The sequence below is a fragment of the Faecalispora sporosphaeroides DSM 1294 genome, from assembly GCA_000383295.1.
GTDB classification, from domain to species: Bacteria; Bacillota; Clostridia; order Oscillospirales; family Acutalibacteraceae; genus Faecalispora; species Faecalispora sporosphaeroides.
Map to the genome: position 1 here is coordinate 1 of KB911077.1, position 57,671 is coordinate 57,671.

Annotated in this window: 55 protein-coding genes and 1 tRNA gene (1 of these 56 running past the window's edge); 39 read left to right on the forward strand and 17 right to left on the reverse strand. The window is 53.5% G+C overall.

Annotated elements, in window-relative coordinates; genetic code table 11:
• The 3 genes from G340_RS18525 to G340_RS0114870 all read left to right on the forward strand — a co-directional run.
• The coding region (locus G340_RS18525) for a hypothetical protein (protein WP_033402327.1) at nucleotides 1–198 on the forward strand (198 nt) is incomplete at its 5' end.
• Nucleotides 199–354: 156 nt separating this feature from the next.
• Nucleotides 355–693 (forward strand): four-helix bundle copper-binding protein, encoded by a 339-nt coding sequence (locus tag G340_RS0114860; RefSeq protein WP_020074433.1) that lies wholly within the window; start codon nucleotides 355–357, stop codon nucleotides 691–693.
• Between the two features lie 548 nt (nucleotides 694–1,241).
• On the forward strand, nucleotides 1,242–3,326 hold the full coding sequence (locus G340_RS0114870) for a sodium-translocating pyrophosphatase (protein WP_020074435.1): 2,085 nt from the start codon (nucleotides 1,242–1,244) through the stop codon (nucleotides 3,324–3,326).
• Between the two features lie 91 nt (nucleotides 3,327–3,417).
• Here G340_RS0114870 and G340_RS0114875 read toward each other — a convergent pair whose 3' ends face one another.
• Nucleotides 3,418–4,236: a protein-glutamine gamma-glutamyltransferase gene (locus tag G340_RS0114875; RefSeq protein ID WP_020074436.1), complete on the reverse strand. Its 819-nt coding sequence runs from the start codon at nucleotides 4,234–4,236 to the stop codon at nucleotides 3,418–3,420.
• Entirely contained in the window at nucleotides 4,233–5,225 is a 993-nt protein-coding gene (locus G340_RS0114880; protein ID WP_020074437.1) for a hypothetical protein, read from the reverse strand. Before G340_RS0114880 ends, G340_RS0114875 begins: the two co-directional genes overlap by 4 nt.
• 998 nt (nucleotides 5,226–6,223) lie before the next feature.
• On the opposite strand from G340_RS0114880, the gene G340_RS0114890 reads away from it, so the two are divergent.
• The 3 genes from G340_RS0114890 to G340_RS0114900 all read left to right on the forward strand — a co-directional run bounded on the left by G340_RS0114890 (nucleotide 6,224) and on the right by G340_RS0114900 (nucleotide 10,444).
• On the forward strand, nucleotides 6,224–7,399 hold the full coding sequence (locus G340_RS0114890) for a tyrosine-type recombinase/integrase (RefSeq protein WP_020074439.1): 1,176 nt from the start codon (nucleotides 6,224–6,226) through the stop codon (nucleotides 7,397–7,399).
• 202 nt (nucleotides 7,400–7,601) lie between these two features.
• Nucleotides 7,602–9,764, forward strand: a complete 2,163-nt coding sequence (locus tag G340_RS16970) for a methyl-accepting chemotaxis protein (RefSeq protein WP_177309679.1) — start codon at nucleotides 7,602–7,604, stop codon at nucleotides 9,762–9,764.
• A gap of 50 nt (nucleotides 9,765–9,814) precedes the next feature.
• Nucleotides 9,815–10,444, forward strand: a complete 630-nt coding sequence (locus G340_RS0114900) for an HD-GYP domain-containing protein (RefSeq protein ID WP_020074441.1) — start codon at nucleotides 9,815–9,817, stop codon at nucleotides 10,442–10,444.
• A gap of 168 nt (nucleotides 10,445–10,612) precedes the next feature.
• Here the strand turns inward: G340_RS0114900 and G340_RS0114905 are convergent, their stop codons facing one another.
• Nucleotides 10,613–12,556, reverse strand: a complete 1,944-nt coding sequence (locus G340_RS0114905; protein WP_020074442.1) for a methyl-accepting chemotaxis protein — start codon at nucleotides 12,554–12,556, stop codon at nucleotides 10,613–10,615.
• A 411-nt stretch (nucleotides 12,557–12,967) separates the two neighbouring features.
• Here G340_RS0114905 and G340_RS0114910 point away from each other — a divergent pair, with 411 nt between their 5' ends.
• From G340_RS0114910 to G340_RS0114990, 12 genes are all read left to right on the forward strand, one after another.
• Nucleotides 12,968–13,912 (forward strand): AEC family transporter, encoded by a 945-nt coding sequence (locus G340_RS0114910; protein ID WP_020074443.1) that lies wholly within the window; start codon nucleotides 12,968–12,970, stop codon nucleotides 13,910–13,912.
• Nucleotides 13,913–14,348: 436 nt separating this feature from the next.
• The gene (locus G340_RS0114915) at nucleotides 14,349–14,834 is read left to right on the forward strand and encodes a methylglyoxal synthase (protein WP_020074444.1); all 486 of its coding nucleotides are present in this window, start codon (nucleotides 14,349–14,351) and stop codon (nucleotides 14,832–14,834) included.
• Nucleotides 14,835–14,853: 19 nt separating this feature from the next.
• Nucleotides 14,854–15,087 (forward strand): HPr family phosphocarrier protein, encoded by a 234-nt coding sequence (locus tag G340_RS0114920; RefSeq protein ID WP_020074445.1) that lies wholly within the window; start codon nucleotides 14,854–14,856, stop codon nucleotides 15,085–15,087.
• 292 nt (nucleotides 15,088–15,379) lie between these two features.
• On the forward strand, nucleotides 15,380–16,843 hold the full coding sequence (locus G340_RS0114925) for a UDP-N-acetylmuramoyl-L-alanyl-D-glutamate--2,6-diaminopimelate ligase (protein ID WP_020074446.1): 1,464 nt from the start codon (nucleotides 15,380–15,382) through the stop codon (nucleotides 16,841–16,843).
• Complete coding sequence (locus G340_RS16975) at nucleotides 16,840–18,255, forward strand: UDP-N-acetylmuramoyl-tripeptide--D-alanyl-D-alanine ligase (RefSeq protein ID WP_326522423.1); 1,416 nt, start codon at nucleotides 16,840–16,842, stop codon at nucleotides 18,253–18,255. Before G340_RS0114925 ends, G340_RS16975 begins: the two co-directional genes overlap by 4 nt.
• Before the next feature lie 563 nt (nucleotides 18,256–18,818).
• Entirely contained in the window at nucleotides 18,819–20,447 is a 1,629-nt protein-coding gene (locus G340_RS0114940; RefSeq protein ID WP_020074449.1) for a sensor histidine kinase, read from the forward strand.
• Entirely contained in the window at nucleotides 20,425–21,120 is a 696-nt protein-coding gene (locus G340_RS0114945; RefSeq protein WP_020074450.1) for a response regulator, read from the forward strand. Before G340_RS0114940 ends, G340_RS0114945 begins: the two co-directional genes overlap by 23 nt.
• A 260-nt stretch (nucleotides 21,121–21,380) precedes the next feature.
• A complete protein-coding gene (locus G340_RS0114950; protein WP_020074451.1) occupies nucleotides 21,381–22,583 on the forward strand; it encodes a sodium/glutamate symporter in 1,203 nt (400 codons plus the stop codon).
• Between the two features lie 655 nt (nucleotides 22,584–23,238).
• On the forward strand, nucleotides 23,239–24,237 hold the full coding sequence (locus G340_RS0114965) for a TAXI family TRAP transporter solute-binding subunit (RefSeq protein ID WP_027104031.1): 999 nt from the start codon (nucleotides 23,239–23,241) through the stop codon (nucleotides 24,235–24,237).
• A gap of 637 nt (nucleotides 24,238–24,874) precedes the next feature.
• Nucleotides 24,875–26,068, forward strand: coding sequence for a quaternary amine ABC transporter ATP-binding protein (locus G340_RS0114980; RefSeq protein WP_020074457.1), 1,194 nt, complete (start codon nucleotides 24,875–24,877; stop codon nucleotides 26,066–26,068).
• Complete coding sequence (locus tag G340_RS0114985) at nucleotides 26,061–26,891, forward strand: ABC transporter permease (protein WP_020074458.1); 831 nt, start codon at nucleotides 26,061–26,063, stop codon at nucleotides 26,889–26,891. Before G340_RS0114980 ends, G340_RS0114985 begins: the two co-directional genes overlap by 8 nt.
• Before the next feature lie 107 nt (nucleotides 26,892–26,998).
• Entirely contained in the window at nucleotides 26,999–27,874 is an 876-nt protein-coding gene (locus G340_RS0114990) for a glycine betaine ABC transporter substrate-binding protein (protein WP_020074459.1), read from the forward strand.
• A gap of 66 nt (nucleotides 27,875–27,940) precedes the next feature.
• On the opposite strand, the gene G340_RS0114995 is transcribed toward G340_RS0114990, so the two are convergent.
• The gene (locus G340_RS0114995) at nucleotides 27,941–29,776 is read right to left on the reverse strand and encodes an HsdM family class I SAM-dependent methyltransferase (protein ID WP_326522424.1); all 1,836 of its coding nucleotides are present in this window, start codon (nucleotides 29,774–29,776) and stop codon (nucleotides 27,941–27,943) included.
• A gap of 130 nt (nucleotides 29,777–29,906) precedes the next feature.
• Complete coding sequence (locus G340_RS0115000) at nucleotides 29,907–30,386, reverse strand: acyl-CoA thioesterase (RefSeq protein ID WP_020074461.1); 480 nt, start codon at nucleotides 30,384–30,386, stop codon at nucleotides 29,907–29,909.
• A gap of 218 nt (nucleotides 30,387–30,604) precedes the next feature.
• Between G340_RS0115000 and ispD the strand changes: the two genes are divergently transcribed.
• The 7 genes from ispD to G340_RS0115035 all read left to right on the forward strand — a co-directional run bounded on the left by ispD (nucleotide 30,605) and on the right by G340_RS0115035 (nucleotide 37,156).
• Complete coding sequence (gene ispD, locus G340_RS0115005) at nucleotides 30,605–31,315, forward strand: 2-C-methyl-D-erythritol 4-phosphate cytidylyltransferase (protein WP_154653242.1); 711 nt, start codon at nucleotides 30,605–30,607, stop codon at nucleotides 31,313–31,315.
• Nucleotides 31,312–31,779 (forward strand): 2-C-methyl-D-erythritol 2,4-cyclodiphosphate synthase, encoded by a 468-nt coding sequence (ispF, locus tag G340_RS0115010; RefSeq protein WP_020074463.1) that lies wholly within the window; start codon nucleotides 31,312–31,314, stop codon nucleotides 31,777–31,779. The genes ispD and ispF overlap by 4 nt, the downstream gene beginning before the upstream one ends.
• 60 nt (nucleotides 31,780–31,839) lie before the next feature.
• Nucleotides 31,840–32,076, forward strand: a complete 237-nt coding sequence (locus tag G340_RS0115015) for a putative Se/S carrier-like protein (RefSeq protein WP_009066234.1) — start codon at nucleotides 31,840–31,842, stop codon at nucleotides 32,074–32,076.
• Entirely contained in the window at nucleotides 32,073–33,218 is a 1,146-nt protein-coding gene (locus G340_RS0115020; protein ID WP_020074464.1) for an aminotransferase class V-fold PLP-dependent enzyme, read from the forward strand. Before G340_RS0115015 ends, G340_RS0115020 begins: the two co-directional genes overlap by 4 nt.
• Before the next feature lie 98 nt (nucleotides 33,219–33,316).
• Nucleotides 33,317–34,216, forward strand: a complete 900-nt coding sequence (gene cdaA, locus G340_RS0115025; RefSeq protein WP_020074465.1) for a diadenylate cyclase CdaA — start codon at nucleotides 33,317–33,319, stop codon at nucleotides 34,214–34,216.
• On the forward strand, nucleotides 34,206–35,471 hold the full coding sequence (locus G340_RS0115030) for a CdaR family protein (RefSeq protein ID WP_020074466.1): 1,266 nt from the start codon (nucleotides 34,206–34,208) through the stop codon (nucleotides 35,469–35,471). The genes cdaA and G340_RS0115030 overlap by 11 nt, the downstream gene beginning before the upstream one ends.
• 206 nt (nucleotides 35,472–35,677) lie before the next feature.
• Complete coding sequence (locus G340_RS0115035) at nucleotides 35,678–37,156, forward strand: GH25 family lysozyme (protein ID WP_033402330.1); 1,479 nt, start codon at nucleotides 35,678–35,680, stop codon at nucleotides 37,154–37,156.
• Nucleotides 37,157–37,284: 128 nt separating this feature from the next.
• Here G340_RS0115035 and G340_RS0115040 read toward each other — a convergent pair whose 3' ends face one another.
• The 6 genes from G340_RS0115040 to G340_RS18115 all read right to left on the reverse strand — a co-directional run bounded on the left by G340_RS0115040 (nucleotide 37,285) and on the right by G340_RS18115 (nucleotide 40,866).
• The gene (locus G340_RS0115040; protein ID WP_020074468.1) at nucleotides 37,285–37,917 is read right to left on the reverse strand and encodes an ECF transporter S component; all 633 of its coding nucleotides are present in this window, start codon (nucleotides 37,915–37,917) and stop codon (nucleotides 37,285–37,287) included.
• A complete protein-coding gene (locus G340_RS16980) occupies nucleotides 37,914–38,702 on the reverse strand; it encodes a type III pantothenate kinase (RefSeq protein ID WP_020074469.1) in 789 nt (262 codons plus the stop codon). The genes G340_RS0115040 and G340_RS16980 overlap by 4 nt, the downstream gene beginning before the upstream one ends.
• Nucleotides 38,699–39,247, reverse strand: a complete 549-nt coding sequence (locus G340_RS0115050; protein WP_020074470.1) for a flavoprotein — start codon at nucleotides 39,245–39,247, stop codon at nucleotides 38,699–38,701. The genes G340_RS16980 and G340_RS0115050 overlap by 4 nt, the downstream gene beginning before the upstream one ends.
• Nucleotides 39,244–40,014, reverse strand: coding sequence for a phosphopantothenoylcysteine decarboxylase domain-containing protein (locus G340_RS0115055; protein ID WP_020074471.1), 771 nt, complete (start codon nucleotides 40,012–40,014; stop codon nucleotides 39,244–39,246). The genes G340_RS0115050 and G340_RS0115055 overlap by 4 nt, the downstream gene beginning before the upstream one ends.
• Nucleotides 40,011–40,583 (reverse strand): TetR/AcrR family transcriptional regulator, encoded by a 573-nt coding sequence (locus G340_RS0115060; protein WP_177309680.1) that lies wholly within the window; start codon nucleotides 40,581–40,583, stop codon nucleotides 40,011–40,013. The genes G340_RS0115055 and G340_RS0115060 overlap by 4 nt, the downstream gene beginning before the upstream one ends.
• Before the next feature lie 106 nt (nucleotides 40,584–40,689).
• Nucleotides 40,690–40,866 carry a hypothetical protein gene (locus tag G340_RS18115; RefSeq protein WP_154653243.1) on the reverse strand — a complete coding sequence of 59 codons (177 nt, stop codon included), beginning with the start codon at nucleotides 40,864–40,866 and terminating at the stop codon, nucleotides 40,690–40,692.
• A 151-nt stretch (nucleotides 40,867–41,017) separates the two neighbouring features.
• Here G340_RS18115 and G340_RS0115065 point away from each other — a divergent pair, with 151 nt between their 5' ends.
• Nucleotides 41,018–41,728: a hypothetical protein gene (locus tag G340_RS0115065; RefSeq protein ID WP_020074473.1), complete on the forward strand. Its 711-nt coding sequence runs from the start codon at nucleotides 41,018–41,020 to the stop codon at nucleotides 41,726–41,728.
• A gap of 363 nt (nucleotides 41,729–42,091) precedes the next feature.
• Here G340_RS0115065 and G340_RS0115075 read toward each other — a convergent pair.
• Nucleotides 42,092–42,168, reverse strand: a tRNA-Val gene (locus G340_RS0115075).
• Nucleotides 42,169–42,403: 235 nt separating this feature from the next.
• Between G340_RS0115075 and G340_RS0115085 the strand changes: the two genes are divergently transcribed.
• From G340_RS0115085 to G340_RS0115120, 8 genes are all read left to right on the forward strand, one after another.
• A complete protein-coding gene (locus tag G340_RS0115085) occupies nucleotides 42,404–43,207 on the forward strand; it encodes a motility protein A (protein WP_020074476.1) in 804 nt (267 codons plus the stop codon).
• Between the two features lie 21 nt (nucleotides 43,208–43,228).
• Nucleotides 43,229–44,080, forward strand: a complete 852-nt coding sequence (locus tag G340_RS0115090; RefSeq protein ID WP_020074477.1) for an OmpA/MotB family protein — start codon at nucleotides 43,229–43,231, stop codon at nucleotides 44,078–44,080.
• A 236-nt stretch (nucleotides 44,081–44,316) separates the two neighbouring features.
• Nucleotides 44,317–46,269 (forward strand): methionine--tRNA ligase, encoded by a 1,953-nt coding sequence (metG, locus tag G340_RS0115095; protein WP_020074478.1) that lies wholly within the window; start codon nucleotides 44,317–44,319, stop codon nucleotides 46,267–46,269.
• 16 nt (nucleotides 46,270–46,285) lie between these two features.
• Nucleotides 46,286–47,065 (forward strand): TatD family hydrolase, encoded by a 780-nt coding sequence (locus G340_RS0115100; protein ID WP_020074479.1) that lies wholly within the window; start codon nucleotides 46,286–46,288, stop codon nucleotides 47,063–47,065.
• Between the two features lie 6 nt (nucleotides 47,066–47,071).
• The gene (locus tag G340_RS0115105) at nucleotides 47,072–47,695 is read left to right on the forward strand and encodes a TatD family nuclease-associated radical SAM protein (RefSeq protein ID WP_020074480.1); all 624 of its coding nucleotides are present in this window, start codon (nucleotides 47,072–47,074) and stop codon (nucleotides 47,693–47,695) included.
• Between the two features lie 85 nt (nucleotides 47,696–47,780).
• Nucleotides 47,781–48,614 (forward strand): sulfite exporter TauE/SafE family protein, encoded by an 834-nt coding sequence (locus G340_RS0115110; RefSeq protein WP_020074481.1) that lies wholly within the window; start codon nucleotides 47,781–47,783, stop codon nucleotides 48,612–48,614.
• Nucleotides 48,611–48,970, forward strand: coding sequence for a DUF1634 domain-containing protein (locus G340_RS0115115; RefSeq protein WP_020074482.1), 360 nt, complete (start codon nucleotides 48,611–48,613; stop codon nucleotides 48,968–48,970). Before G340_RS0115110 ends, G340_RS0115115 begins: the two co-directional genes overlap by 4 nt.
• 12 nt (nucleotides 48,971–48,982) lie before the next feature.
• Nucleotides 48,983–49,582, forward strand: coding sequence for a nitroreductase family protein (locus tag G340_RS0115120; protein WP_027104033.1), 600 nt, complete (start codon nucleotides 48,983–48,985; stop codon nucleotides 49,580–49,582).
• A gap of 122 nt (nucleotides 49,583–49,704) precedes the next feature.
• Here the strand turns inward: G340_RS0115120 and G340_RS0115125 are convergent, their stop codons facing one another.
• A complete protein-coding gene (locus tag G340_RS0115125) occupies nucleotides 49,705–50,136 on the reverse strand; it encodes an N-acetyltransferase (protein WP_020074484.1) in 432 nt (143 codons plus the stop codon).
• A gap of 267 nt (nucleotides 50,137–50,403) precedes the next feature.
• Entirely contained in the window at nucleotides 50,404–51,135 is a 732-nt protein-coding gene (locus tag G340_RS0115130) for a putative ABC transporter permease (protein ID WP_326522425.1), read from the reverse strand.
• A gap of 302 nt (nucleotides 51,136–51,437) precedes the next feature.
• On the opposite strand from G340_RS0115130, the gene G340_RS0115135 reads away from it, so the two are divergent.
• The 4 genes from G340_RS0115135 to G340_RS0115150 are packed head-to-tail and all read left to right on the forward strand — an operon-like array spanning nucleotide 51,438 to nucleotide 54,530.
• Nucleotides 51,438–51,956, forward strand: a complete 519-nt coding sequence (locus G340_RS0115135; protein ID WP_020074486.1) for a DUF6106 family protein — start codon at nucleotides 51,438–51,440, stop codon at nucleotides 51,954–51,956.
• Nucleotides 51,937–52,626: a holo-ACP synthase gene (gene acpS, locus G340_RS18605; RefSeq protein WP_020074487.1), complete on the forward strand. Its 690-nt coding sequence runs from the start codon at nucleotides 51,937–51,939 to the stop codon at nucleotides 52,624–52,626. The genes G340_RS0115135 and acpS overlap by 20 nt, the downstream gene beginning before the upstream one ends.
• Complete coding sequence (locus tag G340_RS0115145; RefSeq protein ID WP_020074488.1) at nucleotides 52,538–53,989, forward strand: bifunctional ADP-dependent NAD(P)H-hydrate dehydratase/NAD(P)H-hydrate epimerase; 1,452 nt, start codon at nucleotides 52,538–52,540, stop codon at nucleotides 53,987–53,989. The genes acpS and G340_RS0115145 overlap by 89 nt, the downstream gene beginning before the upstream one ends.
• Nucleotides 53,990–53,999: 10 nt before the next feature.
• Nucleotides 54,000–54,530: a hypothetical protein gene (locus tag G340_RS0115150; protein ID WP_033402334.1), complete on the forward strand. Its 531-nt coding sequence runs from the start codon at nucleotides 54,000–54,002 to the stop codon at nucleotides 54,528–54,530.
• Nucleotides 54,531–54,620: 90 nt separating this feature from the next.
• Here G340_RS0115150 and G340_RS17160 read toward each other — a convergent pair whose 3' ends face one another.
• The 3 genes from G340_RS17160 to mltG form a co-directional block, all read right to left on the reverse strand.
• Nucleotides 54,621–55,202 carry a WYL domain-containing protein gene (locus tag G340_RS17160; RefSeq protein WP_020074490.1) on the reverse strand — a complete coding sequence of 194 codons (582 nt, stop codon included), beginning with the start codon at nucleotides 55,200–55,202 and terminating at the stop codon, nucleotides 54,621–54,623.
• A 193-nt stretch (nucleotides 55,203–55,395) separates the two neighbouring features.
• Nucleotides 55,396–55,863: a hypothetical protein gene (locus G340_RS0115160; RefSeq protein ID WP_020074491.1), complete on the reverse strand. Its 468-nt coding sequence runs from the start codon at nucleotides 55,861–55,863 to the stop codon at nucleotides 55,396–55,398.
• 160 nt (nucleotides 55,864–56,023) lie between these two features.
• The gene (mltG, locus tag G340_RS0115165) at nucleotides 56,024–57,136 is read right to left on the reverse strand and encodes an endolytic transglycosylase MltG (protein ID WP_020074492.1); all 1,113 of its coding nucleotides are present in this window, start codon (nucleotides 57,134–57,136) and stop codon (nucleotides 56,024–56,026) included.
• 280 nt (nucleotides 57,137–57,416) lie between these two features.
• Here mltG and G340_RS0115170 point away from each other — a divergent pair, with 280 nt between their 5' ends.
• A protein-coding gene (locus G340_RS0115170) for a type II toxin-antitoxin system PemK/MazF family toxin (protein ID WP_009062170.1) crosses the window boundary here: on the forward strand, nucleotides 57,417–57,671 show its 5' portion. 117 nt of this gene lie beyond the right edge of the window; the window shows 255 of its 372 coding nt (coding positions 1–255); its start codon is at nucleotides 57,417–57,419; its stop codon lies off the right edge, out of view.

Genomic DNA, 57,671 nt, shown 5'->3' on the forward strand with positions numbered 1-57,671 from the left:
CCAAACGGACGCATGGCGGCAACGACGCTTTTTCCCTTAGCAACATCAATTCCAACGGCTGTGTTCATGAAAGACCTCCTGATGATTGCTTTGTACTCGGTTTCGCCGTTCTTTCATTGCCGATTCAATCTCCTTGGTTACGCGAACACACCCATTATCGGGCGGGACGACCTGCTCCAATCGAACGGCTGTCAATGAGAGGACGGCTGACAGACTCCCTTACGGACGTGGTTAGTCCTCGGTGAAAGTGGTCAGGCCGAACTTCTCTCATTGTACAGCCTTGGCAACAAAAACGAAACAGACACGGCTGGCTGCCGTGCCTGGTCCGTTATTACTATTGTAGGAGATGTTTGTATGAGTGTTGTGGGAAACTCTCTGAACAATGATCAAAAATGTATCGACGCCTGCCTGCGCTGCTTTCAGGCCTGCCATGAGTGCGCGGTGCTCTGCCTGCAGGAGCCGGATGTGGCGCAGCGAACGAATCATATCAGCATGATGCTGGAATGCGCGGGTTTCTGCCAGGAAGCCGCCTGCCTGATGACCATGAACGCAAAGCACGCAAAGGAGATGTGCCAGCTCTGCGCCACGGTTTGTGAGGAGTGCGCTTCGGGCTGCGCCCAGTTTAAGGACGAGCATTGCCAGCAGTGCGCCGACGAATGCCGCAAATGTGCCGCGGAATGCAGGGCCATGTAAGAGGAAATCGCCGGTCAGCGAAAAAGGAGCCGTTAACGAACGGTTCCTTTTTTTTCAAAGAGCACTCTCCGGGTGAGAGATCTGTATTTTTCCAATCAGGCGATTTGTTATATTTCTCTCAGGGAATTGATAAAAAGTGGAAATGGATTTTTTCATTTTATTCATAAGTGTTGACAGATACAGTATAAAGTTGTATAATTAGCACAATTAAATATTCAAATTTCCGGTTGGGCAGATGTTCGTCGTGTATCGATATCTGTTTTCAAGATTTGTAGCTGAGGGTGGAGGCTTCGCAAGAAGCTCCCACCTTTTTTGCATGGAAAACAGTGCGTCTGCGGCAACGAGAAAGGGGTGAGCCTGCTGGCTGAGGCCGACCATTCGTATACATAGCTCTCAGGGCAATGTTTTCACAGCCGATCTTTTTCCCTTCCGCGGCAATCCGGATTGCCGCGGAAATTCTGCTGTTCTTCATCGAGGTTGAATTCGCTGCCGGGCAAAGAGTCTGTTTTGCATCATTGGAAAGGAAAAATGAAAAGGAGTGAACCCCCATGCAAAATCTGTTTTGGGTTGGTTTCGTCGGATTTATACTCGCGATCTTTTTTGCTTATTTGCAGAAAAACCGGGTGATGAGCTATTCTGAGGGAACCGAAAAAATGCAAAAAATAGCCGCGTCCATCCGAGAGGGTGCGAACGCCTACTTAAAGCACCAGTATTCCACGGTTGCAAAGGTATTCGTCGTGGTATTTCTCGTTCTGCTGGCAATGGCCTTTGGCACAGGCGGGCAAATGCTTTCAAAATTTACCCCCTTCGCCTTTTTAACGGGCGGTGTCTGGTCTATGCTGGCGGGCTTTATCGGGATGAAAATTGCGACCAATGCCAACGCCCGCACCGCTCAGGCCGCCTCTGAAAGCCTGAACAAGGGTCTGCGCGTCGCGTTTTCCTCCGGCTCTGTTATGGGCTTTACCGTGGTGGGGCTGGGAATTCTGGATGTTACCATCTGGTTCCATCTGCTGCATTACGGCTTTGGCATCACCGATCCCATTCAGCTGGGCAATATCATGGTGATGAACGGAATGGGTGCTTCCTTTATGGCGCTGTTTGCCCGTGTGGGCGGCGGCATCTACACCAAGGCGGCCGACGTGGGCGCCGATCTGGTGGGGAAGGTGGAGGCCGGCATTCCGGAGGACGACCCCCGCAACCCCGCCACCATTGCCGATAATGTGGGCGACAACGTCGGCGATGTGGCCGGCATGGGAGCCGATCTGTACGAATCCTATGTGGGCTCCATTCTGGCGACGTTTGCGCTGGCTGCCGCTGCCGGCTACGGCTTTGAGGGGATGCTTTTGCCCATGCTGCTGGCGGTGTGCGGAATCGTATGCTCCATCATCGGCTCCTTCTTTGTCAAAACCAAAGAGGACGCGACGCAAAAGTCTCTGCTGACCTCGCTGCGTACCGGTACCTATCTGGCTGCCGGCCTGTCCGCGGTTGCCGCGGCTCCTCTGACCTATTACACTGTTGGCAATTGGGGCGTTTATGTCGCCATTCTCTGCGGGCTGATCGGCGGCTGCGCCATCGGCTATTTTACGGAATACTATACCTCCGACACCTACAAGCCGACGCAGAAGCTGGCGGCTTCGTCCGAGACGGGCTCCGCCACGGTGATCATCGGCGGCTTGTCCCTGGGAATGCGGTCCACCGCCGCTTCCATCATCATCGTCGTCGCGGCTGTCATCATCAGCTTCTTCGCCTCCGGCGGAGCGGCGAGCTATAACATGGGGCTGTATGGAATCGGCATTTCTGCGGTGGGAATGCTTTCTACGCTCGGCATCACCCTCGCTACGGACGCGTATGGCCCCGTGGCGGACAACGCGGGCGGCATTGCGGAGATGGCGGGCCTGCCCGAGCAGGTTCGCGAGCGCACCGACGCGCTGGATTCTCTGGGCAACACCACCGCGGCAACCGGAAAGGGCTTTGCCATCGGCTCCGCTTCGCTGACCGCACTGGCCTTGCTGGTGTCTTATGTGAATATTGTTACGGAGAAGGGCTTCACCATGAACCTGTCCCTGACCAATCCCACGGTTCTGGTGGGGCTGTTCATCGGCGCCATGCTGGCGTTTGTATTCTCTGCCTTTACGATGAGCGCGGTTCAGGTTGCGGCGCAGTCCATCGTGATGGAGGTTCGCCGCCAGTTTAAAGAGATCGCCGGGATTATGGAAGGCAAAGCGGAGCCCGATTACGCCGCGTGCGTCAGCCTTTGCACCAAAGGCGCTCTGCACGAAATGGTTGCTCCCGCGCTGCTCGCCATCATTGTTCCGATTGCTACCGGGTTGATCTTGGGCGCGGAGGGCGTGGTCGGCCTGCTCGGCGGCGTGTCCGTAACCGGCTTTGCAATGGCCGTATTTATGTCCAATGCCGGCGGCGCGTGGGATAACGCCAAAAAGTATATCGAGGCCGGGCATCACGGCGGCAAGGGCTCTGACTGCCATAAGGCGGCCGTGGTAGGCGATACGGTCGGCGATCCCTTCAAAGACACCTCCGGGCCTTCTCTGAACATTCTGATCAAGCTGTGCTCTACGGTTTCCATCGTGTTTTCCGGTTTGATCCTTTCGTTTAATCTGATGGGTCTGATGTAATAGAATCGACAAAAGCGGGGTTCTGACTTACTTGAAGTCAGAACCCCGCTTTTGATTGCCATGATCAGCGTGAGAACCCCGTATGGGATCATTAGCCCGAGATCGGCTGGGGGAAGGGCCGCCAGCGCAGGACGGAGGGTTGTGTGGAGGAGGAACCTTGAGAGGCCTTTTCCAGCTTTTTAAAGTCGGGGCGGGCCGCGGAATTCTCGATGAAATAAGCCGATTGCGTCGCGCCTTCCATCCGGTTGGCATTCAGCATGCGGATGATCCGGTCGGCGGTGGTGATTCCGATTCCGTGCCCATAATACAGACCGCCCGGCAGGATGATGACATTTTCGCCCTGCAGTTCCGAGACTTCCGGATCGACTTCGGGATTGATGAAGTAGCACCGGTCTCCCAGCAGAATATCCGCAACGGGTTTGGGCGCGCCGGTTTCCCGGAGCAGGGGATCTAATCTATGCCAGTTCATCAGGTAGATCGATGGGAACAGGCGGTTGAAGGTCTCTTCCGGAAGAACCTCCAGCAGCGCCTTGTAATACACGATGACCATAGCGGTCGCGCATTCCGTAGCGTACTTGCGGCCGTTTTGAAAAATATCCCGAATCGCGTCGCTGGGCTTTACTCCTTCTTTCAGAAGGAAACCGCCGTTGCCGGTTCTTTCCCAATAGTCCGGGTTGCATTCTGACTTGTGAAAAACGGCGAATTTCATCCCGCTGCCGTTCAGCTGCCTTGCCGCGTTCACAATTTCCCTGCGCAGAGAAAGCTCAAATTTGAGCTGATTCAGGGTGTCGTACCGGTAGGTCTCCTCGCTTTTGGACATCTGCTCCAAAAGTTGCCTTTCAACGCTGTTTTCGGGGTACTCTCCGGCAATGTCGGAAAGCGGAAGCGTGGAGCCGGATACCGTAATCATTCGTCTCCCTCCCATCCGGCCTTTGCCGCCTTGATCTGCTCTGTCACCGGCATATGCAGCCATTCCTTCCAGGCCGGCTCACTTTTGCCGCAAATTTTCTGCGAGTAATCGGATAAAGCTTTCTTTTCCTCAGAGCTCAGCCGCCGAAAGGCCGCGATACATTTATTTTCATCGTCGTCCAGCGAAGGAATCGGCTCTTTGCTGTAAGAGGGGGTTCCCTTTTGCAGGTATTTCCGTTCCAGGTCTACGGTACAAAACGTGGGCCTGCTCGTATACTGAAAGCTTTCCTGTGTGAAATACAGGTAGGGCTGGTTCTCCTCCAGCCAGTGAAGGTAGCTTTCTTGCCGCCCTTTTCCATCGCCTCTCACAGCCGGAAGATCGGTTTTGTCGATGTTCAACAGCTCGGCGGCCAGCTCGGCGTCTTTCGGTTCGGAAGAGGCAAGCCGCAGGGCGATCAGCTTTAATATCTGCGGATCCTGAAAACGGAAGAGCGCCCACACCAGGTCGTGAATATAGCGCCCGTCGCGGTTGCGTTTGAAAATCAGATCGACCACCAGCGGCAGAATATCGGCATCCTTATGAACCGTTATCAGCACCGACACGGCCACATCCAGTATCTCCTCATAATCGTCTTCGGGGATTTCCTCGGCAGAGCCGGTTTGCAAAATCCATTTGAGAACGGGGTACGCCGCATTCTGCTTGGGCGACAGAGCGTTGGTTCCGGGTGCTTTGGGCCCCTTGAGCCGGTTCGCGATCTGCAGGGCGATCCTATTGCGCGGGTTTAAATATCTCTGAGCGCGCTGCTGCAGGATTGGCTCGCGCAATATGTACAGGCTGGGGAACATCAGCCGGTCGTCGTTGAGCATGGTGGATGCGCGCCTGGCGTCCTTCCGGAAAATCTCAAGAAACGCACTTTTGCATTTCTCGGCTCCTTCCGTCCTCCGGACCTGATCCAGATAGCTCAAGTCATTCAGATGATCTGCGTTCATAAAATCAACTCCGTCTTCTGTTATCTTCCGCTCGCGGACAGAGCCGCCGGGAATATACAGGCTCTTAGCGCCTGATACCATCATATTAAGGCAGGGTGTCCTTGTTTCTTAAAAAGACGGAAAAGACAAAAAGAAAGGGAGCCGATCCGGCTCCCCGGCAAAGCGATCTCCCGCCGGCAGGGCCGGCGGGAGATCGCTTTGTTCTATTTCAAAATAAAGTGTTTGATGGATAAATTGCTTTTTTCATCCTTTGTCCGCATGGCTCCGGCAGGGGGCTGCTGTTTTTCCGTTCGGTTTGGCTTCGGGTTTCATTCTGCATGCCGCTGAGAGGAAGGCCCGAAGTAAGCCGGATCATCTTTTTTGCTCTCAATGCCATTGTGTGCAGGCGATTTCACCGGCTGTGGAATAAAAAGGGAACAAAAATGAGAAAAAACATGGAATATTCCCCGAATGCGATCGATTACTAATATAGGACACAAGAAAAGCGGCCGGCCCGGACCGCAAAATCAATTTTACAATCCGTAAGATGCCGGCAGAAAATGAGCTGCGCCTGTTGAAGCGTATCGGCTCAGAGACCTTCCGGCGGTAAAGGTACAGATCAAGAGATTCTCTTTCCCAATCTGCAAAATGAGAAAGGTATCTCCTGATCTGTATTATTGTGCACAACGGAAAACAGCATCGTTTTTCGGCTTGCTCTCAGCTCACCAAATCGAACTTTCCACCGCAGGTTATGCCTGTTAAAGCAGCTTTTTTCGTTCCCGGAAAATCCTCAAACAAACAAAATACGTCGCAGTTTATCTAAAACCGAGACCCTTCAGTTCGACACTCTACGACAATTTTCATTATATATGATCTGATTTTGCTTGTCAATCTCGCTAAAAAAGCAAGCATTGCGGACGATAATCAGATAAATTTTAGTGAAAAATGAAGTTTTTTTCGCGTGCGCGAAAAAATGCGCCGTCAGCACAAACGTCACATCTGAAAGGAGTCATCAGGAAATGGCACGCAAAGGAGAAAACATCTATAAACGAAAAGACGGACGATGGGAAGGGAGGGTCATCTGCCCGCAGGGAAAGTACCAGTACTTTTACGCCAAAACCTATCGGGATGTCCGCGCGAAAATGAAGAACATTCAGGAGCAGAATCGAGCTGCAAACAGGAAGCCGGCCGGCGGGCAGGCGAACGCCGCAGATTTATTTGAGGAATGGCTGGCGGGCGATGCGGCCGGACGTTTAAAGCCGTCCACCTACGAAAGCTATTATTACTGCATGCGGGGATATGTGATCCCTCATTTCAGCTTGCCTGAAAACACACAGCTGTCGGAAGAATCGATCGCCGCGTTTGTCCGGTCGATTCATCGGAACGGGGCTATCTCCGGGTCATATCAGAAAAAAATTCTTTCCATTTTCAAAACAGCCCTGCGCGAAATCTCGAAAAAATCGTCGGAATACGCGCCTTTCGTTGAAGCGGTTGCGTTCCCCAAGGTAAAGCCCTGTACCGAACTACCGGTTTTCTCCATGAAAGAGCAGCGGCTGATCGAGTACGCGGTACAGTCCTCGGCGGACAAAAGAGCGCTCGGGATCATCCTCTGCTTTTACACCGGTATCCGTCTTGGCGAGCTGTGCGCTTTGAAGTGGGGCGATATTGATTTTGAGGCCGGTACCATGTGCATTTCACGCTCCGTGGCACGCATCCGGAATTTTGAGTCGGGCGGAAATAAAACGCAGCTGTATGTAGGCACCCCGAAGAGCAGAACCTCCTGCAGAAAAATTCCTCTTCCGACATTCCTGTTAAAGCTCGCGGAGGGAAACCGCCTTGGCCGAATGGCAGAGAACTGCTATGTGCTTTCGGGAAGCGCCGAGCCCTTCGACCCCCGCGCATACCAAAGGCTGTATAAAAGGCTGCTGGAAAAAGCGGGGGTGCGAACGCGCAAATTTCACGCGCTCCGCCATACCTTTGCAACAAGGGCGCTGGAGCTGGGGGTAGACATTAAAACCCTCAGCGAAATCCTGGGCCATTCCAATGTTGGCATCACGCTGAATATTTATGCGCATTCCCTCATGGAGCAGAAGAAAAAGGCCATAGAGAAGCTCAACGAAATGCATGTGGTGCAGATGAGCGCTTCCCCATTCGCCGTCAATTCTGCCGTCATGGGCGCGGTACCCGCCATGTAGCCCCGCAATTTGATTGAAGGGCGTACAGTCTTAGATAAACTGCGACAGCGGGTATTTATTCTATACCATGATTCCAGTATGAGCTTGACGGGCAAATTTATGCAAGCCTGACTTGAGAAAACAATGATGCAAATGAAGGGTAAACGCGGCAGGGAACGATGGCAGGCTGAAATTGAAAGAGTATCGCAGGAGGCGGAAAATGATGAAATCTAATCCAAAGACAAAGGCGTTTCAGAAAAAAAGAGCGGTTCAGGACTTTTCATCCCATTCAAAAGCCAGGGGATTGAAAAAGCTGGTAACGAAAATCTTGATTTTCGTTGGAGTTCCGGTCATTGTGGCATTTACGGTGATTGGTGCTACTACCCTTCGGCTGACACAGACCAGTGTGGACAGACTGACCGGGAACGAATTGACAGCCACTTCTCTATCGGCCTCCCATGAAATAGAAGGGTTCTTTCACACGTACCTGAATAAGATGAAGCAGTTTTCCGCCAGTGCGGACTTGCAGGATTTCTTTCAAAGCCTGAAGCCGGGCACACAAATCGGCCAGGCGCAAGGGGCCGAGATCGTCAAGCGCACATTGGTATCCACCTATCAGGCAGATAAGGAATCCACAGCCGCCGTATGGGTCGCCGATCTGGATTCCAGCCAGCTGATGCAGTCGGACGGTTATATCTCCGGCAGCGATTATATTGTAACAGAACGCCCGTGGTATAAAACCCTTGCCGCGGCGAACAAGCCGATTATGACGGAGCCGTTCGAGGATTCCGTTACAAAATCGCAGATCGTAAGCGCCGTAGCCCCCGTTTATGCTCCGGGCGGAAGCAAATTAATCGGCGCCGTGGGGATCGATTTTACGCTGGAAGAGTTAAGCAAGATGGTCGGCGCGTATAAGCTCGGCAAAGATGGTTTTTACATCCTTGCCACGGGCTCCGGCAAAATCATCTACCACCCGTCGGCAGAGTACATCAATCTCAACGTAGGCAAAGCCGATATGTCGGAGAATATCAAAACCGCGCTGCTGTCCAAAAAGCAGGGTCTGTTGGAATTTACGTCTCACGGGGTTTTGGCCCACGGCTATGTGTCGCCTGTTGGCGATACGGGCTGGGTCGTCGCCACCGGCCTGCCGGATGCCGAATACTATCAGGAGTACTCGGTGGTTCGCACGGCCATGCTGACGACCTTCCTCATTGCCGTAGCGGTCATTTCCCTGTTCATTATTTTTGTCGCGCAGCGGATTGCATTGCCGATCAAAAAGCTGACGGAAACCGCAAACGAAATTGCGGACGGAAAGCTGGATGTTTCCGCGGAGGTTAATTCTCGCGACGAGACCGGGCAGATGGCGATTGCAATCAACCGTACGGTTGTGCAGCTTAACAAGTATATCAGTTACATCAGGGAAATTACACACGCGCTGGAAACAATCGCGCAGGGCGACCTCCGTATCCGCCTGGAGCAGGATTACGAGGGGGAGTTCGCCGTTGTCAGGCAGGCGATGCTCAATATATCCGGCTCTCTGAGCAATACTCTCAGTCATATTAACAACGCTGCGAATCAGGTGAATGCCGGCGCGGGGCAGGTGTCCGACGCGGCGCAGGCGCTTGCTTCCGGCGCTACAGAGCAGGCGGCGACCATTGAGGAATTGACCGCTTCCATCGTCGGTGTATCGGAGCAGGCGGGTCAGAATACAGCAAATGTTCAGAAATCTGTGAATTATGTGGAACAGGCGGAGCGTGATCTTGCGGAAAGTAACCAACAAATGCAGACCCTCAACGCCTCTATGCGGGAGATCAGTGAAACCTCTCAGGAAATTTCCAAAATCACCAAGCTGGTGGAGGACATCGCCTTCCAGACAAACATTCTTGCCCTGAATGCCGCTGTGGAGGCCGCCCGGGCCGGCAGCGCCGGAAAGGGCTTCGCCGTGGTGGCGGATGAGGTGCGCAACCTCGCGGCAAAGTCAGCGGAGGCCGCCAAGCAGACGGCTGCCTTGATTGAAAAATCGGTTTCAACCGTACTAAACGGGGAGAAAATCGCAGCCGATACATTAACCCGTTTGACCGAAGCTTCCCAAAAAGCGGAATTGGCTGTGCAGTCGATTCGTGAAATAGATGCCGCCACCAGTGAGCAGGCGTCCGCAATCGAACAGATCAACGATGGGTTGTCACAGGTTTCGGCAGTGGTGCAGACCAACGCCGCCACTGCGGAAGAAAGCTCCGCTTCCAGCGAGGAGCTCGCGACTCAGGCGCGGGCCCTGCAGGAAGAGGTGTCGAAATTTAAGCTGTCGGACCAGCAGAGCCGCGCTTCGTTCGACGCGCAAAACAATCCGTCCGAAGCGGCTGAAACAGAGCCCTGGCTTTCCTTTTAACACGTGGCAGGGCGGCGCTCAATTCAAAAGCTTCAAAGGAGGGGGAACCGTTGAAAATCATTGATGAGGATTTGGCCGCGGACGAGATTATGCATATGCTCCCCGAAGAACAAATCCGGCACAGCGAGAATGTGGGAAGGCTGATGGAGAGGTTCTCAAAATGGCTGCACGCCTACGCGGCGGATGAAATGTACCCGTATTTCAGTCTGGCCGGCTATTATCACGATATCGGCAAAGTGTGTGTCCTGCCCGGTCTTCTTACCAAGCAGGAAATTCTGACCCCGGGCGAATACCGCTTGATTCAGCAGCATACCGTGTTCGGTCAGGAGTTGCTGGATCTTGCCCAAAAAGGAAAGATTACCGGCATACCCGAGAGCCTGATCCCCCTGCTTCGTGACGCCGCTCTATACCACCACGAATGGTGGAACGGCAGGGGCTACCCTTTTGGACTGGAGGGCAGGGTGATTCCCCTGGTGGCCCGGGCGACGGCGATCTGCGATTCCTATCACGCGATGGTAAGCAACCGGGCCTACCGGCCCGCATACTCGCACGATTACGCGTGCGGCGAACTCGAAAGAGAAGCCGGCCGGCAATTTGAGCCCGCGCTGGTAACCCTGTTTCTGGAGCACGAGGCGGAAATCCTCCGCATGATGGGTGAATTGTGTGCCGTCGGCGAATAGACGCGTTTTTGGCAGGTTACCCTGCGCTCTCTTTCCCTTATAACAAAAAGGTACGCCTTGAAACGGCTTTGAAAGCCGGTCGAGGCGTACCTTTTTATTGCGATTTGGTTTGGTCTCCCGGTTTTACGAACGGGCGGTCTTGATGTTAAAGCCAGGCTCCGCGGCGAATTATAACCGGAATTTCTCTACCAGCTCTTTCAGAATCTGAGCCTGCCCTGAAAGCTCCTCGCTGGCCGCCGCACTCTCTTCCGCGGTAGCCGAGTTGGTCTGTACCACGCCGGAGATTTGGTTCATGCTCTGTGTAACCTGGTCGATCCGTTCCGACTGATGCAACGAGGCTTCGGAGATCTGCTCCACGTTATCGGCAACCACCCGAATGCTCTGCACAACCTTGGTCAATGCCTGCTCGGTGTCGCCCGCAATTACGGTGCCCTTTTCCACCTGTTCTCTGGAATGGCCGATCAAAAGAGCCGTGTCCTTTACCGCGTGTGCGCTTTTGGTTGCAAGATTGCGCACTTCGTCCGCTACCACGGCAAAGCCCTTTCCGGCGCTGCCGGCGCGGGCAGCCTCCACGGCGGCGTTCAGCGCGAGAATGTTCGTCTGGAACGAAATATCCTCAATGGTCTTTACGATTTTTTCAATTTCGTCGGAGGAGCTGTTGATCCTCGACATCGCTTCGACCATATCCTTCATGTACCGGTTGCTGACTTCAATTTTCGCGCGGACATCCTCCGCGCTTTCGCTTGCGCCGCCCGCGTTCTGCGCGTTGACCTTCACGTATTCCGCGATTTCGGAGATCGCGGAGGAAAGCTCCTCTATGGAGCTGGCCTGTTCCGTAGAGCCCAGCGCCAAAGACTGCGCGCCGGTCGCCAATTGCTCCGAGCCGCTGGCAACCTGGTCGGAGGCCTGATTGATCGCGCTCATCGACTCGTGCAGCGATTGGGTGATGTTATCGAGCGATTCCCGGATCGGCACAAAGTCGCCGTTGTATTCCAGCTCGGGTTTCACCAGCAGATTACCGGTCGACACCTCGTGCAGAACGTGTGTGATTTCGTCCATATAACCGCGCAGGGACAAAACGGTTTTCTTTAGAGAATCGGACAAAATGCCGGTCTCGTCCTGCGCGCGGATGTCCGCCGTTTCTGAATGCAGGTCGCCTTCGGCCAATTGTTCCAGTCTGCGGCAGACAAGGGTAATCGGGTTCGCGATGGACCTCGCCGTTGTACGGGTGAACAAAACGCCCAGCAGAATGCAGACAACCGACGAAATCAGAAGGCCGATAATCGTATATTCAATGGAAGAGGTCATTTCCTTGATGGGCGCCACAATGCCGAAGGACCAGCCGTCAGTTCCGGGCAGTGGGGCATGGTAGCAGATGCGGTCCCCCGTGCTGTAGGAGTAAATGGTGATGCCGCTCTGCGTCAGATCGGCATATTTGTAAATTTCGGCGGTTTTTCGCTGGTCGATCTTTTCCGGCGCAATGTTGCCGATCAAAACGCCGTCCTTATTGATGATAAACGCGCTGCCGGTTTTGCCCACGACGACGTTCTGAATGAAGGGGCTGTAAACATGGGCGTCCATTGTCGCCATCAGCACGCCTTTGAAATTGTCGTTGGAGATCGGCGTGCAGGCGATCACGCGGAAGTTGCCGTTCAGGTCTTTCATCGGCTCCGAAAAATAGGTTTTTCCGGTCAGCGCCGCCTGAAAATATGCCTGGTCCGCAACGCTTTTGCCGTTTAAATGAGGGTCTGCGCTCACAATCTTTCCATCCCGGCTCACAAGGCTCAGCGATTCGTAGCCGTAAGAACTCCTTTGCTGCTCCAATAGATTCGCGATGGCGGGTTCGTTCAGTCCCGGGGCCCCAAGGGTGTTGGAAGACGCGACGGACTGCAGGGAGCTTTTCATGTTGTCCAGACCGTGGGTGATGGACTCCGTCAATATCTGTCCCATCGAGGTCAGGTCGCTGTTTACATTCTGGGTCAATCCCTGGTAGCTGGAAAAAACGCCCACGCCAAGGCTTAAAAGGGCTGTCAGCACTACAACAGGAATTGTGTTCAGGATCAGTTTCGTTTTCAGGGATTTGATTTTGCTTGTGATGAATAATTTTTGCATTCCAGAATTTCCTTTACCGAATTTTTTCAGAATTCTTCTTTTACAGAAGATGCTCTATTTATAATGTCGGCCTGGCATAGCCGAAATCCAATTACAATAGTTACTAAAGGAAAATTTTTCCATAAAATATTCATATTTTTCTAACCGAAAACTGCCGCGGCTCGCAAAAATACTGAAAAACAGGAAGAATTGTTTTTCTGGATGAAAACGGATGAAAAGCCGTTTAACCCCTTTTTTCTGTGGCCGCACAAGCGCTGAAAACGCGCGAACGGGAGGGCTTTGCGTCAAGTGCGCACTTGCACTTATTCAAAACAGTGCTATAATTTGGTTACGGGTAACCATCAAATGCTGGCATCATAAGATCTTGGCGGAGCGGTCATCTGAAATTTGCAATACGGGAAGTTTGTGCATATGATACTGACATTTTTACACGCGATCGAAAGCATTCTTACAATTATCGTTATGTTCATGACTGGCTGGCTTCTGACCCACGTTGGTTGGTTGGATGAAAAAACCAGTCTTATTTTTTCAAAAATTATCGTGAACGTTTCGTTTCCCTGCTACATGCTGTGGAACCTGATGTCCAACTTTGATAAGGCGAAGCTGCAGGAGCTTTCCGGCGGGCTGGTCATCCCCATCACATCCATTGTGCTGTCGTATGTGATCAGTGTTCTCGTCAGCAATCTGCTCAAGGTAGACCCCAGGCGCAAAGGTGTTTTTCGCTGCATTTTTTTCACCTCAAACACCATTTTTATCGGACTGCCCGTCAATTTGTCTTTGTTTGGCGCGGAGAGCACCCCGTACGTTCTGATTTATTATATTGCAAACACCTGCTTTTTCTGGACTCTGGGCAATTACGAAATCAGCAAAGACGGCGATGAGGGAAGAGAGACGGGAAAATTTTCGCTGAGCACGCTGAAGCGGATCTTCAACCCGGCCCTCGCGGGGTTTGTGGTCGCCGTGATCCTGATCTTTCTGGACATTCGGCTGCCGCGGTTTGTCATGGACAGCTGCAAGTATATCGGCGAGCTGACGACTCCGCTCGCAATGTTCTTCATCGGAATCGTGCTCCATTCCACGCCGCTGAAAAAACTGCGGTTCGACCGCGATCTTGTGGTTCTGCTGCTGGCGCGTTTTATTCTCTGCCCGGTCGTTGTGATTGGGCTGGAGCTGTTAATCCCCATTCCACCCTTGATGGCCAAGGTGTTCGTCATTCAGGCCGCAATGCCCGCGGTTACCAGCACGGGGGTAATCGCCAAGCAGTACGGCGCGGATTACGAATTCGCCACGATCGCGACGGTTGTCACCACCATCGCGAGTATGATCGTCATCCCGATTTACATGGTGCTGATTTAACGCTGAAAAGAAGCCATCCGCCTGTTTCAGGGCGAGTGGCTTCTCAATAATCGGGCAGGCTGCATAAGGGGCGGGCATAAAAAAATTTAGAAAAGTGTTGACTCTCACGCAACGTGATAGGCTATCCTTCGGTGCTTGCGGCAGTATGCGGGGCGCTGCTCCGCCGCAAAGCCGGCAGGAAACCGCGGCGAAACACGGAGCGCCCCTTCCCCGGTGAGCACTCCCTTCCAGCGCCATTTTCAGGTGAAATTTGCCCGGCCCGCGGGGCAAGGAAGCAGGGCGCTTTTTTCAGGCGGACAACTTGAATTTTTCTCAATCTTTGGTATAATGAGATTTGAGTTTCGCCATGCTTTAACAGGCACACCCACAGAGAATATGGTTTCTTTTCACAGTCCGGTCAAAAGCATCCACCGAAACAGAAAGACAGGTGAAGAGTGTGAATGAAGAATTTGTAACTTTTACCATCGGCAAGCAGAAAACCATCGCGCTGATCGCCCACGACGGCAAAAAGCGAGAGATGATCGACTGGTGTGCAGAAAATCAAGAAATCCTGAAGGGCCATTTTTTGTGCGGAACCGGAACCACGGCAAAGCTGGTTGCAGAAAGAACAGGCCTGCCGGTAAAAGGGTATAACAGCGGCCCGCTGGGCGGCGATCAGCAGATCGGCGCCAAGATTGTGGAAGGCAGCGTGGATTTTGTTGTCTTTTTTTCCGATCCGCTGGAAGCGCAGCCCCACGACCCCGATGTAAAAGCCCTGCTGCGAATCGCTCAGGTCTACGACATTCCGATTGCAAACAATCGCGCCACCGCAGACTTCCTGATTCATTCCGATTATATGAACCGGGAATATCAGCATAAGGTGATCAATTTCAAGCAGTCGGTGATCGATCGGGTCAATGACCAAAATTTGTTTCAAAAATAAGCACGCAGGGGGAACAAGTATGCTCACGACAAAAATCCTGATTAATACGGTAGAAAAGGTAAAGCAATTTTCGTCCATCGTTTCCAAGCAGAACGTGGAGTGCGAAATTGTAGAAGGAATTTATATTATCGACGCAAAGTCCATCATGGGTATTTTCAGCATTGATCTGTCCGAGCCCGTAGAGCTTCGGATTCACTCCGACGACGCGGCGATTCTGGATTCGCTGAAGGAGTTTGTTGTTCAGGAAGCCTGACGCAAACCGCTTGGGTACGGCTGAGACCAGCCGTACCTTTTTTTGTGTGCTTTTGCAAAAAGCGGCGGATTTTACCGGGGCTTTTTGTTGACAGCGGGGGAAGAATCGCCTATGATGGATACGTGTTCCGAGTTTTGGAAAATCATAAAAAATATGGTGAAACATTTGGCTGACTGCGTAATATTGGTAGAATGGTATCAATACTAATACAGCAGGGCCAATGCGCTGTTTTGGATGAAGTTCGCCCGGGAGAACCGGCGCTTTTTCAATGGCAGAATCAGGGGGTTGTATCATGCGTTTAATCGATTTGCTGCAGGGAATGCAGTATTCCGCTGTCGGTGATCTTCAGGTACCGGTGGAGGATTTGATTTATGATTCCAGAAAGGTCAGGGCGGGCTGCGCGTTTGTGTGCCTGCGGGGCTCCCACGCGGACGGCCACCGGTATGCGGAGCAGGCGGTAAAGAGCGGCGCCGCCGCAATCATTGCGGATCACCCGCTGGAGCTGCCGGCACAGGTTCCGGTCGTCGTTGTGCCGGACACCCGTCTGGCGCTGGCGGTGATGTCTGCGGCGTTCTTCGGGCACCCCGCAGAGCGGATGAAAACCGTCGGCGTGACCGGTACGAAGGGAAAGACGACCACCACTTATATGATCCGCGCGATTTTGGAGCAGGCGGGCATCCGGACGGGGCTGATCGGCACCATCGGCGCGGTGGTCGGCGACCGGGTGATCCCCACGGAGAACACGACGCCGGAATCCTACGAGGTGCAGTCCTTTCTCAAGCAAATGGCGGATGAGGGCTGCCAGTGCGTCGTGATGGAGGCGTCCTCCATCGGCCTGAAGGCGTACCGCACCGCGGGCCTTACGTTTGACATCGGCCTGTTCACGAACTTTTCGCCCGATCATATCGGCGGCGACGAGCATGCCTCTCTGGAGGAATATCTGGCGTGCAAGAGCATGCTGTTCCGCCAGTGCCGTCTGGGGATTGTGAATATTGACGATCCAAGCTGGGAGGGCGTTGTAAAGGGCCACACCTGCGAGCTGGAAACCTACGGCTTTTCTCCCGAGGCGCAGCTCCGGGCAGAAAACGAGGGCCTAGTGTCCCGTCCCGGCTATTTGGGTGCGCGGTTCGATCTGAGCGGCTTTTTGAATTTCCCCGTAGCGGTGGATATTCCCGGAAAGTTCAGCGCCTACAATGCTCTGGCAGCCATTGCGGTGTGCCGCCACTTTGACGTGACGCAGGAGCAGATTCAGCAGGGCTTGAGCACCGTTAAGGTAAAGGGCCGTGTGGAGCCGGTGCCGGTGCCCGGCGAATACACGCTCCTGATCGATTACGCGCATAACGCGGTCAGTATGGAAAATATCCTCGAAACCCTGCGGGAATACCATCCGCAGCGCCTCGTTTGCCTGTTCGGCGCGGGGGGAAACCGCGCGAAATCCCGGCGCTACGAGATGGGGGAGGTCTGCGGTCGTCTGGCCGATCTTTCCGTCATTACCGCCGACAATTCCCGGTTTGAGGATGTGATGGACATCATCGCCGATATCAAAATCGGCATGGCGAAAACCGACGGAAAATATGTGGTGATCCCCGACCGGCGCGAGGCGATCCGCTATTGCCTCCAGAACGCCCAGCGGGGGGACGTGATTGTGCTGGCCGGAAAAGGACACGAAGATTATCAGGAAATCCGCGGCGTCAAGCACCCGTTTGATGAACGGGTCGTGGTGGCGGAGCTGCTGAAAGAAATAGAGAAAGCGTGAGTGGAACCATGAAAATGCTGGCCAGAGAGATTGCTCAGGCGTGCGGCGGCAGGATAATCGGAGGAGACCCGGAGCGGGAAGTGACCTTTGTGACGACGGACAGCCGAAAGGTTGGGCCGGGCGCGCTGTTTGTGCCGATTGTAGGCGAGCGGGTGGACGCGCACCGCTTTCTTCCCGGAGCGGCCGAAGCCGGGGCGGCGGCTGTTCTGACCCAGCAGCCGGAGGAACGGCGGCCCGAGGGCGCCTGCGCGTGGATTGCCGTAGAGGATACCAGAGCGGCGCTGCAGCAGATCGCGGGGGCGTACCGTTCGCATTTTTCGATTCCGGTGGTCGGCGTGACCGGCAGCGTGGGGAAGACCACCACCAAAGAGATGCTCGCGCTGGCGCTTTCGGCGGAGCGCAGCGTGATGAAAACCGAGGGCAATTTCAACAGTCAGCTCGGCGTGCCGCTTACGGTGTTTCGCCTTTTGCCGGAGCACGAGGCCGCGGTAATCGAGATGGGAATGAGCGAGTTCGGCGAAATGGCCCGCCTGGCTCAGGTGGCAAGGCCGACCTGCGCCGTCATGACCAATATCGGGATTTCCCACATTGAAAACCTGAAAACGCAGGAAAATATTCGTGCGGAAAAGCTGCACATTACGGATGCATTTGCAGAGGATTCCGTTCTGTTCCTCAACGGAGACGACCCGCTGCTCGCGCAGCTGCGTGGAACATTACCCTGCCGTATCGCCTTTTTCGGCACACAGCCGTGGTGCGACGTGTACGCGGAGAAGATCGTTTCCCGCGGCGGCACAACAGAGTTTACCGCTGTGTCGCGGGAGTTCCGCGTTCCGGTGACCCTGCCGGTTCCCGGGGAACATAATGTGCTCAACGCGCTGGCTTCTCTGGCGGTGGCGCAGTATCTGGGCGTTACGCCGCACAAGGCGGCGGAGCGGCTGCAAACCTATTCGCCCCCAGCCATGCGCCAGCAGATTCATCAGGTGGGCGGCATTACGGTCATAGACGATTCCTATAACGCAAGCCCCGATTCCATGCGCAGCAGCGTCAACATTCTGATGGATCTGAAAGGCTCCGGCCGGGCCGTCGGCGTGTTTGCGGATATGCTCGAGCTCGGCGATTATTCCCGCCAGGCGCATTTTGATGCGGGCGTTTACGCCGCGTCCCGCGGGATAGACGCGCTGTTCGTCATCGGTGAGCAGGCGCAGGAGATCCGCTGGGGCGCCCTCTCCGCGGAGTGTCATCTGCCCGTGTTCTCCTATCTCTCCAACGAGCAGGCACTGGAAAAGCTGCTGGCGTATCTGCGGCCCGGGGATGTTGTGATCGTCAAGGGCTCCCGCGGCATGAAAACCGACGAGATCGTCCGGGGTCTGCTTGCGGATGCGGGAAAAGCGGTACCGACCGCGACAGTGTGATCATCGGAAATTTTAGACCGTCTTGGTGGGAGCAAAAGAACTTACCTGGGCTGATGATAAAGAAAGGAAGAAGCGGTTGCTATGCGGCACCACTTCTTCTTTTCTCTTGCTATGAGGTTTCCTCATATGGAAATTGTTCTGGCACAGGCATAGGGATTGCTATTATGCCGAGATGAAATTTTTTTTATTTTTAATATGAAAAAAGCGAGCTTTTAGCGAGTGCTCCCGCGCAAGCGGAATCCCCACGCGGGGCACCCACTGAAAATCAACTCTTTCACAAAATAAAGAGGATAAAAGCAAAGTATCTGCCCCGGCATAAAGGGAAAATCCCATGTCAGCAGAACTTTCTGTGTGGGAAGCGCGTAAAAAATAATCTATTCTTCCGTGGAAAAAATATGGTATAATAGCCGCAAATGGCTATTATACCATCGATTGATCCATATACCACAACGGCGCTCGGCACCTGTGGTATAGGATGCGTCATAAAAGGGTTCGAGGCTCTGATCTGCGAAGAGAGGGGCAGTTTTTGCTCAGACAAAGCCTGCCGGGAATGGGGAGGAGCTATGTATCACAAGAAGAAAAAAAGCGAGCTGGAGCGCATGCTGTACCGGGGGTTCATGCTGATTTCCACTCTGGTGATCCTGCTTTCGCTGGGCGGAACGCTGTATTTTGATATTGTTCGCCAGCAAAAAGAAATGGATACCATGATCAGCGGTATCGCGGCTTATATATCGGAGGGAACAGACGTGGTGACCATGCTGGAGAGCGGCTACCCCTCGCCTTATGTCAAGCAGTCTTTGGACGCGCTGTACGCGACGATCCCCAATATCAGCGTGGCGGAGGTGTGCAATAAAGACGGCGTCCGGTTTTACCACACCGACCGGCAAAGCACCGGCGAATCTTATGTGGATGGGGAGGAGATTCCCATTCTTCAGGGCAGCAAGCCGTATATCACCATCGGCTACGGCACAAAGGGCGCCCAGCGGCGGGCGTTTCATGCCGTTCGCAACGCCAGAGGCGAGATCATCGGCTTCGTGATGGTTTCGGTGTTTGTCGGGGTCATTTCCGCCCGGGTGCAGAGCATTGCGCTGGTACACCTGATGATTTTGGGCGTGATGCTGATCATCGGCTTCTTCCTGAGCCATGCCATCCTTCGGATTATGAGAAAGACCCTGATGGGCTTTCAGCCGGAGGAGCTGCTGCGCCGTTACCTGCGGCAGGATGTTGTTCTCAGCGCGGTGGCGGAGGGGCTGGTCGCCAGCGATACGGCGGGGACGGTGCTGTTTGTCAATTCGGCTGCCCGCGGTTTGATCGGGGAGGATAAGGTGCTCGAGGGGCGGCCTGTTTCAGAGCTTCTGCCAGATACCCGGCAGGAAACCGTGCTGCGCACCGGCCAGCCGGAGGAACGCCGCTCCTGGATCGTTGGGGGGCATTCGGTACTGGTCAACGAGGTGCCCATCCGCAAGGACAACGATTCCCCCGCGGAGGGGGTTCTCACGGTTCTGTACGACCGCACCGAAATGCTGCATATGTCGGACGAGCTGTTCGGCGCCCGCAGCATGATCGACGCGCTGCGCTCCTACAACCACGAGTTTTCAAACCGCCTCCATGTGATTTTGGGGTATCTTGAAACCGGGCAGATCGAGCAGGCGATCGGTTTTATTGTGAACAGCAACCTGATTACCGGTCAGGTAATCTGTCAAACGGCGGATCAAATCCGTGTGTCGGAGCTTTGCGCGCTTGTTGTGGGCAAAATGATGCACGCGGCCGAGCAGGGAATCCAGCTCAAATTGATGGGCGACAGCTGCTGCATTGAGCAGGATCTTCTGATCCCTGTGGACGACATGACGACGATCGTCGGGAATCTGCTGGAAAACGCCATCGAAGACCTGAACCTCCACGAATCCGAGTTTCGGGAGATCAAGTTCGGCCTGTACTGCCGGCCGGACTGCAACATTCTGGTCTGCGAGGATACCGGCCGGGGCATTTCCCGCGAGGTGATGGAGCACATGTTTGAAAAGGGCTTTTCCACAAAGGGAAAGTACCGCGGAACCGGCCTGTATTTGGTGCGCCGCATTGTCCGGCAGTACGGCGGCCGAATCGACGTAGAGACGGAAGGGGGCGAAGGCACCGTCTTTACCATTACTTTCACCAGAGAGGAGCAGAAGGATGTATCAGGTAATCATTATTGAGGATGATTCCATGGTGGCGGATATCAACTGCAGATATATTGAAAATACGCCCGGCTTTGCGGTGCAGGCCGTTTTTCAGAACGGCGCGCAGGCGCTGGAATATTTGAAAGGGCACGAAGTGCCTTTGATCATTCTGGACTACTACACTCCCGTTATGAACGGAATGGAGTTTGTGGATCGGCTGCACGGGATGGGAAAGGCTCCCGATATTATCATGGTCACCTCGGCCAGCGACGCCCAGATCGTCTGCCAGATGGTTTCGCGCGGTATTCTGGATTACCTGGTCAAGCCGTTTGAGTACCACCGCTTTCGCGAGGCGTTGGACAAGTTCCGTCAGTCCCGTGAGCGCTGGCACACCCACGACGGCGCTCTTCGGCAGGAGGAAATCGATGAAATGCTCTCTTCCGGCGCGGGCAAAACGGCGCCGGCTCAAATTCTGGCCAAGGGCCTGAACGACAGCACCATGAATATGATCCGCCGGTTTTTGATGGAAAACAGCTCGTCCATGTTCACCAGCGAGGAGATCGCCGAGAGGGTGCACCTCTCGCGGATTACGGTGCGCCGCTATATGAGCTTTATGGTAGAAACAAACGAAATCACCAGCACAATCGATTATCAAACGGGCGGGAGGCCGGCAATCAAGTATTCTTTTGGAAAAATCAAACAAAAATAAAATCAAATTTATTGCTATGTGTTCAAAAAGCACAATTACTTTAGCTACAAAAGAATTACGATAGTTACTTAAAATTGCAATTATTCTTTATTCTCCTTATACTCAAACTGTAATTCAAGGTGGCCGGGGAAGCCTCTGAGAAACAAAGAAAGGCGGGTGAGCTTTTTAGCAAGACCTCGGTTTTGGAAAACCACACACCGTTAGGGAATGGGACGGCGGTCCTGTTCTAGTTAGAGTATTTACATAAGGGAGAGGATTTTGTGGTAGAAGTATCTTTTGACGTAATGCAAAGCTGCGCAATTGCCGCTTTGGTCGTTCTGGTTGGTCGCTGGCTTGTTAAGCGAATCAAGTTTTTGCGCACCTACTGTATTCCGGGCGTTGTCGTATGCGGCTTGATTGTCAGCATCGTTCTTTCGCTGTTGAAAAACGGCGGTGTTCTTACCATCCATTTTGATGTTAAGGTTCTCAAAGAGTTCTTTATGGATGTCTTCTTTACCGCCATCGGCTTGACCGCCTCGGCCAAGCTGATCAAAAATGCCGGCGGAAAGCTCCTGATCGGTATTACGATCACAACGATCGGTTCCATTCTGATTCAAAACGTGGTAGGCGTTCTTTTGACAAAGCCCTTTGGCCTGCATCCGCTGCTCGGCCTGGGTCTCGGCTCCCTGTCTCTGATGGGCGGCGTAGGCACCTCTGGTGCGATCGCTCCTCTGTATGAAGAGCTCGGCGCGGCCAATGCGGTTGTTATCAGCGTTATGGGTGCCACCTTCGGCATGATCTTTGCCAGCCTGGTGGGCGGCCCTGTTGCACGCTGGCTGATTAAGCGCAATAACCTCAAGGCAAATGCCAATGAAGTGGACGCCAGCAAGCAGGCCGATAATGAGGTTACCCCTCTGAACACCAAGAGCCTGATGGGCAGCGTATGCCTGGTTGTTATTTCCGCAGGTATCGGCTCTTATATCGCGATTGCGGCCGGCAAAGTCCCCGCTATTGAATTCCCCTATTTCGTAGGCTGTATGCTGGGTGCTGTTATCATCCGCAACATTCTGGATGCCGCGAAGTTTGAGGTTAACGAAGTTGAGATTGATACCATCGGGTCCATCACGCTGGATCTGTTCATCGCGATGACCATGATGACCATCGATGTTACAAAGCTGGCCGATGTGGCTGGTCCTTTCGTCATCATTCTGGCCGTTCAGATCGTTGTCATGATTCTGTGGGTTGCTTTGGTCACCTACAATATGTGCGGCAGAGATTACAACGCGGCTGTTATGACAGCGGCTCATGTGGGTATCGGCCTTGGTTCCGGCCCCAACGCCATGACAAATATGCGCGCGGTTATTTCGGAATATGGCCCTGCCAACGTTGCGTGGGTCGTCTTTACTCCCTTCGCACTCATTGTCCTGGATATTGTCAATCCGATTCTCTGCAGTGTGATCGCGCCCTGGGTTGCCACTTTGTAAGTAACCGCATCCTTATTTTAACTACGGGTTCATTACCGTTTGATCAGGCTTTTATTGGGCTCTATATCAAACAATAGTTATTTGGTTTGTAGAAGGCAGGTTCTTTTGGAACCTGCCTTCTGCATTTTTGCAGCTTCAGCGCAAAACACCGCCGGCTCGGCTGGCTGGAACCAAACGCTTACAGGGTTTTCACTATGAAAAATACAGCAAAATACAAAAAATGGCATTCGGCGGAATATTTGATTTTTTTCGTATGAAATTTGCTTGGAAAACCATGGCCTGCCATGGTATAATATACAAAAGCATATATTATATATAATTTTATCCATATATCGCAATGGAGGGTATGCTCCGGTGTGAAATCCGTTCGGACGAAAAGCGGCTTTGGCCGGCAAAATATTATCAGCCCGTCATTCTAAAAGGTATGGGCGCGGTTTTCGCGGGCTTGTTTGATGATTTATGATAACACACCCCCACGGCATTCGAGAAAGCAAAGCTTTCAACGTCTGGGAAGGCACGGAATCATCGGCTTGGTGGCTGCGAAAGCTGAACTGGAATATTTGCAGGCCCGCTGGATGATTTATAATGGAATAAAACTGGAAACAGGCTTGCGGCGTTTGTTCCAGTTATTTTATAACAGGGGAGGGCGATGTCAATGAGTACAGGCAGTCGTTTTAAAACATTGGTTGCGGTATTGTGTCTTTTGGCTTTAGTGGCTTCGGGGTGTCAAACGGCGAACAGTGACTCATCGGCCGCCGGTAAGCAGAAGGAACAGCCCATCCAGGTGCTGACCATCGGCACTGCGGACAGCGGCGGCACCATGTACCCGGTAGGCCGTGCCATTGCACAGGTCATCAACGAGAACATACCCCAAATGAAAATCAACATTGGCGCATCAAACGGCTCTCTTTCCAATGTGGAAGGCCTGCGGGGCGGGCAGATCGACCTTGGTCTGGTCAGCGCAGATGTGGCATATTGCGCTTATCGGGGCGAGGATGAGTTTTCGGGAAAGCCGATGAAGAACCTGCGCGCGATCGGCGCGGTGTATTTCAGCTGTTCCAACTGGATCGTGAAGGATTCCCTGAACGCCGTTTATGTCCATGATCTGCTGGGAAAGCGGGTCGCTGTGGGGCCGGAGAACTCCACCACGGATCTCTCCGCCAGAATCGCCCTGCAGGTTGTCGGGATCAATTCGAGCAATACCAAGCTTGAGAACTACGGCCTCGGCTCCGGCAGCAAAGCGCTGCAGGAAGGAAAGCTCGACGCCGTACACGGAATGGCCGGCGTCCCCATTCGGGCGATGCAGGATTTGGCGCGGAATGTTCCCAGCCACCTACTGCGCTATACCGACGAGGAGCTCAATGAGATACTGGACGATAACGACCAGTACCGAAAAGCGATGATTCCCGCCGGCACCTATGCCGGCCAAAAAGAAGATGTGCCCACCTTCGGCGTAAAATGTGTGCTCTGCGTCAATGAGGATATGGACGAAGAGCTGGTTTATACCATCACTAAAATTTTGCGCCAGTCCGTAGAGAATTTGGATGAGCTCCATTACTCCATGGAGAGCATGAAGGATCCTGATTTCGTTTCCAAAGACCTTCCGGTTCCGCTTCATCCCGGCGCAGAACGTTTTTATAATGAAAATAAATAATTTGTTTTTTATTTTCAGATGACGGGCTGATTCCTGCTTTGGATTCCGGGGGCTCTCCCAGCCGCGGGCGGCTTGCTGCCGTTTACGGCGTAATTTGGGCACCGAAGGAAAGAAGCCGGTTTGAGCAAAAGAGAGTCCGAATGCAGTTTTTGCATTCGGACTCTCTTTTTTGCTGCGTTACTTTCCTTTATAACCTGCGGTGGGCATCCAATACAAAGCGCTGGCGCTCGACCGTTCAGGCGGTTCCCGCCGCATTCCGGCAGAACAATGTTGCCTCGCTTTTTGACCCAGATACTCGAAAATGAATGATCCGAATTGGAATTATGCAAAATCAAAACAGAAAGAAAACGAAAACTTTTTGATTTTCTGCAAAAAGAATAAAATCAAATTGCAATGTTTAGAGGTTAAGCATAAAAATAGTATGGTTCGTGTCTTTTTCCCCTTGTTTTTTTAGCCGAAATTGGATAAATTAAATAAAACTGAAATCTGATGACAGAATTTTAATTTGACAAGAATTTCATATTTTACTATAATTGTACTAACAACTTATTATTACACTAAGAGTTGTTACTATACAGGCGTTTTTTAGATAAACATAATGAAGGCTTGTTTTAATACGAATTGGGGGAGAGCAGAAATGACAAAGGTTGAGATCAAAAACTTGTATAAAATATTCGGCGCCACCCCGAAAAAGATGATCCCGTTTTTGCAGGAGGGCGAAACAAAAGAGTCCGTTTTAAAGAAGCACAAGCACAGTGTGGGTGTGAACGATGCTTCCTTTACTGTGGAGGAGGGTGAAATCTTTGTGGTGATGGGGCTTTCCGGCAGCGGCAAATCGACGCTGATCCGCTGCCTGAACCGATTGATCGAACCCACCGCCGGACAGGTGATGATCGATGGGGAAAATATTGTGGAGTACGACGCCGAGAAGCTGCGGGGCGTCCGCAGAAAAAAGATCGCGATGGTTTTTCAGAATTTTGCGCTTTTGCCGCACCGCACCGTAGCGGAAAACGTGGCCTTCGGCCTTGAAATTCAAAAGGAGGACGAGGCGGTTCGCCGCAAAAAGGCGGTGGAAATGCTTGAGGTCGTCGGGCTGAAGGGGTACGAAAACTCCTATCCGTCTCAGCTTTCCGGCGGCATGCAGCAGCGTGTGGGGCTGGCAAGGGCGCTGGCCACCTCGCCGGATATTCTGCTGATGGACGAAGCGTTCAGCGCGCTGGATCCGCTGATCCGCAAGGGAATGCAGAACGAGCTGCTGAATTTGCAGCGCAGGCTGAAAAAGACGATCATCTTTATCACGCATGATCTGGACGAAGCCCTGAAGCTGGGTGACCGCATCGCCATTATGAAAGACGGCGTAATCGTGCAGATCGGCACTCCGGAAGAGATTCTGAGCCACCCGGCGAATGAATATGTACGCAAGTTTGTGCAGGGAGTCAACCGCTCGAAGGTGCTTACCGCGTCGTCGATCATGAGAGATACGGATACCGTAATAACGGTAACCGGCGGCGCCCGTTTGGCGCTGCGCCAGATGCGCGAGGCGGCAATTTCGAGCGTTTATGTTACCGATAAGCAGGGCCGTCTGCTTGGCCTGGTCACGATTGACGACGTCACCCAGCTGATCCGGGAGGGGAAAGACGATCTTACCAATATTCTGGAGAAAGAGATCTGCACCGTCGGGCCGGATGTCCTTGTGGAAGAGATTCTGCCCTTGTTTTTAAAGACAAAGTACCCGGTGGCCGTAGTTGACGGCGAAAACACGCTGCTGGGGCTGATTTTCAAGGTTTCGGCTTTGGCTGGTATCGTAGGGGAGGGAAATGGGAATGATTAGATTGCCGATCGGAGATTATGTGGAGAGAGGCATCGATTGGCTCACCGTCAATCTGGCCCCGTTTTTCACCGGAATCAAGGAAGGCCTTTCGGGCATTATCAATGGGTTTGATTTTATCTTCAACGGGATTCCGTTTTTTATTATCATCGCGCTTCTCGCGGTGATCGCCTGGCGTCTGGCCGGGCGCGGGACGGCCGTTTTTACCGCGCTGGGCCTGCTGCTCATCGTTTCGATGAATCTGTGGAAGCAGACAATGGAAACTTTGGCGCTGGTTGTCACCGCAACGCTGATCGCGCTGATTCTGGGGCTGCCGCTTGGCATCTGGATGTCCCGCAGCGATAAAGCGAACAATGCCGTCCGCCCGATTCTGGACTTTATGCAGACCATGCCCGCGTTTGTGTACTTAATCCCCGCCGTGTATTTCTTTGATTTGGGCGAGGTACCCGGCGCGGTGGCGACCGTTATTTTCGCGATGCCCCCCGTGGTTCGCCTGACCAGCCTCGGCATCCGCCAGGTGCCGGTCGATGTGGTGGAGGCGTCAAAGGCGTTCGGAGCGACCTCCGGCCAGTTGCTGTGGAAGGTGCAGATTCCCATGGCGATGCCCACCATTCTGGCGGGCTTGAACCAGACGATCCTGCTGTCGCTTTCCATGGTCGTTATTTCGGCCATGATCGGAGCCGGCGGGCTGGGCAACGTGGTGCTTCAGGGCATTACGCAGATGAAGATGGGCCAGGGCTTTGAGGGCGGCCTCGCGGTTGTGATTCTGGCCATGGTGATCGACCGCATCACCCAGAGCCTGGGTAAGGCAAGAAAGAAGGGCTGATCCGCAGTGCGGCAATCTGCGGATTTCTCCCCTGAAAGCGCATGGGGAATTCAACAGCTTTTTCATAGTGACATGAGAATAAATACGAAAGATCAAAGGAGGAAGTTATGAAAAAAGCAGTAGCAATCGGTATGAGCGTGGTCATGCTTCTGGGTGCGATGGCGGGCTGCAGCCCGTCGGGCGGCAGCTCGGGAGCGACGGAAAAAAAGACGGTAAAGCTTGGTTATGTCAACTGGTCTGAGGGGATCGCGATGACCAATCTGGCCGCCGCGGTTCTGGAGGATGAAATGGGCTACAAGGTAGAGCTGACGATGGCGGATGTCGCGCCGGTCTTTACTTCCGTGGCCAGCGGAAATACAGACGCCTTTCTGGATGTTTGGCTTCCGGTAACGCATGAGGACTACATGAAGGAATACGGCGATAAGCTGGAGGATTTGGGCGTCAGCTACGAAAACGCGCTGATCGGCCTTGCGGTGCCGAGCTATGTGCAGGTCAACAGCATCGAAGAGCTGAATGCCAATAAAGATCAGTTCGGCGGCGAGATCATCGGCATCGATTCCGGCGCGGGAATCATGAAGGCCACGGAAAAGGCGATCGCCGATTACGGTCTGGATTACAAGATTCTGCCCGGCAGCGGCCCCACCATGACGGCGGCGCTGAAAAAGGCGATCGATGCGAAAAAGCCGATTGTGGTAACGGGGTGGAAGCCTCACTGGATGTTCGCCCGCTGGGATTTGAAGGTTCTGGAGGACCCGAAGGGTGTTTATGGGACCGCGGAAAATATCCACATTGTCGCCCGGAAAGACCTTTCCAAGGATATGCCGGAGGTTGCGAACTTCCTGAAAAGCTTTAAGATGAGCGAGAAGGAGCTCGGCGACCTGATGGGCGCGATCGAGGACAAGGGCGGCGAGCCGCTGGATGTCGCGAGAGCGTGGGCCAAGGAGCATACGGATCTGATCAAGGGCTGGGTCCCTGCAAAATAAACCCGCCAAAAGCAGAAAAAACCGGCTGCCCGCGTGATGCGGGCAGCCGGTTTTTGCCGTGCGAACTCATTCCGGCAGCAGCCGGTATTTCTGGAATAAAAAAGTGTTGACCGCCTCGCGGGAGGATTCCGACAACAGAAGCCGAATTTCAGCCTCGCCGAACTCCGGAATCGAAAAGCCGCGCAGATATTTTTTCTGGTAGCATTTGTAGTCGCCCTTCAGGCAGTAGCTGACGCGGGAGACATAGTATTCCATCACATCGGAGTTGAGAATTTTCGCCAGCACCTCCAGCGGGTACCGGCCCCCTTGCGTGACGGCGTAGCCGTTGCAGAACAGGATTTCTCCGTCCGGCTCCGGCAAAAATTTCGGCCGGCGGCTGAACATGGGGAACAGCAGCTTCGGGCCGCGGCAGTTCAGCCCCTGGCTTCTGCCGTACGCGTACCATGCCACCGGGTTCGGCTTTCCCCTGTCCCGCGCGGCGAGCGCCGGGCGGCAGTCGAGCAGATATTGGTAGCACAGAGGGAACAGAGCCGCCAGCCGTTCTTCCTCCAGAATCCGGTACGGCATCTTCGGGTCGGGTTCGCCCGCGTACGGAAAAAGAATGTACCGCCGTTCTCCCGGCATGGCCTCTTCGCCCGAAATTTCAGATATTTTATCGATCGCCCGCACCGCGCCCGGTTCGATCCAGTAGCGTGTGCTGCCGCGCACTTTATAGAAAAGACCGGCCTGCGGATCAAAGCCGTCCAGAAAATAGACGCTGTCGCGCAGAGTGGCGACGCCGATCTTGATTTGATTGCCGATCGGCTCGCCGGCCTCCTCAATTCTTTTGATGTTCCGCCGCTCCGTTTCGGACAAAAACTTCCACCCGGCGGGGTTCAGGTGCTCCGCGTCTGTGCGGCGGTGAACCGCCCGGCACAGCGCCGCAGGGAGATCGTCGCTTTTTTCCAGCATGGCATAAGCGATGGTGGGGTTTTCACGCCGATTCAAAAACAGGAGGGAGCTGTAAGTGCGAACCGGCCCGAACACCAGATTTTCGCCAAAATCGACCACCATGGAGACGGCGCGGCGCTCACTGAGCAGCCGCCGCAGCTCCTCCGCGGACGAAATGGACAGGTAGTTGTTGGGCACAATAAAGCCGAGGGCGCCCCGTTCCGAAAGAAAGCGCAGGCTTTGCTCAATGAACGCGTAAAACAGGTTAAAGGTTCCCCGACGCGTCGTGTGAAAGCTCTTTTTCAGCCGTTCGGTGTCCTTTTTGGAAATGACGTGTGTGTTCAGGTAAGGCGGGTTGCCCGCAATGTAATCAAAATCCGGGCAGCCGAACAAATCCGCCCAGCCGCCGGCAAGGGAATCCGCGGTCGCGATGTGAAGGGACAATCCGTCCGCGGTGCCGTCGGCCAGCAGGACCAGCAGGGTTAACAGAACCTTGGTGCGCCGGGTCTGATCCTCGCGGATGTCGATTCCGTACAGGTGCTGCGAAATGATCTCGCGCATCGGCTTGCCGCTGATGCGGTGCAGATATTCCGCCGCCGGGAGCAGAAACGAGCCGCTGCCGCACGCCGGGTCGATCACCCGGGCGTTTGGGGGGCAGGGGGAAGCAATCGTATGCTGCAATATGTAATCGGCAATGTAATCGGGAGTGAAAACAACGCCGTTTTTTCCTCTTTCCTGCAAATCAACCATTTCCTCCAATACGGATTTCAGGAAAGGGAGCGTCAGCGAAATGCTTGCGTGTAGAAGGCGGCAGATTTCCGGCACGGCGTTTTCCTGCAATTCATTCAGCATTGTGCCGGCGGCAGCGCGAGAAAGGCCGTTTTGCTCCAGAAATACCCGGATCAGACTGGCCTCTGTTTGAAGCTCTGAATACTGTTTCGGAATCAGGCGCAGCAGTTCTTTTGCGTTCATTTTTTTCACCCAGACAAGTATACCCGATTTTGCGGGAAACGAAAAGAAGATTCTTGAATAAAAATCAATTCCTCCCTTTGCCAAACGCAAAGGGAGGAATTGATCTGACTTCTGATTCTGTTTTTGAAAATCAATACTGCTCTACCCGGCGCTGGCGGCGCAGCTCGTTGCGGCGTTCGCCGGCTTTCCATTCGGTCTCTTCTTCATCCGATTCCAGGATCAGCGGGGGAACCGGAGTGGGGTGGTCGCTCTCATTGAGCGCTACCATCACAAAATAGGCGGTGTTTACCAGCTTGCGGTCGCCGTCCAGGTGTTCCACATAAGTATCAACCCGTATTTCCATGGAGGTTCTGCCCACATAAGTGACTCTGCCGAACAGTACAATTGTATTGCCTAAATAGACAGGCTCCTTAAACTGCAGATTATCTATGGAAGCAGTGGTGGTATTGTGATTGGAGTGCCTGCGGGCCACAACGCCTGCCACGATGTCGATCCATTCCATCAGCTGTCCGCCGAACAGCCGCCCGGCACCATTGATATGACTGCTCAGTACAATCTGAATCTGTTCCACACGGGAATCGTTCACGCGTTTTGGTGTTAATTCTTTCACAAAACATCACTCCTTTTTTTGTCTGTTTTGACGATTTCATCTTACTCTGTTTTGACGTAAATTGCAATCAAAATCTTTGTAAACAAACCTGGTTGAAAATGTGAATTTACTCTGAATTCTGGCCGAGGTAACAGCATTGTAATTGCCATGCCGCCCAATCCATATTATAATAAAGCAAAAGGAGCCGCACGGCCCCTTTGTTTTGTGAGGAAAGACGGGTGAAGCGATTGGGAGAAAACAACCGCTGCTGTGCCATTGTGGTTGCAGCCGGCAGCTCCAGTCGAATGAAATGCTCGGGTTCTAAAATATGGATTCCGCTTTCAGGCGTTCCGGCGATTGTCCGAACGCTTTTTGCGTTTGAACGGGCGCAAACCATCGACGGTGTGGTGGTCGTCTGCCGCGCGGGCGATACGCAGGCGATGGAACGGCTGAAGCTCGAATATTCCCTCGAAAAGCTGTGCCGGGTGGTGCCGGGGGCAGGCACCCGCCAGGCTTCTGTAGCGTGCGGCGTGGCCGCCGCCCCGCAGGACTGCGCCTATTTGGCCATTCACGACGGCGCCCGGCCCCTTATCCGCCCGGAGCTGATCGACCGTGTGGTGCGGGACGCCCGTCGGCACGGCGCGTCTTCGCTGGCGATTCCGGCGCGGGATACGATCAAGAGAGCGGACGCACAGGGCTTTGTTGTGGAAACCCCGCCGCGCGATCAGCTTTGGAGCGTGCAAACGCCTCAGGTGTTTTTGCGGGAGCTGTACGAATCGGCTCTGCGGGCGGCGCGGGAGGAGTATACCGACGACTGCCAGCTCATCGAGCAGACCGGCGGCCGGGTTCATCTGTGCGAGGGTTCGCCGGAAAACGCAAAGCTGACGACCCCCGAGGACATATTGTTTGCCGAGGCGGTGCTTCGCGGCAGGGAGGATGATTTGAAATGAGAATCGGGCATGGGTACGACGTGCACCGCCTGGTGCCGAACCGCCCCTTGATCATCGGCGGTGTGCGCATTCCGTACGAGCGCGGTCTGCTCGGTCACTCCGACGCCGACGTGCTGTCTCACGCGGTGGCAGACGCCCTGCTTGGGGCTGCCGCTCTGGGCGATTTGGGCGCCTGGTTCCCCGATACCGACCCCGAATGGGCGGGTGCGGACAGCCTCAGGCTGCTGCGCCGCGTCTGCGAGCTTGTGGCGGAGAAGGGGTACCGGATTGAGAATATCGACGCCACGGTGGTGGCACAGGCCCCGAAGCTGCGCCCCTACATCGCCCGGATGAGAGAATGTCTGGCTCTGGCGTGCGGTATCGAAACAGACGCCGTGAGCGTAAAAGCCACTACGGAGGAGCATCTCGGCTTTACGGGAGAGGGACAAGGAATTGCCGCACACGCGGTTTGTCTGCTAAAGTAGAAAAACAGGTTATCAACCCATCTTCCCATCGCATATTCTGTTAATAAAAACAGAGAGGTGATGTATGTGGGCAAGCCTGTTATTTTGCTTGGTTCCATCACTTATGCGATGAAAAGCCGGGACATCTTGTTCCGTTATGGAATTAAATCGTATGTGGAGAGAACACCGCGCACGCAGGATCGGCTCGGGTGCGGATATGGAATTTATGTGCCGGATCGTACCGATCAGGCGGAAGATATTTTGATACACTCAGGCATCCGTGTTCTGGGAAGATCCGAGAGAGCGGGTGCCGTATGATTTATTTGGACAATGCGGCCACCACGTACCCCAAGCCGCCGCGCGTGATCACCGCGATGGCGGACGCGCAGAGAACGAAGGGGGCAAACCCGGGGCGCAGCGGGCATAAGCTGTCTTTGGCTGCCGCGCAGGAGGTTTACGACTGCCGGCGGACGGCGGCGGAGCTGGTTTCTGCTCCCGGGCCGGAATGCATCGCATTTACTCTGAACTGTACCATGGCGCTGAACATGGTCATCAAGGGCGTTTTAAAGCCCGGAGATCACGTGGTGACGTCGAATCTGGAGCACAACGCGGTCATGCGCCCGCTTCAGGCTCTGGCGGATCAGAATATCGCATTTACGCAGGCGCAGGTAGTTCCCGGGAACAACAACGCCACGGTGGATCATTTTCGCCAGGCCCTGCAGCCCAACACGAAGCTGATCGTGTGCATGCACGCCTCCAACGTATGGGGAATCCGCCTGCCGGTGGAGCGCATTGCCGCGCTCGGCCGGGAATACGGAATCCCGACTGCGGTAGACTGCGCGCAGGGCGCGGGGGTGCTGCCGATCAATATGGAAGACAGCGGCATCGACTACCTTTGCCTGGCCGGGCACAAGGGGCTTTACGGCCCGATGGGTACGGGACTGCTGATCTGCAAAAGCGGCTCACTCCCCAAAACGATTCTGGAGGGCGGAACCGGCTCCTCGTCCTTTTCCTTCCTGCAGCCGGACCAGATGCCGGAGCAGGCGGAAAGCGGAACGCCGAATCTGCCGGGAATCGCCGGCCTGCGGGCTGGAATGGAATTTGTGCGCGCAAAGACGCAGCAGACCATTTTTTCTCACGAAATGCGTCTGGTGCAGCAGCTTTACGACGGGCTTTCCCAGATCCGCGGCGTGCGTCTTTACACGCAGCGGCCGGAGGAGACGTATTTTGCGCCCGTTCTTTCTTTTAATATGGAGGGTCTGTCCAGCGAGCAGGTGGCCGGGCGGCTGGACGCCGCCGGCATTGCCGTGCGCCCCGGTTTGCACTGCGCGCCGGCCGCGCATCAGTGCATGGGAACGTTGGAGCAGGGCGCGGTTCGGGTATCGCCGTCCGCTTTCAACCATAGAAATGAAATAGAGCGGTTTCTCATGGTGATCCGTAAAATCAAAGCGGATTCCTGAATAAAATGTTGCATATCGCTGTGTATATGGTAAAATAAATAAAAAGAGGCAAGAGTTGCGGGCAGGTTTGCTGCGAGTCTGCTGCGGAGAGGAAAAACATGGAGCTTCTCGTAAACGGTTGGGGTAATATTGTCGGCTTGGTAAAATCGTTCCAGCTGACAGATGGCCTGGATGTCTTGGTCGTATCCTTCATCATATATAACGGGATCAAGCTGGTTCGGGAAACGCGGGCCGAGCAGCTGGTCAAGGGTTTGTTGATTCTGCTGCTTGTCTGGGGCGTATCCTATTATTTGAACCTGCATATGGTCGGTGCGCTGCTGAACTACTTCTTCCAGTTCAGCGTGTTTGCGCTGCTGGTGGTGTTTCAGCCCGAATTGCGCCGCGCTTTGGAGCAGATTGGCCGAAGCGGGCTTGGCGGCACTGCCAAGGGCTGGCTGTTCACCGGCATAACCGGCGTGAAGGACGACGTCGATCTGCGCCAGAAGCTCACCCGCGGCATCAACGCGGCGGTAGAAGCCGTGGTGGTTCTGCAAAAGCAGAAAATGGGCGCCCTGATTGTGTTTGAGCGCCAGACCAAGTTGGGAGATATCGCGGACACCGGTACGGTGATCAACGCGGATCCTTCGGCTCAGCTGATCGGCAACGTATTCTTTAACAAGGCGCCTCTGCACGACGGCGCAATGATTATCCGCGACGGCATGGTGTACGCGGCGGGCTGTATTCTGCCGCTGACAAAGAGCGACAAGGTCAGTCTGGATCTGGGAACGCGCCACCGTGCCGCGATCGGCATCAGCGAAAATTCAGATGCGGTCGTTGTGGTGGTTTCGGAGGAAACCGCGCAGATTTCCATTGCCGTCAACGGCGTTCTGACCCGCAACTATACGAGAGAGACCCTGAGAAGCGAATTGGAAAATTTGATCATCCCGGAGCAGGAGTCCAGTGAAAAGCGGTCGCGCAAGATTCCTTCCATCAGGAGGACAAAAAAAGATGAAGAATAAGAAGCTGGATCTTTCCGTTATGTTTTATAACGATCGCTTCGTGCTGATCTTCTCTGTTTTTACGGCAATTGTGCTGTGGTTTATCATGGCGACGGTCAATACGCAGGAGCGGCCGCGCATCATTTACGATGTGCCGGTTACCGTCAAGCTTTCTGAAACCAGCCAGGAGCAGGGGCTCAAGGTGTTTGAGCAGAGCGTGAAAACGGCGAAGGTGTCCATCCGCGGCAACAGTATCGTCGTCAACCGCATCAAGCCCGAAAATATTCAGGTGGTGGCGACGCTGGCGTCGTCGATTACCCAGCCCGGCAGCTACCCGCTCCCTTTAACGGCGCAGAAGCTGGGCTCGCTGGCCGATTACGAGATTGTGTCCATCGAACCGAGCTCCATCATGGCAAATGTCGATGTCTACAAGGAGGTTACCTTCCCGATTCAGGACGAGGTCACCTATAAAGCCGATCCCGATTATTTTGTGAGCGCTCCGACCTTTTCTTCGGATACGGTTGTGATATCCGGCCCGGAAAAGGAGATCGCAAAGATCAAAAAGGTTTCTGCGGAGTACGACGTGAAGGAAACCCTGACACAGAGCAAAAATTTTACGACTGATTTGGTGCTGTATAACGCATATGGAGAAAAGCTTTCTGCCGATAAGCTGAATATGAGCATTCAGTCTGTGGATGTAAATATTACGGTGCTGGCCAGAAAGGTCATGAAGCTGAGCCCGACCTTCACCGGCAAACCCGTGGGACTTGCCCTTTCCTCCGCGGCGCAGAAAATCGACCCCGAAACGATTGAGGTGGCCGGGCCGGAGGATGTGCTGGCCAATGTGAACGAGTTGAGCCTGGAGGCGATCGATTTTTCAAAGCTTTCCATCAGCAATCAGAACCTGCAGGTGGATATCACGCTCCCGCCGGGCTGCAAAAACCTGAGCAATGTTTATACGGCCTCCGTTACGCTGAATTTCAGCGGCTTTAAGAGCAAAAAAATCGATGTAACGGATTTCCAGATCAAAAATCTGGCAGCCAGCAAATCGGCGCAGGTGTTTACGAAAAGTCTGGCGATGACGCTGATCGGCCCGGCCAAGCAGATTGATGCGATCACCGCTGCCGATGTTTACGTGCAGATCGACATGACGGGTAAGGAGAGCTTTACCGGGCATTCGGAATTCCCCGTCACGCTGGTCACAAAAAGCAATACCAGCGTTTGGGCCTATGGGGAGTACAAGGCGAATGTGAGTGTTACGGAGAAAAACGGGTAATCCGAATCCGTCATTCAAAATTGTTACACCCAAAAAGGGATGCGTCACCGCATCCCTTTTTTGGTAATTATTGTATTTTGATGAAAAGAGAGGGTTGTTACTTGACATAATCTGGTAGGAGAAATATAATGAATTTAATTGCTGTGCTTTCTCGTCGTTTTCGGATGGAAATTGCCGGCAAAAAACATTTTGTAGGAGGAATCGGATTGAAAAAAAGATTGGGGTCATTTTTTCTGGTTTTCGCGATGTTGATGACGCTGTTTTTGCCGGCGTATGCAGATACATACACAACCGATTTTATGATCAGCTCCACCTTTGCCCAGATGAAAAAGGGGGATACCATGCAGCTCAGGGTGTACAGCGGAACCACAGAGGTGACGCAGGTAACCTGGGCGTCCAGTAACCCCGCCGTGGTTCAGGTGAACAGCACGGGCACGGTGACGGCGCTTGCGATCGGTCAGGCGACCGTTACGGCGACTTCGGCTTCCGGAGCTACCGTGAGCTGTTCCGTGAGCTGTTCGGTCAACGTCGGCATTCCCGGAATCGACGTTTCGCAGCATCGCGGGGTCATCGACTGGCCAAAGGTAAAGGCTGCCGGCATTCAGTTCGCGATCATCCGTACCGGTTACGGAAACGAAAACTGGGCCAAGCAGACGGATACCCAGTTTGAAAACAACTACAAAGGCGCAACCGCCAACGGCATTGCGGTGGGCGCTTATCATTACAGCTATGCGACGAATGTGACCATGGCAGCGCAGGAAGCCGAAATGTGCCTGAGCGTCCTCAAGGGCCGCCCTTTGCAGTACCCTGTTGTATTCGACGTGGAAGATAAAGTACATAATTCGCTTTCCGCCGATCAGATGGGGCAGATCGTGAATGCATTCTGCAGCAGAATTCAGCAGGCCGGCTATAAAACGGCGGTTTACAGCTATGTGAACTTCTACAACGCGCGTCTCACCAGCCCGCTGGTGGCGCAGTACGATACCTGGATTGCCCACTGGGGCGTCAGCCAGCCGAACTTCAACCGCCCGTACACCATGTGGCAGTATGCGGCGCAGAGCATTCCCGGAGTCAACGGCCTCTGCGACGTGAACTACAGCTACTATGATTACGCCGGAACCGCTGCGCAGCAGCCGACAAAGCCCACAGACCCGAACGTATTCACCAGCAGCGCGCTGAGCTCGTATTCGTTCACCGATCAGAGCCCGGATTATTTCTACCGTATCACTACGGCGGACGCCGTGGCACCCACGGCGGTTTCTTCTGATCCGAACGTTGCGGAAGTCAAGTTCTCTCAGCAGTCGGCAGACGGCTACATTTTCCATGTGATCCATAAGGGAGAGGGTCAGGCGACCATCACCACCACCTCCGCTGTGACGGGGGCCTCCGTCTCCTTTACGGTGACGGGCAATGCCCTGCCGAAGGTTGTGTATTTTACCGATCTCGGCTCCAGCTTTACCCTGCAGAAGGGCCAGACCTATTCTCTGCGCGTCATGCCCACCGTGATTTCCGGCAATGTGAAATTCCTGATCGGGAATCCGGCCGTTTTAACCGGCGGAACCGTGCAGTCCACCTCGGGCGGCTGGTATTATCCCATTACCGCGTCCGGCAGCGGAACCACGCCGATCTACGCGCAGGTAGGAGGCCGCGCTCCGGTTCTCGTTGCGACGGTTACCGTATCCTGATTTAAAAATCGGCATTCGTTTGCAGAATCACTTTTATCAAGAAAGCCCGGCCTCAAAGGCCGGGCTTTCTTGAGCATTTAACTAAATGCTTTTATACTTCGCACGCCCTGCAATTTATTCGACCGGGCTCACAGCCTGGTCGGTGTGATTTTGCTCAGGGTGCGGCAGATCACTGCGGTAAGTACGGCGGCGACCACCGCTTCCGGTACACCGTTTGTAAAAATAACGGCAAGCACTGCGTGGTAAACCACATCAACGGGAATCCCCTTGGCCTGTCCGTAGGAGTCGCGAAACAGAAAATAGATCAGGTGCATCACCAGAATGGTGTTGGTCATAGAGCCGATCAGCCCGCTGAGGGTGAGCGACAGCATGTCGTGTTTTTTATTCAGAACCCTGTTCATCAGCCGGTAAAAATAATAGGGGATGACGCCGACCAGAATACGGGGAAGAAAGGCAACCAAAAGCGCCGTCCAACTGCCGTGTTCCGTCCCGGGGAGCGGAATGAGCGGTGAAAATACAAAAGACAGAAGTGTGGGCGTAAAGGTGTTGTTATAAAGGCTCGTCAGCCCGAAAACAAAGCCGAGACCGGCACCGATTTTTGGGCCGAGCAGGATGGCGCCGATGATGACCGGCACGTGAATGATCGTCGCTTTGATCAGGGGCAGCTGAATGTATCCGATGGGGGTGAAATTCAATAGAAGTATGATCCCGCAGAATAAAGCGGTAATGGTCATACGGTGGATGCCGTTTTGTCGATTCATAATGCTTTCACCTTATTTTCAGATGCTATCCTGAGCCGGTTTGCCTGCAATGCCAGTCCCTCCAACAGCAGGGTCGGTTCATAGTGAATGCTAAAGTTCAGGGAGGGAATGACGTCTTTCGCGTTTCCGCCGGTCACAACAACGGTAGCGACGGCGCCCAGCTCCTGTTGAATCCGTTTCCGAAATCCTTCCAGCATATACGCTGTTCCAAAGGTGGCTCCGGAAAGCATGCACTCGGTGGTGTTTTTGCCGATTGCGGAGTTCAGCTTGCGAAAGGAGACATCATGAAGCTGAGAGGTGCCGGAAACAAGCGCGCGCAGACCGGTCGTAACGCCGGGCAGAATCACGCCGCCGGTAAACGCCCGGGTTTCGTCAATGACGTTCAGGGTGGTGGCGGTGCCGAAATCGACGACGATGAGCGGCGGCGGGTACTTCTGAAGGGCCGCGGAGCAGCATAGCAGCCGGTCCGTTCCCAAAACGCCCGAATAGGTGGAGCTGTCGAATTCCCAGTCCGTCTGCCGGCAAATCAACAAAGGCTCCGAATGGAACATGCTTTCGGCCGCATGGCGGAGCAGCGCCGTTTTCTCGGGGACAACGGAAGACAACACAGTGCCTTCTATTTCATCCATGGAGACATCGGAGTTCTGTAAGAACCGATGGAAAAAACGAAAGACTTCTTTTTCTCCCGTAAGCTGACGAATCGGGATATAGTCGTCGGCAAAAATCCGCTGGCGGTACAGGCCGCACGTCAAATTTGTATTCCCGATATTGAGTAATAAGATCATTTCGGCTTCTCCTGTAAATTCTCTGTGATTGCCTGAACAATCCTGTCCACGTCGGCCAGGGCGCCTTTCCCCAGCTCGCCGTCCGCAAGCATGGCCGCTCTCGGCTCAATGATCTGGTATCCATGCTTTTTCAGCTTCTCCATATTCTCCTGCACAATGGAATTCTCGTACATTCTGGTATTCATCGCCGGGGCGATCAGCATGGGGATCCCGGTCATGGCAAGGGCGACGGACGTGAGCATATCGTCGCCGATGCCGTTTGCGATTTTCCCAATGATATTTGCGGTGGCCGGTGCGATGACAAACAGATCCGCTTTTTTGGAAAGGGAGATGTGTTTGACCTCGCGTGGGTATTCCAGCTGAAACATATCTGTATAGACGCGGTTTTTTGATAAGGTTTGCAGCGTAAGCGGTGTGATGAATTCCATGCCGCCCTTTGTGAGGATAACATCCACGTTGTAGCCCAGCTTTGTCAACGTGTTGGTGATCTCGGCCGCCTTATACGCGGCGATGCTCCCTGTGACCCCAAGTACAATATTTTTCATCCCTGCTTGTCCTCCTGTATTTTCCGCATGACGCTGCGTTTGATTGCTTCGGCGATCTCCTGTTTCGTACTCAGTCTTATTTTAGAATGGTCATTCCCCAGCAGAATTGCCCCGTGATGGGTTTCGTCAATGTTCTTTTTATCATTTGCCAGAACAAAATCGCACCCGTTTCGATTCAGCAGATGTTCAGCCACTTGCAGCAATTCCTTTTCCTCTACGCCCACCAAAAGTTTAAAGCCGACTAAAATCGTTTTGGGCTGGAGCATTTTGAAACGCCCAATCACTTTCGGCGTTTTTTCAAGGCACAGGACTAAATTATTGATGTCCGAAGAGATTTTGCCGGAGTGGGACTGACTGCCGCAGTGGAGAAGGGCGGAATGAATTTGCTCCGTCAGGGTTTCCTTGTTATAATCCGTACCCTGAAGGGATTCTGCAAGCCGTGCCGCCAGAGTTTCGGATGAAACGCTGTATTTCACCGTGTAGTCGCTCACCGCCATCGAATGGACGACAGCGTCGTAAGGGGTTGTGTGCATTTCCTTTTCAACGGCATCCAGCAGGCTTTGCACATTGCCGATGGGAAGAATACGGGCACGCGGGTTTTGGGGCCTGGCGGCGTTCTGGGAGCAAAGATAAGTGACGGAAATTCCGTCGCTTTCGAGAAAAGCGTCCGCGATCAGGCTCCCCAGCCGCCCCGTTGACCAATTGCCGATATTGCGCACCTCGTCGATTTTCTCTGTGGTTCCACCAGCTGTTATCAGTACGTTCAAGTTGTTTCCTCCTCAGATGCATTGGAATAGATCATTTCCTTGCAGACGCGAAACTGTTCGTCCACCAGCTCGCCCGAAATGCGGCTGGAAATCGCCAGGCTGCGCAGTCCTTCGATCAGGAACATGATGGAATCCGCCAGCCTGTCAATATTTTTGGCCGCAACGGCCTGTTTTTTCTGCCCGAATTTCAGCATCTCCATCATAATCACCTTGGTATTGTAGAAGTGCTCTGTGTAGAAGTCCCTGCTCAAAATATTTTTGTGTCCAAAACAAAATTCCATCATGGCGACGAACAGACTTTGATCCATATTCAGCAGCCGGGCCTTTTGTTCATTGAAAAAGTCGTCGATCAGCCGATCAAAATTGTCGCTGCCTTCTATGCTGGCCTTGATGTGATCAATTTTCTCTTTATTGTGTTTTTTTACCACCTCAATAAAAATTTCGTCTACCGAAGAAAAATAAAGATAAATGCCGCCGCGGCTGATGCCGCATTCCTCAATGATGTCTTTCATGGTGACGCGGTTAAATCCTTTTCGGATAAATACAGTTTTTGCACCTTTTAAGATCAATTCTCTTTTTTCAAAAGCCTTTGACATACACAGTTACCTCCCATCCAAGAAATGACACGTATGTCATATTCCTGCCATAACAGTATGTGACATACGTGTCATTTTGTCAACTCCATTTTAGAAAAATAAAATATTTTTTATAAAAAGCAAATTTTTTACCGCTAACGCATGAAAAACGATGCAAAAGAAGAGGACTCCCGTGCCTCTTTTGCAAAGCGGCGGTCAGGCCGTCTTTTTGTCTTTCCAGCGCCGGAGCCTCAACAAATACGAGCGCTTTTCCCAATAGAACCGGCTCGCCTTTGCGCGGTTCCCCTCTGAAAGCGGCTGGAAAATGGATAATTAGCCAAAAAAAATCCCCCGAAAATTCCGAGGGATTTTGATTGATAAAATGTATAAATATGGTAATATAGGAAGGGGGAAAGGGGATGTGAAACTTGTATATACGAGGATCATTTACATATAAATCGGCTCTTATTTTAACTAGTGAAAGAATGCGGGGCCTGCAAGCGGTGCTTTTGCAGGATTTTGAGGAGCTGAGCTATTTTGCAACAACAATTCAAAAAGACAAAATAATGTTTGGATCACTCGATGAATTGCTGAGCTATGATAATTTTGGCCGATGGAAAATCTCCACTTTAAACATAGAGGGGAGAAAAACAGGCGGGCAAAGCATCGAGATTTGTTTTTGCTCGAACATGGGATTGTTTGTCAGTTTTACATCAACAGCAGAAATTGAATATACGTTAAATGACTTGCAGGAAATTACTCTGATCAAAAAGAAAATTTGCGATTATCTGAACAAATGTAAAGCCCCTTATCATATTCAAAGCAAGCTATCGTGGTTTTCAGTGTCTGGCTGCATTCTGGTAATTCTCTTGACTCTATTGCTTACCGGCCCAAGGAGAAGTCTGGCGATAAATTTTGATTCCGTGGAAGTAGTTCTGCTTGTGGTGACGTGTGTGTTGTCGAGCGTTTGGAGTGTGAAATTCCCCTCTATGTGGGCAAAAATTTTTCCGCCAATCGTTTATTGCTGGGGCGAAGAGGTTGCGGCAACGGATAGGCGCAGTAAATTAAGGTCAAACATTTTTTGGGGCGTTTTTGTGGCTATGGTGGTTGGAATTGTTACAACTTTAATTACAGGGTGAAAATTTCTTCTTTTTTAGAAGAAAATTTCGGCCTTTCAATTAGCGAAAACACTACTCAGATCAGCGGCGCGATTTTTAGGGGGGGACGGGAGCTGTTCATGACCTCCTTAATGACGGGGCATATGCGGTCGGACAGCGGGAAAAAAGAAACCTGAATAAAAATTACAAACCTCGCTACCGATTATTTTCGGAATTGGGATCTCTTTTTCAGAATAGATAGAGAATATCGAAAAAGTGAACCATTAAGATTTTGACTGGCATACTTGCGTGTTTGAGATGTTTTCGGCGGGTATGAAATGGGAAATTACGATAAAAAAGCCGCACCAAACTGCCGGTAAACGGCGGTCTGGTGCGGTTTTGTTTTGGTGGACGATACAGGACTTGAACCTGTGACCCTTCGCACGTCAAGCGAATGCTCTAGCCAGCTGAGCTAATCGTCCATTTATTTGCGGCGTTTATTGGAACGCTTGGTTATTATATCTTATTTTTTATTAGAAATCAACCCCTAATTCAAATAAATTTTGATTTTTTCGGTTAGGTTTTTGAAAAATATGCAGAAAAAAGAAATTTTTATAAAATTAAGCTTTTTTACCAAGATATTGTAGATTTCTGCCGATATACATAATTGAGAGTTTCTGATTCTTCAGCAATCGTCAAACTCAAGGAGGATACAGAGTGGATATTTCAACAATCATTGGAGTAGTTGTCGCGTTTGGCTCAATTATAGCGGGCTATTTGCTGGAGCATGGCGTTTTGAGCGCCTTATTGCTGCCATCACCTTTTGTTATTGTGGTTGGAGGAACATGGGGGGCGATCATTCTTTCCTTTGGATTAGGGCAAATTGGTGCTGCGTTCAAATTCTTTCTCAGCACGGTATTTACCAAGAATACGCCGAATCCGGAAAAGCTGATTGCGAAAATGGGAGAGATGGCGGATGCCTGCCGAAAGGAAGGGCTTCTGAAGCTGCAGACCATGCTGGATGATTCCGACATCAGCGACGACAGTTTTCTGCCGCTGAAAGAGGGGATGATTTTAACCCTGGACATGAAGCCGGCCGAAGAAATTGCGGCTACCATGGAGGCGGATCTCGAAACATACATGGTAAAAAAGAACATGGAAATTGAAGTCTTTTTGTCTGCCGCCGGCTTTTCGCCGACTCTGGGTATTATCGGTACTGTTATGGGGCTGGTGCAGGTGCTGGGACATATGACGGACGCAGAGGCGCTGATGAGCTCCATCGGCGCGGCGTTTCTGGCAACCCTGTACGGCATTCTGTTCGCCAACCTGATCTATTTCCCCATGGCCAACCGAATGAAGGTGGAGCTCAAGCGTCAAAAGGTATATCGCGAGATGATGATCGAAGGCATGTGTCTGATCGCAAGCGGTAAATCCGCACGCGATGTGGAAAACCAGTTGTCTCTTTATTATCATGTATTTAAGAACGGTCAGAAGAAATATAAAGAGGGCATCAATAACTAATTGCATGGAGATTAAACTGCTATGGCAATAAGAAAAAAAAAGGGTGAGGCGGAGGCCCCCGAAAACCATGAAAGATGGCTTTTGACCTATTCAGATATGGTTACGCTGCTTCTGGCGCTGTTTATGATCCTGTATTCCATGAGCACCATCGACGCAAAAAAGTTTGCGAAAATGGCTGAGCAGGCAGGGTATCAAATGGGCGCTGTCAGCAGCTCCATGTCCGGCGGCGGTGGAACCGGTACCGGTACGGGCACGGGCAACGGGGACGCGGCCACAAGTGCCGGCAATCTGTCCAGTAAGATGGATGCTTTGGATGAGGTGTATTCGATTCTTCAAGCATATGTGGAAAAGAACCATCTGGAGGATCAGATCGGCCTTGTCAATACCAATACGTATGTTAAAATTCATTTGAAGGACAAAATGATGTTCGTGCCCGACAGCTCGCGGATGCTGCCGGAAAGCGAGCCTGTTCTGAAAGAGGTCTCCTTCGCCATATCCAAGGTGTACGACCGGGTGGACCATATCACGTTCAGCGGGCATACGGCGGATGTGGGGCCGCACACACTTTCCGGCGACCAGACTTCCTGGCGGCTTTCCACGGAACGGGCCGTTACGGTTCTGACCAAAATGATCGGCTACGGAATGAAGCAGGATAAGGTTTCAATCGAGGGCTACGCGCATTTTTCGCCGGTCGCGAACAACACGAATGAAGAGGGCCGCGCCAAGAATCGGCGAGTGGAAATCACGATTCTCAAGAATCCGCCGATTCTTCCGCCGAATATTTCAAAGCCCTCCCCGGATTCCGCCACGTCTTCCGTCGCCTCTTCCGCCGAAGCACCCGGGCAATCCGAATCCGGCGAGGCCGCGCATTGACAAAGAATGGAACGTTTGAAGTACAGGCCGCCGAAACGGGCGGCCTGTGTTTTTTTCGGGCTTTGCCCGCCGGTGAGGGCAGAATCCGGGCATTTGCTTGAATTCTATCCGTAAAATGGTATAATAGGAAAAAGATACTGACATACTGATGTTCAAAACCGCCTGCGGCATGGGCGGCAGGGCTGATCGGAGAATTCTCTGAAAAGCGCACTGAATTTGTTAAAGGGATGGATTCTATGGAAAAAAAGACATTTTATATCACCACGCCCATTTACTACCCTTCCGGGCAGCCGCATATCGGGCACAGCTACTGTACCGTGGCCAGCGACGCGATTGCCCGCTATAAGCGCCTGCAGGGGTATGACGTAATGTTCCTGACCGGCACGGACGAGCACGGCCAGAAGATTGAGAACAACGCGAAAAAAGAGGGTGTTACCCCCAAGGAATATGTAGATAAGGTGGTAGAAGGCTTCCGGAACCTTTGGAAGCTTCTGGATATCAGCAACGACCGTTTTATCCGCACCACGGATGATTACCACGAGAAAGCCGTACAAAAGATTTTCCGCGCGCTTTACGAAAAGGGCGAAATTTACAAGGGCAAATACGAGGGCTGGTACTGTACTCCCTGTGAGGCCTTCTGGACGGAAACGCAGCTCAAAGACGGCAAATGCCCCGACTGCGGCCGTGAGGTCAAGTGGGCGGAGGAAGAAGCGTATTTCTTCCGTCTTTCCAACTATGCGGACAGGCTCCTCAAGCTGTATGAGGACCAGCCGGACTTCATTCAGCCCGAAAGCCGCAAAAATGAGATGATCCAGTTCATCAAAAGCGGTCTGAACGACCTGTGTGTTTCCCGTACCAGCTTTTCCTGGGGAATTCCCGTGGATTTTGACCCCAAGCACGTTGTGTACGTGTGGCTGGACGCGCTGACCAATTATATCACCGCCATGGGCTACGGCTCCGACGACGACTCGGATTACCGCAAATACTGGCCCGCGGATGTCCATTTTGTGGGCAAGGAGATCGTGCGTTTCCATACGATCATCTGGCCCGCCATTCTGATGGCGATGGATCTTCCCCTGCCGAAGCAGGTGTACGGCCACGGCTGGCTGCTGTTCGGCGACGGAAGCAAGATGAGCAAGAGCAAGGGCAACGTGGTTGACCCCGTGGTTCTGTGCGACCGCTACGGCGTGGATGCCATCCGGTACTTTCTGCTGCGTGAAATCCCGTTCGGGGCCGACGGCAACTTTACCAACGAGGCCCTGATCAGCCGCATCAATTCCGATCTGGCCAACGATCTGGGCAATCTGGTTTCCCGCACTACCGCCATGGTGGGCAAATATTTTGGCGGTGTGATTCCCGCCGAGCAGGAAAAGGCCCCCGTCGACGACGAGCTCGAGCGAGAGGTGGTCTCCCTGCGCGAAAAATGCGATAAGGCGATCGATTCCTATCAGTTTTCCAATGCGCTGGCGGAAATCTGGAAGGTGGTGGCGCGCACCAACAAATATATTGACGAAACCGCGCCGTGGGTGCTCGGCAAGGACGAAAGCCAAAAGGCAAGGCTCGCTTCTGTGATGTATCACCTGTGCGAAACCCTGCGCGTCATCTCTATCCTCATCACGCCGTTTGTGCCGAACACCGCTCCCAAAATTCAGGAGCAGCTCGGCGCGGGTGCGGCGGTTTTGGGGTATGAGAACGCTGCCACATGGGGTTTGCTGCCGGCAGATGCCGTCATTACGAAGGGCGAAACGCTGTTCCCGCGCATCGATGTGGATCAGGAGATCGAAGAGCTCAATCAGCTGATTCCCTCCACGGTTCCGGCGCAGGAGGAGAAAAAGGACGAGGGGGCGCAGGTTCCCGAGGGGATCGCGCAGATCACGATCGACGATTTCATGAAGGTTGAGCTGGTAGTCGCGAAGGTGCTCAGCTGCGAGCACATCAAGCGCGCGAAGAAGCTGCTCAAATTCACGCTGGACGACGGCGCCGGCGAGCGAACGGTGGTATCCGGCATTGCCAAATGGTACCAGCCGGAGGATTTGATCGGCCACAGCATTGTGTTGGTCAAAAATCTGAAACCCGTCGTGCTGTGCGGCGTTGAGAGCCAGGGAATGATCCTTTCGGCGGACTGCGGCGAGGACACGGTTCGCGTACTGCTGATGGACGGCATTCCGGCAGGCTCCAGGATTCATTAAAGGGCAGGGTAATATCGTGAAACGACTCATATTTGATTCCCATGCGCATTACGACGACAAAGCGTTTGATGCTGACCGCGAAGAGCTGCTGCAGCGTCTTCCGGAGCAGGGCGTGTGTAATGTGGTGAGCATGGGTGCGGATTACGACGGATGCAGGGGAGCGCTTGAGCTCGCTTCCCGGTACTCCTATCTTTATGCGGCGGTGGGGATCCACCCGGAAAACGCGGCAGGCCTGCCCGAGGATTATCTCAGCCAGATCGAGGAGTGGTCAAGCGCTCCCAAGGTGGTGGCGATCGGGGAAATCGGCCTGGATTACCATTATGAGGACATGGCTCCCCGAGAGGTGCAGCGAAAGGTATTTGAAGATCAGATTCTGCTTGCAAAGCGCCGGAACCTGCCGATTGTGGTACACGACCGCGAGGCGCACGGCGACACGATGGAGATTCTCCAGCGCCACCGCCCAAGGGGCGTGGTTCACTGTTTTTCCGGCAGTGTGGAAATGATGCGCGAAGTGGTCAGGCTCGGCATGTACATCGGCTTTGGCGGCGTTGTCACCTTTAAAAACGCCCGGGTTGCCGTAGAGGTGGCCCGCGAAATCCCGCTCGACCGCCTTTTGACGGAAACCGACGCGCCCTATCTGGCGCCGGAGCCGTTTCGAGGCAAGCGGTGCGATTCCTCCATGATCCGTTATGTCGCGCAGCGCATTGCGGAAATCCGCGGAATCACCGCCGAAGAAGTGCTTGCGGCCGGGCGGCGCAACGCAGAAGTGCTTTTTGATATCATCGCTGAGGGGTAATGCAATTTGACAATCACCTATGTTGTAGAGGAAGATCACTTATATGTAAACATGACCAACCGCTGTCCCAATGCCTGCGGGTTCTGCGTGCGGTCTCTCAATGAGCGGAGGGAGGGCGAAGCCGATCTCTGGCTGGAGCGCGAGCCTACGCGCGAAGAAATTCTGGAGCAGCTGAAAAGCAAGGATCTGGACAGCTACCGCGAGCTGGTCTTTTGCGGTTACGGCGAGCCAACCTGCCGCTTTGACGATCTGGTCTGGCTGTGCCGGCAGGTGCGCCAGATGAGCTGTGTGAACATCCGTCTGAACACCAACGGCCTTTCCGATCTGATCAACGGGCGCTCCACCGCGCCGGAGCTAGACGGCCTTCTGGACAGCGTTTCCATCAGCCTCAATGCCTCCACGCCGGAAAAGTACCAGGAAATCTGCCATTCCAGGTTCGGGCTCGAGGCGCTTCCCGCCATTTTAAAGTTTACGAAAACAGTTGGGTTATATGTACCGAAGGTTTACATGACGGTTGTGGATAACATGCCGCGCGAGGAAATTTCCGCCTGTGAGCGCTTGTGCCGTGAAACGGGAGCAACCTTCCGTGTGCGCCATTTCCTCGATCACCAATCTTATGTAGAAAAGTGACATATGCGCTTCCTCTGCCTTTGCCGGAGGGAGTGCATCCTGTTTTGAGACAGAAAAAGTTTCAAATGAAGAAGGGGAGGAACGAATGGCGTCTGTTTTCTTTATTTTTCTGATTGCAATCGCCGCGGGCTTTCTGGGCTCTCTTCTCGGGCTTGGCGGCGGCATTATTATGACCCCGGCGCTGACGCTGCTGTTTCATGTCGACATTCGGTATGCCATTGGCGCGAGCATCATTTCGGTGATTGCTACGTCCAGCGGCGCGGCGATCACTTACCTGAAAGACCACCTGACCAATGTGCGCATCGGCATGTTTCTTGAAATCGGCACCACGCTGGGAGCCATTACCGGCGCGTTTCTCAGCGGGCTGGTCGACACCCGGTATCTGTACCTGATTTTCGGCATGCTGATGCTGTATTCCGCCGCCATGATGCTGCGTAAGGCAGGCAGTGATCTGCCGCAAGATGTGGTGACGCATCCGGCGGCGGAACGCCTGCGCCTGAACAGCTCCTATTATGACAAAGGCCTTGGCCGGGAGGTGCCGTACCGGGTGGCCGGCGTTTACGGCGGCCTGGGAATGATGTATGTGGCCGGTACGATCTCCGGCCTGCTGGGGATCGGCAGCGGCGCCTTTAAGGTGATGGGGATGGACCTGTTCATGAAGCTGCCCATGAAGGTGTCGAGCGCCACGAGCAATTTTATGATCGGAGTGACCGCGGCGGCCAGCGCCGGTGTCTATTTTTTCCGCGGAGACATCAACCCCGGCATCGCGGCCCCGGTCGCGCTGGGTGTGCTGATGGGCGCCGTAGTCGGCACGCGTGTGATGCAGCGTATGAAGAGCCGGGTTATCCGGATCATCTTTGTGCCGGTGCTGGTGGTCGTTTCTGTACAGATGATCGTGAAAGGGGTGCTGATGGGATGAAGCGGGAGGATGAATCAACGGAGCTCTGGCTGGCAAAGCTCCTGAAGCTGGGGGTGCTGTTCAGCGCCGCGGTGATTGCCCTTGGGGTTTTGCTGTTTCTGTCTACCGGGCGGAGCGGATACGCCGACGGGGTGTTCCCGACCAGCCCCGGAGAAATCTGGGCCGGGCTGCTCGCGCTCAGGCCGTACGCCGTTATGCTGGCGGGGCTGTTTCTTTTGATTCTGACGCCGATTCTGCGCGTAGGCAGCTCGATCCTGCTCTTTTGGCGGCAGGGCGACCGGCTGTATGTCGCGATCACGGCGCTCGTCTTTTTAATTCTGATCATCAGTCTGTTTCTCGGTAAGGCAGAGTCATAGGGAGGAAAGAGTATGAGCCTGCAAAGCATAGATAACAGGAGAAGCATCCGAAGGTTCCGGGAAGATATGGTTCCGATGGGGCAGATCGATCAGGTGCTCGCGGCCGGAATCAAAGCGCCCTCCAGCAAAAACAAACAGCCGTGGCGGTTTGTCGTGGTCGGCGGCAAGGCTAAGGAGGAAATGCTCGGGCTGTTTGAGGCCGGTCTTACCCGGGAACAAAACGGACAGGCCCTTTTGCCGAAGAACAGAAACGCTCTGCCTGACGCCTGGAATACGCTGAAGGTGATGAAACAGGCGCCGGTTATCATTTTGGTGCTGAACGAGGAATCCGAATCGCCGTTTGAAGCCGTCAGCAACGAAGACAGGGTAGCGGAGATCGCGAATACGCAGTCGATCGGCGCGGCCATCGAAAATATCATTCTGGCCGCGGTGGAGCTGGGCCTTGGCACGCTCTGGATCTGCAACACCTTCTTTGCGTATACCGAGCTTTGCGGGTGGCTCCAAACCGATCGTCAGCTCGCCGCGGCGATTGCGCTCGGCTACCCGGACGAAGCGCCGCCGCCGCGCCCCAGAAAAAAGCTTCGGGATGTGGTGACCTACCGGTTTGAATAATACTTCCGCCCGGCTGGTAAAGCGAATGCCCTTTTTCAGATTCGATAATCCAATCAAAAAGGCCGAACCCCATAAACGGGATTCGGCCCTTGCTGTGCTGCTGAATTTTGGCTTTTACGGACTCAATCCTTCTTCCAGGTCATGAACAGCTCCTGTTCGCAGGTGTCCGAATTGGTCAGCTCGCGCTCGACGACAAAACCGTGCTTCGTGTAGAAGTGTACGGTGTTTTCGCTCTTTTTATAAACATTGACTTCCAAATGAGGATACTTCTTCTGGCACCACTCAATCAGCTTTGTGCCGATGCCGTGGTTCCAGTTGTCCGCGTCCACAAACAGAGCGGCAATAAAGCTGCCCTCCAAAATGCTCACGAAGCCCTTCAAACGGCCATGCTCCCCGTAAACAAAGGTTTTGGCCATAGAGAGGTGCTCGTTGCGGACAATTCTATATTGGTTCAGCCAATGCTCTCTCGGAATGAACGGGTGTGCTTTCGTAATGGCGTTCATCCACAACTGCATCACGGCGTCTAATTCATCTTTATGAAACTCTCTGATCATAAGTATTACTCCAATCTTTCATTTTCTTCTGCCATACATCCCTGAAAACCCGGGAACGGTTTGACCAACGGTATTGTAATAGAAAAGGGAGGACTTGGTTATATTATACAATTATACACCATCAAAGTTAAATTGAAAAGGTAAAAATGAAAATAATCTATGAAAAAAGCGCACAGTTTCCGCAACTGAGCGCCCTTCCCCCTTGAAACAGCTTAAAGTTTATTATACGCATTGCGCAGCAAAATTGCAAGGGAAATCTTTTTCAGCTCACCGGATTCCCTGCTGAGATTCCGATTGATTTTTGCGCAAAGATTGTGCATGCTGCATATTGGGGTATACTCGCTTTAAGTACTCGTCGGTATAATTTCGGTCGAGCCATTGGCTGACCGGGCCCGACGCGGGAACGCCCTCCTGCCGCAGGCTTTGGCGCTTGACCGCCATACCGGAAAGCGCGATATTTGCCGCCATGAGCACCAGCAGCACACGGGTTAAAATGATGCCGGGCCGGCTTGGGAGCCGTTCGATCCACCGGGTGAGCGAGGGCAGGGAATGTTTGATGAAAATCAGCCCGAGAATGCCCCAGAACACCGAGTAGGTCAGGTTGGTGCGCCCGTGCAGATTCAGAGCGGAATTGCTGTATTCCCACGACACCGTGCCAAAAAGCTTTTCCTGCAGATAGGAGCAAACATATTCCAGCGCGCCGCCCAAAACCATGCTCGCAAAGAAGATGATCAGGCTGTTGCGGTGGCGAAAACGGTAGAGTGCAGCCGTAAACAGTACGGCGCCAAGCCCGTACACCGGCGTAAACGGCCCATAGAGCAGGCCCTGGCGGCTTTCAAAGTACCCCAGGCGAACATAACACCAAAGGGTTTCTACCACAAAGCCGATGATACTGCCGGAAAGAAAAATCCAGAAAAGCTTGTATCGGTTCAGCCCGTGCGCGAAAGAATAGGGGTTCCCTTCTAGAATTGAGCCTCTTCGCTGAAGTCTGGTGATCATCATTTCGACAAATTCCTTTCTGCAATTTTCTGGTTGCGCTGTCCTGTTCCCATTACAACATGCACGAAAGCGAGCGTTCGGCGCCTGGGCATACAGGAATCCTCCACCCGTTACTTCCTGTTCTTTTTAGGGGCGGCGGATGAGGGGAGCGGATGTTATCATCTATCATATCATAATTTGATAAAATCGGCAAAATGCTGGCTGTTGTGTCATGAGATATGTGGGAATTGTAATGGAAGGTAAATTATGGTATCATAAATAGAAATAAACGATGCTTTTGATTGGGAATGGGAGATGACGCAATGGATGTTTTTGTTGAACAGCTCGTCCAAAGGAAAAAAGGCCGCAAGGATTATACGATCATGGCCGGGGCGGGCATACTCGGAATCGTAATTCTGGCGGTCAGTACGATGGTGGCGTTTTTGGGGCCTTTTCTGCTGCTGATTGTTGCGGGTGTGTTCGTTGGGATTTACTATGTAGGCGCATCCAGAAATCTGGAGTATGAATACAGCACAACCAACGGGGATTTCACCGTGGATCAGATTGTAAACCGCCGCAGCCGCAAGCGGATTTGCAGCTTTGATTTGAAAACGGTGGAGGAAATGGGGCAGTACAACGCCGCGGCGTTCCAAAACAGAAATTTCGCAAGGCAGCTCATGGTCGGCGAGGACGACATGGGCACCGATGCGTGGTATATGGTCGTGCATTTAAAGGACTCCGGCAGCACTCTGCTCGTATACAATCCCAATGAAAGGATGCTGGCGGCGATCAAACCGTTTTTGCCGCGGCAGGTATCGGTCAATGCTTTCCGTGGGCGTTGATCTTCTCGAAATCTCCCGCATGGAACGCGCGATGCAAAACCCGCGCTTCTGCCGGCGAATTTTAGGGGACAAGGAATACGATCAGCTTGCCGGGCGCGGGTTCCCGGCGGCCAGCGTGGCGGTCAGCTTCTGCGCCAAGGAGGCGTTTTCCAAGGCGCTCGGCACGGGGGTGCGGGGCTTTCTTCTGCGGGAGGTGCAGCTCCTGCGCGATGAGCTTGGCAAGCCCTTTTTGTATCTGGAGGGAGCGGCTCTGGAGGCCGCCCGAAAAGCAAACCTGGAGTTTTCGGTCAGTGCCACACATACCGCACGTTACGCGTCCGTCACGGTCATCGGGGAAAAGCGCCGTTCTAAGATCACCGTTTCAAAGCGGCGCGGTGCGTGCGCTCACGGGGGAAACGCCGCCGTTTTGACGGACCCCGCGGATCAGCCCGGCGCAGAGGTGCAGCGCAAACTGATTTCCAGTGTTATTCTGATGGCACGGTTGAGAAAGGAGGAGCCTTCCCATGAAACTATTCCAAAGCGGCGCCATGCGGGCGCTGGAAGAAAAATCCGTTCAGGCGGGAGTCTCGTATTCCACCCTGATGGAGAATGCGGGCGAGGCTGCGGCACTGCTTCTGCGGGACAGGGCCTCCGGCGCGCAGGTCGTCATTCTGTGCGGAAAGGGAAATAACGGCGGCGACGGCTTTGTCGCCGCGCGGCATCTTGCGGATTGGGGTGCGCAGGTCTGCGTCGTGTTGATTCAGGGTGAGCCGGAAACGGAGCTGGCAAGAAGCGTGTTCCGGAAGATAGACGCGCAGAAGATTTTAGTGCTGGATTGGGTCAAAGAGCCCGAAGCCGTCAAAACGCAGGTCTATGCAGCGGATTTTGTGCTGGACGCGATGTACGGCATCGGGTTTCGCGGCAGCCTGCCCGAAACGCTGTTCCCGCTGCTGGATGCGGCGGAAACCTCCGGAGCGTATCTGCTGGCGCTGGATTTGCCGAGCGGCGTTTCGTGCGACACGGGGGAGGTGCCCGGGCGCTGCGTGCGCGCGGCGGAAACAGTCAGCTTTACGGCGCTCAAGCCCGCGCACCTCATTCAGCCGGGCCGAAGCCATTGCGGCAAGGTAACGGTGGTTTCGGTGGGTATTTCAGAACAGCTGATCGCAGAAGCGGAAACACCGCTGTTCGGCATTGAAGAAAAAGATCTTGCCCTGCTGTTTCAGCGGCGGGAGCAGAACACGAATAAGGGCAGCTACGGCACGCTGCTTTCCGTCTGCGGCAGCACGGGGATGGCGGGCGCGGCGATGCTCGCGGCCCGCGCGGCCCTGCGCAGCGGAGTGGGCCTTGTGAACATGGCACTGCCGGGCGAGCTGTATCCGGTGGTTGCGGGCGCTCTGCCCGAGCCGGTGTATACGCTTCTGGAGCGGACACACGGCGGCGTGATCAGTGAGGACAGCGCCGCGCTTCTCAATCGGGAAATGCTGGGTGCGTCGGCGGTTCTGCTCGGCTGCGGGCTCGGCACCTCTGCTTTGGCCCGCTCTTTGCTGCGGCGTGTGGCGGCCTGCAGCTCCGTTCCCCTTGTCATCGACGCGGATGGAATAAATCTCCTGGCTGAGAATATAGATATATTGAAAACAGTCAGAGTGCCGGTGGTGCTTACTCCCCATCCGGGAGAAATGGCGCGCCTTCTTCATACCACAGCTGAGCGGGTGCAGGAGCGGCGGCTGGACTATGCCGGACGCTTTGCGCGGGAGCATGGGGTGACCCTGGTGCTGAAAGGCTCGGGAACCATCGTAGCCGCTTCGGATGGACGCGTGTTCGTAAACACCACGGGGAACCCGGGGATGGCGAAGGGCGGCAGCGGAGACGTGCTGGCCGGAATGATCGCCTCCCTTGCGGCGCAGGGGATCGCGCCCTATTGGGCGGCGGTATTCGGTGTGTTCCTGCACGGGCTCGCGGGTGACCGCTGCGCAAAAAGGCTCTCTCAGCGCGGGATGCTGCCGTCCGATTTGATTGAGGAGCTGCCCTTGCTGTTTTCAGAATTTGAACAATAAGGGTGATTTCATGCGCAAGCCGGCCCGCCTCCTTGTAATCCTGTTTTGTCTTGTCTGTATGGCCGTTTTGGCGGGGTGTTCGCCCTCGCTGACACGGCCCGTGGTAAACCCGGTTCTGACCTTTGAGGCCAAAGCTGATGTTTCAATGGGAAAGAGCCGGTATGTATGCCGGCTGCAGTATTCGGCCGGGCAGGGCGCGCAGCTAACGCTGCTGGAGCCGCAGGAGCTGAAGGGCATGACCTGGGCGTGGGATCATAAGATCCTTTCCGTCAGCTATGAGGGCCTTACGGTTTCGCAGGATAACATGCTGCTGCCGCAAACCGGGATGATTCCCATGATGCTGTCGTCGCTGGACGCGGCTTCGGTGGAAGGCGCGCTGACCACCTCCGGCGACGGGCTGTTTTTCGGCAGCGGCGATGGCCATAATTTTACCCTGACTGCGGATCGCCGCACCGGCCGGATCAAACAGCTGGCCGTTCCGGAGGAAGATATGCTGGTGCTGTTTGAACCGATTGCAGATTCCTCTGAAGAATCGAAATAAAGAAAACAGCGAATAGCGACCGAACAGAAAGAAGATTTCAGCAGCAAAAAAAAGAGAACGCGGCGTGTGTTCTCTTTTTTGTTTTGGTTGCTATGATATGGAATTGAGATGGTTTTTTACCATATTCAATTGTTCCAGCATCAAATGTTTCAGTGCAGCAGGCTGAATCGAACAAATCGCTTTCCCATAGCGGTTAAAATAATTGGCAATAAAATTTTCTTCCTCTTGATTGTAAAATCCTCTTACGTAGTAGTTCCCGTTTTCCCGGTGCAGCTTCATGGAGGGATAGTGTTCTTTATGAAACAGATCCGCTCCCTGATTGGAAACGCCAACCTCAAAATCCACAGCATCCTTGTCGCGAAATAGCTCTTTTGAAGGGACGAGAAATTCAGAGATCGGCTTGGTCGCGTATTTTTCACAGCGCTGCACGGACTGAATTCTGTCGCATCGGAATACCTTTGGTCTTTCTGTTTTGAAATGATATGCGGTTGCGTACCATTGCCCATAGGCGGAAGTAACACGAAAAAACTGAACGTCGTATTGTTTCTCCGACTCTCCCTTTCGGTAGCGGATGCTGCATCCGCTTTCTTCAACAGCCATTTGCAGAATATCTTTTAAGCAATTGCATTCATTCTTGCTTTGGTGGCTCCCTAGGTTGAAAATCAGCTCCATTTTCCGCAGGGCTTTGATCCGTTCTTCTGAGATACACGCTTCAAACTTTTGCTTTAGTTTTTCAATATTCAGGGGAAATGGGGTCTACAGCCATAGTTACTTTGGATTTTGAAAATATAGAAACATACCGTTTAGCGGATACCACATCAACAAGGCTCCGGAGCAATTTGCTCCGGAGCCTTGTTGATGTGCTTTAGCGCTCAGAAGGAAGCCGCTTGAGGGAGCTTTGAGCCTCTTCCCCCAAAAGATTATTCTGTGCGGTAAACTCCTGAAGGAGCCGTTTTGTCTTTTGTGAGGGGAAGGCGCATAGGCACTGGATGGCCTTCCAGAGCAGCAACTCATGGCTTGGATACCGCTCCATCACGGCGAACACCGCTTCAGCATGCTCCGGCGTTGACAGCTTCGGGTGATAGAAAGCCATAAAGCCGACGGTGTCCAGAATTTCGCAGATTTTCTCCGCATCGTCTTCCTGTAAAACCTGCAGCAGAACGGGGAATACCTCCGGCTCTATTTTCAGCTGGCTTGCGGCTGCGGTGCGTGCCACAGCGTTTTTATCATTCAGAAGCTCCAGAAGCGCATTCTGGCTTTTTTCCCGATACGGGCGGATTTCCTCCGGGGTGGCGTAGCCCCTGCTCCGTAGCTGCTCCTGGCTGCTTTTCAAATAAGATCCATCCTCTCGCGATAGCGGTTATTTTTCCGGGGATACACTCTTGTTACATTTCACCTCAAAAAAGCAGTCAATGATTCCCTTACCGCAGGCAGGGGAATCATTGACATTTTTACACGAAGTCGCTTTTCAAGCAAATCTGCGGTACAAAAACTTACCGCAGACCGGCAATGATCAGGTTCTGGTTGTGTTCCTCCAGCGTTTCGGCATAGTACCCTGTGCCGGAAGCGGAGTGGCAGAAATAATAATAATTTGTGCTGGCCGGGTGAAGCGCGGCGTCGATGGCGCTGGCGCCGGGGTTGCAGATCGGCCCCATTGGCAGGCCGGAGAAGCGATAGGTGTCGTAGGTGCTGGTAAAGCCGGCGGGCGCTTCCGATTTTACCCGGTAGGGGTAGAATACGGTAGAATCAAACTGGAGTCTCGGTGTGTCGTGGGCCGCGCCGTTTGTCAGGCGATTGTGCAGAACAGAGGAAACAAGGTACATGTCGCTGGCACTCGAAGCCTCCGCCTGAATCAGGGAAGCCATGGTCAGCACCTGATCCGCCGTCATCCCCTGCGCCGCCGCCTGCGTTTGAAGGTTGGCCATTTTGTTCTGCATGTTGTTCAGCATGCGTTTGAGCGCATTGGCCGCGCTGTCTCCCTTATAAAAGTTATAGGTATCGGGGAAGAGATAGCCTTCAAGCTTATAATAGCGGGAGGTAGCGTTTGGAAGAGAGGCAATGAAGCTGTAATTGTCGAACTGCGTGCCTTTTGCCGCCGCGAGCACGTCGCTGGCGCTGCACACATGATTTTTCTCCAGAAGCGCCGCAACACCCATCAGATTCGTTCCCTCCGGGAAAGTGACGTTAACGGTCGGCGAAAGATCCGACTGGTGAATCAGAGAGGTGGTCCAGTTGGTCACACCGTGCGGCTTCACACCGTTCTCCACGGTGATCTGAATCGACGCGTGAACGCCCCTGATTTCAGAGGTGATGTAGGTCACTCCGGCCTTCAGGCCGGTAATACGGTATTTTCCGGTTCCGGCCACGCGGGCCACCTTGGCGATCCCATCGCGCGAGGACCAGACCTTGACGTCCTCCTGCTTTAAAACAGAGCTGCTGAGAGAAGCTTTAAAATCGTAAATGCTCCCCGGAGCCATTGTATAGCTGAAGGTATCCATGCTCAGTGTGCCTACCACAGCGTCTGTTTCCGCCGCATACGCGGCCGAGGGCGTTGCGAGCACCGCACAGGATAACAAAAAAGCGAGCGCTTTTTTCCATCTTGCCATTCGATCATACTTCCTTCCGATTAAGTTACTCTCATTATAGCCCTTTTGTCGAATTTGGCAAGACGGCGACACGTTCGGCAGGCGGCGCGCTTTTCTTTTCTGCCCCCGCTTTTTAGAATCCCACTGTCAATTGGCGGGTAAGCTAATATTATGTAGAGAGGCGCAAGACCTATTTCAGACGAAAGAAAAAAAGAAAATTTAAAATAATTGTATGAAAGTTTTTTGAAGAGGCAAAAATAGGATTGGGCCCAATCATTAAATTATTCGGAGCGTGAAAAACGTGAATGTCAGAAGAGGCGATATTTATTATGCCGATCTCAGTCCCGTTATAGGGTCGGAGCAGGGTGGGGTAAGGCCGGTACTGATTGTTCAGAACGACGTCGGCAACCGATTCAGCCCCACCGTGATCGCGGCGGCGATAACAAGTCAAAGAGCAAAAGCAAAACTGCCGACGCACATTATGCTGGATGCGGAAACCACAGGATTGGCCAGAGATTCCATTGTGCTTCTGGAACAGATCCGCACCATAGATAAA

Bases quoted from the DNA above. Each gene is read 5' to 3' on its own strand.
- G340_RS0114860 (WP_020074433.1), top strand. From the start codon at position 355: ATGAGTGTTGTGGGAAACTCTCTGAACAATGATCAAAAATGTATCGAC.
- G340_RS0114870 (WP_020074435.1), top strand. From the start codon at position 1,242: ATGCAAAATCTGTTTTGGGTTGGTTTCGTCGGATTTATACTCGCGATC.
- G340_RS0114875 (WP_020074436.1), bottom strand. From the start codon at position 4,236: ATGATTACGGTATCCGGCTCCACGCTTCCGCTTTCCGACATTGCCGGA.
- G340_RS0114880 (WP_020074437.1), bottom strand. From the start codon at position 5,225: ATGAACGCAGATCATCTGAATGACTTGAGCTATCTGGATCAGGTCCGG.
- G340_RS0114890 (WP_020074439.1), top strand. From the start codon at position 6,224: ATGGCACGCAAAGGAGAAAACATCTATAAACGAAAAGACGGACGATGG.
- G340_RS16970 (WP_177309679.1), top strand. From the start codon at position 7,602: ATGAAATCTAATCCAAAGACAAAGGCGTTTCAGAAAAAAAGAGCGGTT.
- G340_RS0114905 (WP_020074442.1), bottom strand. From the start codon at position 12,556: ATGCAAAAATTATTCATCACAAGCAAAATCAAATCCCTGAAAACGAAA.
- G340_RS0114910 (WP_020074443.1), top strand. From the start codon at position 12,968: ATGATACTGACATTTTTACACGCGATCGAAAGCATTCTTACAATTATC.
- G340_RS0114920 (WP_020074445.1), top strand. From the start codon at position 14,854: ATGCTCACGACAAAAATCCTGATTAATACGGTAGAAAAGGTAAAGCAA.
- G340_RS0114925 (WP_020074446.1), top strand. From the start codon at position 15,380: ATGCGTTTAATCGATTTGCTGCAGGGAATGCAGTATTCCGCTGTCGGT.
- G340_RS0114940 (WP_020074449.1), top strand. From the start codon at position 18,819: ATGTATCACAAGAAGAAAAAAAGCGAGCTGGAGCGCATGCTGTACCGG.
- G340_RS0114945 (WP_020074450.1), top strand. From the start codon at position 20,425: ATGTATCAGGTAATCATTATTGAGGATGATTCCATGGTGGCGGATATC.
- G340_RS0114965 (WP_027104031.1), top strand. From the start codon at position 23,239: ATGAGTACAGGCAGTCGTTTTAAAACATTGGTTGCGGTATTGTGTCTT.
- G340_RS0114980 (WP_020074457.1), top strand. From the start codon at position 24,875: ATGACAAAGGTTGAGATCAAAAACTTGTATAAAATATTCGGCGCCACC.
- G340_RS0114985 (WP_020074458.1), top strand. From the start codon at position 26,061: ATGATTAGATTGCCGATCGGAGATTATGTGGAGAGAGGCATCGATTGG.
- G340_RS0114990 (WP_020074459.1), top strand. From the start codon at position 26,999: ATGAAAAAAGCAGTAGCAATCGGTATGAGCGTGGTCATGCTTCTGGGT.
- G340_RS0114995 (WP_326522424.1), bottom strand. From the start codon at position 29,776: ATGAACGCAAAAGAACTGCTGCGCCTGATTCCGAAACAGTATTCAGAG.
- ispF (WP_020074463.1), top strand. From the start codon at position 31,312: ATGAGAATCGGGCATGGGTACGACGTGCACCGCCTGGTGCCGAACCGC.
- G340_RS0115015 (WP_009066234.1), top strand. From the start codon at position 31,840: ATGTATGTGGGCAAGCCTGTTATTTTGCTTGGTTCCATCACTTATGCG.
- G340_RS0115020 (WP_020074464.1), top strand. From the start codon at position 32,073: ATGATTTATTTGGACAATGCGGCCACCACGTACCCCAAGCCGCCGCGC.
- cdaA (WP_020074465.1), top strand. From the start codon at position 33,317: ATGGAGCTTCTCGTAAACGGTTGGGGTAATATTGTCGGCTTGGTAAAA.
- G340_RS0115030 (WP_020074466.1), top strand. From the start codon at position 34,206: ATGAAGAATAAGAAGCTGGATCTTTCCGTTATGTTTTATAACGATCGC.
- G340_RS0115040 (WP_020074468.1), bottom strand. From the start codon at position 37,917: ATGAATCGACAAAACGGCATCCACCGTATGACCATTACCGCTTTATTC.
- G340_RS16980 (WP_020074469.1), bottom strand. From the start codon at position 38,702: ATGATCTTATTACTCAATATCGGGAATACAAATTTGACGTGCGGCCTG.
- G340_RS0115050 (WP_020074470.1), bottom strand. From the start codon at position 39,247: ATGAAAAATATTGTACTTGGGGTCACAGGGAGCATCGCCGCGTATAAG.
- G340_RS0115090 (WP_020074477.1), top strand. From the start codon at position 43,229: ATGGCAATAAGAAAAAAAAAGGGTGAGGCGGAGGCCCCCGAAAACCAT.
- metG (WP_020074478.1), top strand. From the start codon at position 44,317: ATGGAAAAAAAGACATTTTATATCACCACGCCCATTTACTACCCTTCC.
- G340_RS0115110 (WP_020074481.1), top strand. From the start codon at position 47,781: ATGGCGTCTGTTTTCTTTATTTTTCTGATTGCAATCGCCGCGGGCTTT.
- G340_RS0115115 (WP_020074482.1), top strand. From the start codon at position 48,611: ATGAAGCGGGAGGATGAATCAACGGAGCTCTGGCTGGCAAAGCTCCTG.
- G340_RS0115120 (WP_027104033.1), top strand. From the start codon at position 48,983: ATGAGCCTGCAAAGCATAGATAACAGGAGAAGCATCCGAAGGTTCCGG.
- G340_RS0115125 (WP_020074484.1), bottom strand. From the start codon at position 50,136: ATGATCAGAGAGTTTCATAAAGATGAATTAGACGCCGTGATGCAGTTG.
- G340_RS0115130 (WP_326522425.1), bottom strand. From the start codon at position 51,135: ATGATCACCAGACTTCAGCGAAGAGGCTCAATTCTAGAAGGGAACCCC.
- G340_RS0115135 (WP_020074486.1), top strand. From the start codon at position 51,438: ATGGATGTTTTTGTTGAACAGCTCGTCCAAAGGAAAAAAGGCCGCAAG.
- acpS (WP_020074487.1), top strand. From the start codon at position 51,937: ATGCTTTCCGTGGGCGTTGATCTTCTCGAAATCTCCCGCATGGAACGC.
- G340_RS0115145 (WP_020074488.1), top strand. From the start codon at position 52,538: ATGGAGAATGCGGGCGAGGCTGCGGCACTGCTTCTGCGGGACAGGGCC.
- G340_RS0115150 (WP_033402334.1), top strand. From the start codon at position 54,000: ATGCGCAAGCCGGCCCGCCTCCTTGTAATCCTGTTTTGTCTTGTCTGT.
- G340_RS17160 (WP_020074490.1), bottom strand. From the start codon at position 55,202: ATGGAGCTGATTTTCAACCTAGGGAGCCACCAAAGCAAGAATGAATGC.
- mltG (WP_020074492.1), bottom strand. From the start codon at position 57,136: ATGGCAAGATGGAAAAAAGCGCTCGCTTTTTTGTTATCCTGTGCGGTG.